Annotated in this window: 53 protein-coding genes (1 of these 53 only partly in view); 24 read left to right on the top strand and 29 right to left on the bottom strand. The window is 70.6% G+C overall.

Annotated elements, in window-relative coordinates; genetic code table 11:
* From AB0389_RS29745 to AB0389_RS29760, 4 genes are all read left to right on the top strand, one after another.
* Window positions 1-1467, top strand: a 1467-nt coding sequence (locus AB0389_RS29745; RefSeq protein WP_366398609.1) for an ATP-binding protein, incomplete at its 5' end; no start/stop codon positions are given.
* Complete coding sequence (locus AB0389_RS29750; protein WP_366398610.1) at window positions 1412-2050, top strand: RloB family protein; 639 nt, start codon at window positions 1412-1414, stop codon at window positions 2048-2050. The genes AB0389_RS29745 and AB0389_RS29750, both read left to right, overlap by 56 nt.
* Before the next feature lie 263 nt (window positions 2051-2313).
* Complete coding sequence (locus AB0389_RS29755) at window positions 2314-2763, top strand: VanZ family protein (RefSeq protein WP_366398611.1); 450 nt, start codon at window positions 2314-2316, stop codon at window positions 2761-2763.
* Window positions 2764-2803: 40 nt separating this feature from the next.
* Window positions 2804-3547 carry a maleylpyruvate isomerase family mycothiol-dependent enzyme gene (locus tag AB0389_RS29760; RefSeq protein WP_366398612.1) on the top strand — a complete coding sequence of 248 codons (744 nt, stop codon included), beginning with the start codon at window positions 2804-2806 and terminating at the stop codon, window positions 3545-3547.
* A gap of 55 nt (window positions 3548-3602) precedes the next feature.
* On the opposite strand, the gene AB0389_RS29765 is transcribed toward AB0389_RS29760, so the two are convergent.
* On the bottom strand, window positions 3603-6284 hold the full coding sequence (locus AB0389_RS29765; RefSeq protein ID WP_366398613.1) for a helicase C-terminal domain-containing protein: 2682 nt from the start codon (window positions 6282-6284) through the stop codon (window positions 3603-3605).
* A gap of 220 nt (window positions 6285-6504) precedes the next feature.
* Between AB0389_RS29765 and AB0389_RS29770 the strand changes: the two genes are divergently transcribed.
* Window positions 6505-7842 (top strand): hypothetical protein, encoded by a 1338-nt coding sequence (locus tag AB0389_RS29770; RefSeq protein WP_366398614.1) that lies wholly within the window; start codon window positions 6505-6507, stop codon window positions 7840-7842.
* A gap of 27 nt (window positions 7843-7869) precedes the next feature.
* On the opposite strand, the gene AB0389_RS29775 is transcribed toward AB0389_RS29770, so the two are convergent.
* The 8 genes from AB0389_RS29775 to AB0389_RS29810 all read right to left on the bottom strand — a co-directional run bounded on the left by AB0389_RS29775 (window position 7870) and on the right by AB0389_RS29810 (window position 19164).
* Window positions 7870-8973: an RNA polymerase sigma factor gene (locus tag AB0389_RS29775; RefSeq protein WP_366398615.1), complete on the bottom strand. Its 1104-nt coding sequence runs from the start codon at window positions 8971-8973 to the stop codon at window positions 7870-7872.
* A gap of 15 nt (window positions 8974-8988) precedes the next feature.
* A complete protein-coding gene (gene uvrA / locus AB0389_RS29780; RefSeq protein WP_366398616.1) occupies window positions 8989-11922 on the bottom strand; it encodes an excinuclease ABC subunit UvrA in 2934 nt (977 codons plus the stop codon).
* 66 nt (window positions 11923-11988) lie between these two features.
* The gene (locus AB0389_RS29785; RefSeq protein WP_366398617.1) at window positions 11989-13605 is read right to left on the bottom strand and encodes a DHA2 family efflux MFS transporter permease subunit; all 1617 of its coding nucleotides are present in this window, start codon (window positions 13603-13605) and stop codon (window positions 11989-11991) included.
* 142 nt (window positions 13606-13747) lie between these two features.
* Entirely contained in the window at window positions 13748-14713 is a 966-nt protein-coding gene (locus tag AB0389_RS29790) for an MBL fold metallo-hydrolase (RefSeq protein ID WP_366398618.1), read from the bottom strand.
* Window positions 14714-14797: 84 nt separating this feature from the next.
* A complete protein-coding gene (locus AB0389_RS29795; protein ID WP_366398619.1) occupies window positions 14798-15802 on the bottom strand; it encodes a PDR/VanB family oxidoreductase in 1005 nt (334 codons plus the stop codon).
* A gap of 328 nt (window positions 15803-16130) precedes the next feature.
* Window positions 16131-17057: an ABC transporter ATP-binding protein gene (locus AB0389_RS29800; RefSeq protein ID WP_366398620.1), complete on the bottom strand. Its 927-nt coding sequence runs from the start codon at window positions 17055-17057 to the stop codon at window positions 16131-16133.
* Window positions 17054-18148 carry an iron chelate uptake ABC transporter family permease subunit gene (locus AB0389_RS29805; protein WP_366398621.1) on the bottom strand — a complete coding sequence of 365 codons (1095 nt, stop codon included), beginning with the start codon at window positions 18146-18148 and terminating at the stop codon, window positions 17054-17056. The genes AB0389_RS29800 and AB0389_RS29805 overlap by 4 nt, the downstream gene beginning before the upstream one ends.
* Window positions 18145-19164 carry an iron ABC transporter permease gene (locus tag AB0389_RS29810; RefSeq protein ID WP_366398622.1) on the bottom strand — a complete coding sequence of 340 codons (1020 nt, stop codon included), beginning with the start codon at window positions 19162-19164 and terminating at the stop codon, window positions 18145-18147. The genes AB0389_RS29805 and AB0389_RS29810 overlap by 4 nt, the downstream gene beginning before the upstream one ends.
* 172 nt (window positions 19165-19336) lie before the next feature.
* Between AB0389_RS29810 and AB0389_RS29815 the strand changes: the two genes are divergently transcribed.
* On the top strand, window positions 19337-19975 hold the full coding sequence (locus AB0389_RS29815) for an HAD family hydrolase (protein WP_366398623.1): 639 nt from the start codon (window positions 19337-19339) through the stop codon (window positions 19973-19975).
* A gap of 16 nt (window positions 19976-19991) precedes the next feature.
* Here the strand turns inward: AB0389_RS29815 and AB0389_RS29820 are convergent, their stop codons facing one another.
* The gene (locus tag AB0389_RS29820) at window positions 19992-20258 is read right to left on the bottom strand and encodes a hypothetical protein (protein ID WP_366398624.1); all 267 of its coding nucleotides are present in this window, start codon (window positions 20256-20258) and stop codon (window positions 19992-19994) included.
* Window positions 20259-20484: 226 nt separating this feature from the next.
* On the opposite strand from AB0389_RS29820, the gene AB0389_RS29825 reads away from it, so the two are divergent.
* A complete protein-coding gene (locus AB0389_RS29825; RefSeq protein ID WP_108149430.1) occupies window positions 20485-20868 on the top strand; it encodes a cold-shock protein in 384 nt (127 codons plus the stop codon).
* A 15-nt stretch (window positions 20869-20883) separates the two neighbouring features.
* On the opposite strand, the gene AB0389_RS29830 is transcribed toward AB0389_RS29825, so the two are convergent.
* The 4 genes from AB0389_RS29830 to AB0389_RS29845 form a co-directional block, all read right to left on the bottom strand.
* Entirely contained in the window at window positions 20884-21762 is an 879-nt protein-coding gene (locus tag AB0389_RS29830) for a 1,4-dihydroxy-6-naphthoate synthase (RefSeq protein ID WP_366398625.1), read from the bottom strand.
* Window positions 21759-22511, bottom strand: coding sequence for a futalosine hydrolase (locus AB0389_RS29835; RefSeq protein WP_366398626.1), 753 nt, complete (start codon window positions 22509-22511; stop codon window positions 21759-21761). The genes AB0389_RS29830 and AB0389_RS29835 overlap by 4 nt, the downstream gene beginning before the upstream one ends.
* 7 nt (window positions 22512-22518) lie before the next feature.
* Window positions 22519-22995: a DUF2771 domain-containing protein gene (locus AB0389_RS29840; RefSeq protein ID WP_366398627.1), complete on the bottom strand. Its 477-nt coding sequence runs from the start codon at window positions 22993-22995 to the stop codon at window positions 22519-22521.
* A gap of 85 nt (window positions 22996-23080) precedes the next feature.
* The gene (locus AB0389_RS29845) at window positions 23081-24496 is read right to left on the bottom strand and encodes an MFS transporter (RefSeq protein WP_366398628.1); all 1416 of its coding nucleotides are present in this window, start codon (window positions 24494-24496) and stop codon (window positions 23081-23083) included.
* Window positions 24497-24933: 437 nt separating this feature from the next.
* On the opposite strand from AB0389_RS29845, the gene AB0389_RS29850 reads away from it, so the two are divergent.
* Window positions 24934-25917, top strand: coding sequence for a DUF3027 domain-containing protein (locus AB0389_RS29850; protein ID WP_366398629.1), 984 nt, complete (start codon window positions 24934-24936; stop codon window positions 25915-25917).
* A 127-nt stretch (window positions 25918-26044) separates the two neighbouring features.
* The gene (locus AB0389_RS29855) at window positions 26045-26242 is read left to right on the top strand and encodes a hypothetical protein (protein WP_366398630.1); all 198 of its coding nucleotides are present in this window, start codon (window positions 26045-26047) and stop codon (window positions 26240-26242) included.
* Window positions 26243-26391: 149 nt separating this feature from the next.
* Here AB0389_RS29855 and AB0389_RS29860 read toward each other — a convergent pair whose 3' ends face one another.
* The 4 genes from AB0389_RS29860 to AB0389_RS29875 form a co-directional block, all read right to left on the bottom strand.
* Entirely contained in the window at window positions 26392-26913 is a 522-nt protein-coding gene (locus AB0389_RS29860; protein WP_366398631.1) for a hypothetical protein, read from the bottom strand.
* On the bottom strand, window positions 26886-27554 hold the full coding sequence (locus tag AB0389_RS29865) for a hypothetical protein (RefSeq protein WP_366398632.1): 669 nt from the start codon (window positions 27552-27554) through the stop codon (window positions 26886-26888). The genes AB0389_RS29860 and AB0389_RS29865 overlap by 28 nt, the downstream gene beginning before the upstream one ends.
* Window positions 27555-27774: 220 nt before the next feature.
* Window positions 27775-28410 (bottom strand): NAD(P)-binding domain-containing protein, encoded by a 636-nt coding sequence (locus tag AB0389_RS29870; RefSeq protein ID WP_366398633.1) that lies wholly within the window; start codon window positions 28408-28410, stop codon window positions 27775-27777.
* A gap of 33 nt (window positions 28411-28443) precedes the next feature.
* Complete coding sequence (locus tag AB0389_RS29875; RefSeq protein WP_366398634.1) at window positions 28444-29178, bottom strand: SDR family oxidoreductase; 735 nt, start codon at window positions 29176-29178, stop codon at window positions 28444-28446.
* 144 nt (window positions 29179-29322) lie between these two features.
* On the opposite strand from AB0389_RS29875, the gene AB0389_RS29880 reads away from it, so the two are divergent.
* Complete coding sequence (locus AB0389_RS29880; RefSeq protein WP_366398635.1) at window positions 29323-29934, top strand: TetR/AcrR family transcriptional regulator; 612 nt, start codon at window positions 29323-29325, stop codon at window positions 29932-29934.
* Between the two features lie 357 nt (window positions 29935-30291).
* On the opposite strand, the gene AB0389_RS29885 is transcribed toward AB0389_RS29880, so the two are convergent.
* Entirely contained in the window at window positions 30292-30978 is a 687-nt protein-coding gene (locus AB0389_RS29885) for a pentapeptide repeat-containing protein (protein WP_366398636.1), read from the bottom strand.
* On the bottom strand, window positions 30978-31352 hold the full coding sequence (locus tag AB0389_RS29890; RefSeq protein WP_366398637.1) for a hypothetical protein: 375 nt from the start codon (window positions 31350-31352) through the stop codon (window positions 30978-30980). Before AB0389_RS29890 ends, AB0389_RS29885 begins: the two co-directional genes overlap by 1 nt.
* A 165-nt stretch (window positions 31353-31517) precedes the next feature.
* Between AB0389_RS29890 and AB0389_RS29895 the strand changes: the two genes are divergently transcribed.
* The 7 genes from AB0389_RS29895 (at window position 31518) to AB0389_RS29925 (ending at window position 39721) form a co-directional block, all read left to right on the top strand.
* Window positions 31518-32384, top strand: coding sequence for a helix-turn-helix transcriptional regulator (locus AB0389_RS29895; RefSeq protein WP_366398638.1), 867 nt, complete (start codon window positions 31518-31520; stop codon window positions 32382-32384).
* Entirely contained in the window at window positions 32347-32535 is a 189-nt protein-coding gene (locus AB0389_RS29900; protein WP_366398639.1) for a DUF397 domain-containing protein, read from the top strand. The genes AB0389_RS29895 and AB0389_RS29900 overlap by 38 nt, the downstream gene beginning before the upstream one ends.
* Before the next feature lie 7 nt (window positions 32536-32542).
* Entirely contained in the window at window positions 32543-32746 is a 204-nt protein-coding gene (locus tag AB0389_RS29905) for a DUF397 domain-containing protein (RefSeq protein ID WP_366398640.1), read from the top strand.
* Window positions 32747-33178: 432 nt separating this feature from the next.
* Complete coding sequence (locus AB0389_RS29910) at window positions 33179-36352, top strand: molecular chaperone Hsp90 (protein ID WP_366398667.1); 3174 nt, start codon at window positions 33179-33181, stop codon at window positions 36350-36352.
* 268 nt (window positions 36353-36620) lie between these two features.
* On the top strand, window positions 36621-37430 hold the full coding sequence (locus tag AB0389_RS29915) for a calcium-binding protein (RefSeq protein ID WP_366398641.1): 810 nt from the start codon (window positions 36621-36623) through the stop codon (window positions 37428-37430).
* A gap of 243 nt (window positions 37431-37673) precedes the next feature.
* Entirely contained in the window at window positions 37674-38573 is a 900-nt protein-coding gene (locus AB0389_RS29920; RefSeq protein ID WP_366398642.1) for a DUF5707 domain-containing protein, read from the top strand.
* Between the two features lie 245 nt (window positions 38574-38818).
* A complete protein-coding gene (locus AB0389_RS29925; RefSeq protein ID WP_366398643.1) occupies window positions 38819-39721 on the top strand; it encodes a DUF5707 domain-containing protein in 903 nt (300 codons plus the stop codon).
* Between the two features lie 134 nt (window positions 39722-39855).
* On the opposite strand, the gene AB0389_RS29930 is transcribed toward AB0389_RS29925, so the two are convergent.
* Both AB0389_RS29930 and AB0389_RS29935 read right to left on the bottom strand, forming a co-directional pair.
* Window positions 39856-42399, bottom strand: a complete 2544-nt coding sequence (locus AB0389_RS29930) for a cation-translocating P-type ATPase (protein ID WP_366398644.1) — start codon at window positions 42397-42399, stop codon at window positions 39856-39858.
* Between the two features lie 130 nt (window positions 42400-42529).
* Window positions 42530-42934 (bottom strand): DUF2530 domain-containing protein, encoded by a 405-nt coding sequence (locus tag AB0389_RS29935; RefSeq protein ID WP_366398645.1) that lies wholly within the window; start codon window positions 42932-42934, stop codon window positions 42530-42532.
* 225 nt (window positions 42935-43159) lie between these two features.
* Between AB0389_RS29935 and AB0389_RS29940 the strand changes: the two genes are divergently transcribed.
* A complete protein-coding gene (locus AB0389_RS29940; RefSeq protein WP_366398646.1) occupies window positions 43160-44614 on the top strand; it encodes an NCS2 family permease in 1455 nt (484 codons plus the stop codon).
* 92 nt (window positions 44615-44706) lie between these two features.
* Here AB0389_RS29940 and AB0389_RS29945 read toward each other — a convergent pair whose 3' ends face one another.
* The gene (locus AB0389_RS29945) at window positions 44707-44889 is read right to left on the bottom strand and encodes a ribbon-helix-helix protein, CopG family (RefSeq protein ID WP_366398647.1); all 183 of its coding nucleotides are present in this window, start codon (window positions 44887-44889) and stop codon (window positions 44707-44709) included.
* Between the two features lie 173 nt (window positions 44890-45062).
* Between AB0389_RS29945 and AB0389_RS29950 the strand changes: the two genes are divergently transcribed.
* Window positions 45063-45509, top strand: coding sequence for a MarR family transcriptional regulator (locus AB0389_RS29950; protein ID WP_114660808.1), 447 nt, complete (start codon window positions 45063-45065; stop codon window positions 45507-45509).
* 29 nt (window positions 45510-45538) lie between these two features.
* On the top strand, window positions 45539-47044 hold the full coding sequence (locus AB0389_RS29955) for an MFS transporter (protein ID WP_366398648.1): 1506 nt from the start codon (window positions 45539-45541) through the stop codon (window positions 47042-47044).
* A gap of 78 nt (window positions 47045-47122) precedes the next feature.
* On the opposite strand, the gene AB0389_RS29960 is transcribed toward AB0389_RS29955, so the two are convergent.
* From AB0389_RS29960 to pip, 3 genes are all read right to left on the bottom strand, one after another.
* Window positions 47123-47716 (bottom strand): Uma2 family endonuclease, encoded by a 594-nt coding sequence (locus AB0389_RS29960; protein ID WP_366398649.1) that lies wholly within the window; start codon window positions 47714-47716, stop codon window positions 47123-47125.
* A gap of 288 nt (window positions 47717-48004) precedes the next feature.
* Window positions 48005-49000 (bottom strand): aldo/keto reductase, encoded by a 996-nt coding sequence (locus AB0389_RS29965; RefSeq protein WP_366398650.1) that lies wholly within the window; start codon window positions 48998-49000, stop codon window positions 48005-48007.
* A 129-nt stretch (window positions 49001-49129) separates the two neighbouring features.
* Window positions 49130-50188, bottom strand: a complete 1059-nt coding sequence (gene pip, locus AB0389_RS29970) for a prolyl aminopeptidase (RefSeq protein WP_366398651.1) — start codon at window positions 50186-50188, stop codon at window positions 49130-49132.
* A gap of 94 nt (window positions 50189-50282) precedes the next feature.
* Here pip and AB0389_RS29975 point away from each other — a divergent pair, with 94 nt between their 5' ends.
* A complete protein-coding gene (locus tag AB0389_RS29975) occupies window positions 50283-50828 on the top strand; it encodes a MarR family transcriptional regulator (RefSeq protein WP_366398652.1) in 546 nt (181 codons plus the stop codon).
* Window positions 50829-51867: 1039 nt separating this feature from the next.
* Here the strand turns inward: AB0389_RS29975 and AB0389_RS29980 are convergent.
* Complete coding sequence (locus tag AB0389_RS29980; protein ID WP_366398653.1) at window positions 51868-52476, bottom strand: MarR family transcriptional regulator; 609 nt, start codon at window positions 52474-52476, stop codon at window positions 51868-51870.
* A 72-nt stretch (window positions 52477-52548) separates the two neighbouring features.
* Here AB0389_RS29980 and AB0389_RS29985 point away from each other — a divergent pair, with 72 nt between their 5' ends.
* On the top strand, window positions 52549-53175 hold the full coding sequence (locus tag AB0389_RS29985; protein WP_366398654.1) for a carboxymuconolactone decarboxylase family protein: 627 nt from the start codon (window positions 52549-52551) through the stop codon (window positions 53173-53175).
* On the opposite strand, the gene AB0389_RS29990 is transcribed toward AB0389_RS29985, so the two are convergent.
* Window positions 53075-53848, bottom strand: a complete 774-nt coding sequence (locus tag AB0389_RS29990; protein WP_366398655.1) for a GDSL-type esterase/lipase family protein — start codon at window positions 53846-53848, stop codon at window positions 53075-53077. The two genes, AB0389_RS29985 and AB0389_RS29990, sit on opposite strands and share 101 nt — an antisense overlap.
* Before the next feature lie 161 nt (window positions 53849-54009).
* Here AB0389_RS29990 and AB0389_RS29995 point away from each other — a divergent pair, with 161 nt between their 5' ends.
* Window positions 54010-55092 (top strand): WD40 repeat domain-containing protein, encoded by a 1083-nt coding sequence (locus AB0389_RS29995; RefSeq protein ID WP_366398656.1) that lies wholly within the window; start codon window positions 54010-54012, stop codon window positions 55090-55092.
* Between the two features lie 72 nt (window positions 55093-55164).
* Here AB0389_RS29995 and AB0389_RS30000 read toward each other — a convergent pair whose 3' ends face one another.
* Complete coding sequence (locus AB0389_RS30000) at window positions 55165-55920, bottom strand: TetR/AcrR family transcriptional regulator (protein WP_366398657.1); 756 nt, start codon at window positions 55918-55920, stop codon at window positions 55165-55167.
* 129 nt (window positions 55921-56049) lie between these two features.
* Between AB0389_RS30000 and AB0389_RS30005 the strand changes: the two genes are divergently transcribed.
* Window positions 56050-56091, top strand: partial view of an ATP-binding cassette domain-containing protein gene (locus AB0389_RS30005; RefSeq protein WP_366398668.1) — the 5' portion only. It continues 963 nt past the right edge of the window; 42 of the gene's 1005 nt are visible here — the first part of the coding sequence; it begins with the start codon at window positions 56050-56052; its stop codon lies off the right edge, out of view.

Raw genomic sequence — 56091 nt, forward strand, 5'->3', positions numbered from 1 at the left:
TCCGTTCTGCTGTATCGTCACGAACTGACGATACAGCCCACCAAACGACATTGTTCGCTGCTTGGAGGAGCCGTCATGCTGCTTCGTTTCCAGGTCACGAATCACGCTTCACTACGAGCGGAGCAGGAACTTTCCTTCGTCGCCGCGGACCGTCATCCGGAGCGTGCTGAAGCGGAGGTGCCGGGCGGTGCCCACCGAACGGTTCCCGTGCTGGCCATCTACGGGACCAACGCCTCGGGGAAGTCGAACGTCATCGATGCCCTTGGCTGGATGCGCACGGCGGTGCTGTCGTCATTTCGTAGATGGGACCCGAGCGGCGGGGTCCCGCGCCGCCCTTTCGTGCTGCGGACGGACGCGGCATTGCATCCGAGTTCCTTCGCCGTTGATTTCGTCGTTGCCGGAGTGCATCACCAGTTCGGATTCTCTGTCGATGACGAGCAGGTGACTGAGGAGTGGCTCTACTACTACCCGGAAGGCCGGCAACGCCGTCTATACGTGCGCGCTGCGGACAAAGTGGTTACTTTTGGGCGCTGGCTCACAGGGCGGCGCAAACTCATCGCGGAACTGCTGAGGCCGAACAGTCTCTATCTCTCGGTTGCGGCGGCGCAGGGGCATGAGCAGCTCGGAGAGGTGTTCCGCTGGTTCCAGTTCGGCCTGCGCATGGCGACGGACCATGATTTTCAGCGGCGTCTCGACCACACTGTCCGGCTCTGTCTCGACGATCCGCGGTGGCAACAGGGCCGAGAACAGGGGCGGCAGGAGGAATCGCCTGTGATGGCCCTGCTCCGATTCGCGGATCTGGGTGTCTCCGGGCTTGAGATCGAAGAATGGGACGAATCAGTTAGAAAGGATCACCAGCGTATTACCCAGGCGCTGCGGGAAGCGCTGGGCCACGACAAGGTGCGGGTCCAGGCGGACAGCCGGCAGCGGATCAGGGTCGAGCACCGGACGGTCGAGGGAGTCTTTCCGCTCGACTTGGCGTACGAGTCGAGCGGAACCCGCACCTGGATCGGCCTCGTCGGTCCCGTGATCACCACACTGGCCGAAGGCGGCGTGCTCTGTGTGGACGAGCTGGACGCGCGGTTGCATCCGTACCTTGTCGACGCGCTGGTCGGGATGTTCCAGGCTCCTGAGATCAATCGTGCGGGCGCCCAGTTGGTGTTCAGCACACATGAGGCGGCGCTGCTGGGTCGCAACGTTCGAACAGAACTTTTCAGGGACCAGATCTGGTTCACGGAGAAGAATCCGGACACACTTGCGACTCGGCTCTTCCCCATGACTGAATTCTCGGTCCGCGATTCCGCGGACAACCTGGAGAAGCGCTATCTGGGGGGACGCTACGGGGCAGTGCCTTACTTGGACGATGAACTGCTGCGGGACATGACCGAGGCATTCCGGCATGGGGGTGGGCGTGAAGCGGGGAAGGCCGCTGAAGCGGGCGAAGGGCGTACGTCAGGAGCAGCGTAGGTTCCTCATCTACTGCGAGGGGGAGTGTACGGAGGATCAGTATTTCAGGGGGTTGAAAGCCGAGTTACGGGCACTTCCCGTCTACGTTCAGCTGGGCGGCGAGCACGGCGAGCCGAAGTCGCTGGTCCGGGCCGCCATCGAGCACAAGAACCGGGCCGCACGCTCTCCGCACGACCGGTGGATGGATTACGACGAGGTCTGGTGCGTCATCGACGTCGAGGCGCCGAGGCCGCACCCTGGTTTGAGTTCGGCATTGGCGTTGGCGGAGCGTCATGGGATCGAAGTGGCCCTGACCAACCCCTGTTTCGAACTCTGGCTCCTGCTCCATTTCACAGATGTGTATGGGTACCACACATCGGAGAGCGCGCAGAGGGCACTGGAGAAGCAGGGCGCGTGCGGTTACTCCACCACTCACAAGCATGTGAAGTACGAGGAGTTGCGCGACGGATATGGGCGGGCCAGAGACTGTGCACAGGTGCTGAGGAATCGCGCCTCGGACGGGTACGCGGAGAACCCGTGGACCGACATGGACAGACTTGTGGATCGGTTGAGAGCAGCGAGATATCCGGCGGGAGAAGGGTAGAGGTGCGGCCCGCCGGCACGTGACTCTCGATCCCTCAGGGGCGGGCCCCGCACATCCGAGCCCGGTTGTGGCGTATCCGGACGGTGGCGGGGCACAGGGGGGCTATGACCGCTGAGACGGAACGGACCGGGCCGGTGAAGGCCGCGCCCGGGGGTATGTCGCGGGGTGCACGGGGATTGCGGAGTCTGCGGGAATCCTGGGGGTCCCTGCGCTCCCGGTTCCACTGGGGGGAATGGGGCAGGACCGCGCTACGGATCGTGATCATGGCGGTGGCGTTCGTCGCCCTGGCGGGGTTCGCCGCCGTACTGGCCGAGCTGACGCTGACACCGTCCCCGGCGTCGGCCGGTATCGCCGGGTCCAATCTGCGGGTGGGGCACTCGCTGCGCCAGTACGCGGAGGACTACACGTTTCTCTCGGCGTGCAAGCAGATCGGCGGGAATCTGCTGATGGGGGCGCCCTTCGGGGTGATTCTCCCGCTGCTCATGCCGCCCCGGTACCGGATGGTACGGGTGGTGCTGCTGACCGCCGTCGTGATGTCGCTGGTGGAGCTGGCGCAGGGCGCGATGATCGAGGGCCGGGCCTTCGACATCGACGACGTCATCCTGAACACGAGCGGCGCGCTGATCGGGTATCTGGTGCTGGGGCGGCGGCTGTCGCGGCGGTTCCACATGCTGGCCCCGGACCGGGCGAAGCCTGACCGCGCGGAGCCGTAGCGGGGAGGCCGTTGTCAGTGGCGGGTGGTCCAATGGCGGCATGACTGACACGACGGTGCTGCTCTCCCTCATCGAGGACCGCTCGGCCGCCTTGAGTGACGCCGTGGCGACCGCCCCGGACCTCGACGCGCGCGTGCCCGGCTGTCCGGAGTGGTCCCTGCGTCAACTCGTGGAACACGTGGGCGGGGTCCAGCGGTTCTGGGCGGCCGTCGTCGCCGCCGGGCCCGCCGAGCAGCCGCCCACGAAGGTGCCGCCGGGGGAGACCGATCCGCAGGGCAATCTGCTCGACTGGTGGGGCGAGTCGACGGCTCTGCTGCTGACCGCCCTGCTGACGGCCGACCCCGCCCAGGGCTGCTGGACCTGGTGGGGCGCGTCCGGCGCGCCGGGGACCGTCGCCGCCGTCGCGCGTCACCAGGTGCAGGAGGCGGCGGTGCACGCGTACGACGCGCAGGAGGCGGCGTCCGGGCGGCCCCGGCCGATACCGGGGCCGATCGCGCTGGACGGCGTCGACGAGTTCCTCACCGTGGTCATCGGCTCGTCGGGGCTCTGGCCGCGCCGGTCGGCCCGGATCGTCCTGTGCGCCGAGGAGGGCCCGTCGTGGACCCTCGGCCTCACCCGCTCCGAGCGGTCCGTGGTCACACCGGGCGCGGCGGACGCCGCCGACACGACGGCGGTCGTGCGCGGCCCGGCGAGCGATCTGCTGCTGGCGCTGTACGGGCGGATACCCGTGGACTACCTCGCGGTGGAGGGCGACCGCGCGGCCGTCGCATCGCTGATGTCCTGAGTGTCGGATACGTCGGATACGGCCGACGTCCCGGACTCACGCCCGGGCCGTCGACTCACGCCGGGTCGTCGGCCAGCTCCGCCACGCCCGTGATGCGGTGCAGGGGGTACGTACGGACCTCGTCCGCCGTGTGGTCGTACGCCGTGACGTAACCGCCCTCGACCCGTACCGGCGCGATGACGCGCTGGCTGGCCGCGCCGTCCGCGTTGACGTAGCCGATCCAGACCGCCGAGCCCGTCATGGCGGCGGCCTGGACGGTCGCGAGCGTCTCGCCCGGGGTGGTGCGGGGGAGCGCGCCGCTCGACGCCGCGGCCCGCCCGGACGCGGCCGACGACGCGGAGGAGGACGAGGTGGGCGACGGAACCAGCGGCTCGGACGCCGGCTTCCTGACGACCGTGGCCGCCAGGTCCCCGGCCCGGATCGCCCGCACCGCCGCGCCCAGCAGCGTCGCGTCAGGTACGGGAGGCCCGTCCGGTACGGGGACGGGGGCGGCCCGGGGCGGGGTGCGGTGGGCGAGCGCGCGGGTGATCATGACATCGCCGTCCGTGGACTCCGCCGCGGGCGCGAAGCCCATGGTCCGCAACCCGTCGAGCAGCGCCGCCGCCTCGGCGTGCGAGGCCAGCACGGTCGGGGCGAGGCGCCGCAGCCGCAGGCCCAGGGAGCGCTTGTCGGCGAGGATCTCGTCGAGAACGGCCTCGTCGTCGCAGCGCACGTACGCGGAGGCCGAGCCGACCCGGAGATGGCCGTGCTTACGGGCCACATCGTCGATCAGATAGGCCAGCGGCTGCGGTACGGGCGTACGGCTGTGGGCCTTGAGGAAGTCGTGCAGGTCGGACGCCGACTGCCCGGCGTCCAGCGCACGCCGTACGGAGCCGGGCGTGAAGCGGTAGACGGTCGCGCCGCCCTTGGACTCGACGTCCGCCGTGACGGCGAGCAGCTCCGCGAGCGGGCGCAGCAGCGGCCCGGGGGCGACGGCGGTGAGGTCGGCCTGGAGGAGGACGTGGTCGAGGGGCTCGGGAAGGAGCGGGGCGAGGACGCGGGCGGCGCGCAGACCGGCGGCGGCGAGTTCGGCGGCCGATCCGGCGCCGGAGCCCGTGCCGGAGCCCGTGCCGAAGCCGTCACTGGTGCGGGTTTCCGGGGTCGCACCCGTCGGACCCGTACCCGTACCTGCACCCGGACCTGCCCCCGCCCCCGCACCCGTACCCGTACCCGGCTCCCGTGCCAGCAGCGCCCGTGCGTGGGACGACAGCGCGCCTCGGCCCGTGAAGCCGAGCATCTCCGCCTCGTTCATGGTCCACGCCGCCAGCCGCGCGCGCAGATCGTCCGGCCTGCCGCCGGCCGACGCGCCGCGCAGCGGGCGTTCCCAGCGGAGCCGGGCGAGCAGCGATTCCGGGTCGGGGGCCGTGCCCTCGGGGAGCGTGGCGAGGAGGTCCAGGATCCGCCGCCGTACCTCCGGCGCCGGGCCCCGGTCCAGATCGGGGCCGAGCACCGCGAGCGTCCGGCCCTTGCTGTCCTGGCTGCCGACCAGCCCGGCGGTCCGGGTCGCCGTCAGCCAGGCGATCGCGAGCCGCGTCCACCGGTCGGCGGGCGGCAGCTCCTGCCAGTCGTCGTAGGCGGGGGTCGGCGCGTACCGCTCGTCGGTCTGGCCGTCCGGTGCCAGCAGGCCCGCCGCGTAGCCGAGTTCGACCCAGAAGGCGGCCACGGGCTCGGGCACGTCGAGCGCGGTGGCGGTGCGCTTCAGGTCCCGTACGGAGAGGCCGCCGGCGCGCAGGACGTTCGGGCCGCCCTCGTTCCACTCCTTGGCCAGCTCCTCGATGGTGGCCAGGGCCGTGTACGCCTGGCCCGCCGCCGTACTGTCGATCATCCGTGACCGGTCCGCCGCTTCGCCCGGTGCCGTACCGGTGCGCGGTGCGACGACCGGCGCCACGGGCTCCGGCCTGCGGTGCGCGCGTCCGGCGCGTAGATGCAGCGCCGCCTCGCGCGGCAGCACGACCGTGCGGGTCGTCGCAGGCAGCAGCAGCCCCCGGTCGCGCAGCCAGCGCACGGGCGGGGTGGGGCTCGACGTGACCTCGCCGTACGGCGGCCCCCACACCAGCCGGTCCAGCACCGACAGCGCCTCCATCGGTGCCGTGTCGAGCAGCGCGCCCATCCGGTTCCGGTCGGTGAAGAGCGCGGTGAGGGCGGCGACCGCAGAGACCGGATCGTGGGTGGAGGGCAGGCCGGCCGACGTCAGGATCTCCTGGAGGCGGCCCGGCGACATGCCCGCGGTGGCCTCCGCGACGGTCGGGCCGAGACCCGTGGGCGAGGGGTGCGTGGGGGAGGGCGCGAGGAGTTCGCGGGCGGTGCGCACCAGCCGCAGCCGGTCGTTCCCGCCCCAGATCAGAGCCTGGTCGCGCAGGGCCGTCACGGCGCCGGGCAGGGCCGCCTCGATGCCGGGGTCGCCCTCGTCACCGGTGAGCAGCGCGCGCAGCGCGTCGTACGGCGCGGGCTCGGGCGCCACGGCGAGCGCCTCCGCCGCCTGGAGCGTGAACCGGTCGAGCCGCTCCAGCGCCCGTACGACCGACGCCCGGGTGCCGGCGCGGGTCGCGAGCTGCGAGAGATCACTCGGTACGGGGTTGAGCAGATCGGGCCTGGCCCGCAGCAGAGCCGTGAGTGAACGGTCGCTCTGGGTGCGCAGCGCCTCCGCCAGCGTGCGCGGTGACGTACTGCCGGTCCCCTCTGGAACTCCTTCGGGCACGTGCGCCTCCTGCTCGGGCTTCGCGGATCCCCATCCGTTCCACGTTAGCCCGTCCGTCGTTCGGGGAGTGGGAGAAGAGGCGGGAGTGGGCAGCGGGTCGGCCACGGCCACCCCCGCCGGCCTGGCCGTATGTACTGGACGTACGGGAGCGACTCCGACAGCATCACGTGCGAGTGGTTCGTGAGCGGTTCGCGAGCGGCTGTGGCGCCGGGGAGGCTCTGTGGGGATCGAGAGCGATCAGCTCGTCTACGACTACCTGAGCCGGGTCGGCGACGCCGCCCAGCGGCAGCAGCTCTCCTCCGGGGACCGGATGCGGCTCGTATCGACGCTGCGCAACGAGATCGACCGGCAGCGCGGGAAGTACGCCACCGACAGCCCGGCGACCGTGCGCCGCATCCTGGGGCGGCTGGGCGAACCGGCCGCGCTGGTACGGGCGGCGGCGCCGAGCGGGACCGGGGAGGAGACGGCCCGGGAGCCGTACGTGGCGCCGGAGGTGCCGGAGCAGCGGGCGCGGGGGCTCAAGGGCATAAAGGGGTTCATGGGGTCGGTGGGCTCCCTGGGCATCAAGGGGGCGGGTGGGGAGGCCGGTTCGCGTACGGGACCGTCCGTGCCCGTGGCGCCGGAGGCGGCTCCCCAGGCGGCTCCCCAGGCGGCCCCTCCCAACGTGCCGGAGCCAGAGCCAGAGCCTGAACCGGAACCGGAGTTGGCGCCCGAACCTCCGTCGGCACCCGCACCCGCACTCGAAGAACCCGCGCCTGCCTCCCCCATGGCACAGGCGGAGAAGCCCGTCGTACCGTCGCCGCGCCCCGCCCCCGGGCCCGACTGGTGGCGGATAGAAGCGGGACCGCTGGGCGGCCGGGGTCCGGTGGAGAGCGTGATGGCGTCGGCGGAAGAGGCCGAGGCGGCCGAGGCCGCCCAACGCCCCGGATTCGGGACGGCGTTCGTGGGCACCATCATCCCCGAGGTCTTCAAGGCCCCGCCGGACCCCAAGGACGAGGAGCGCCGGAAAGCCGCCGAGGCCGCCGGAGAGACGGATACGCGTACGGGTACGGGTACGGGTATGGAGACGGCGGCGGACGCGGCGGAGAACGCGGCCACGGATGCGGACGCGGACGCGGACGCGGCGCCCGGCAAGCCCCGCCGACGGCTCCCGCTCCCGCGCCTGCTGGGCCCGCGCGGGGACAAGCCCGCCGGCGAGCCGAAGCCCGAAAATCCGAAGCCGCGCTTCTCCCACCCCTTCCTCCTGCTGGCGGCGGCCCTCCTCGTCGCGGGCGCCTTCCTCGGCTCCTGGCCGGCGCTCGGCGGCGGCTGGCTCATCGCGTACGCCTCGCGCAAGCTGTCCCGTAACGAGGCGAAGTGGGCGGTCTTCGGGCTGCCGGGCGTGTCGGCGGCGGGCGGCCTGGTCTGGCTCTGGGGCCGTTCCGTGGGCCGCTGGGGCGAGGAGATCCCGGCGCACGGCATGGCGGACGCGCTGTCCGGCGTCTGGCCGGTGGTGCTGCGTACGGCGGCGGTGTCCTCGGCGGTGTTCCTGGTCTGGCGGGCGCGCCGTAAGGCGTAGCCGGTCGCGGACCGGGCCGGTCGGCGCTCACGTGGCGTCGAGAAAGTCCCGCAGCGCCTGCGAGCGCGAGGGATGGCGGAGTTTCGACATCGTCTTGGACTCGATCTGGCGGATGCGCTCACGCGTCACCCCGTACACGGTGCCGATCTCCTCCAGCGTCTGCGCCCGGAGTCCGGTCAGCCCGAACCGCAACGAGATGATGCCGGCCTCGCGCGGGGTCATCCCCGCGAGGAGCGTCCTGATGGCCTCCTGGAGGAGGACGAACGTGACGGCGTCCACCGGGGACGGGGCGTCGCTGTCCTCGATCAGATCACCGAACTCGGCGTGCCCGTCCTCGCCCAGGGCGGTGTGCAGGGAGACGGGTTCCTTGGTGTAGCCGACGAGTTCGACGAGCTTCTCCACGGGGACGCCCGTCTTCTCCGCCAGCTCCTCCGGCGCCGGTTCGGTCCCCAGGTCCAGGATCATTTCCCGGCGCGCCCTGGCGACCCGGTTGATGACCTCCGTCATATGCACCGGAACGCGGATGGTGCGGCCCTGGTCGGCCAGGGCCCGCGATATCGCCTGCCGGATCCACCAGGTCGCGTACGTCGAGAACTTGAATCCCTTGGTGTAGTCGAATTTCTCTACGGCGCGGATCAGACCGGTGTTTCCCTCCTGGATGAGATCGAGAAACAGCAGGCCACGTCCCGTGTAGCGCTTGGCGATCGACACGACCAGACGCAGATTCGCCTCGACGAGATGGTTCTTTGCGCGGTCGCCGTCCTGGGCGAGGAGGTCCAGCTCCCGGCGGAGGACGGGATCGAGATCCTCCGACGCCTCTTTCTCCTCGTCCGCCTCCCCGTCCGCCTCCTCGTTCGCCTCCTCGTTCGCCTCCTCGTTCGCCTCCTCGTTCGCTTCCTCCAGCTTCTTCGCGGCGTACAGACCGGCCTCGATCCGCTTCGCCAGCTCCACTTCCTGCGCGGCGTCCAGGAGCCGGACGCGGGCGATGAGCTTCAGATAGTCCCGTACCTGGTCGGCCGAGCCGCCGGAGGTGGTGAGGGAGGGCGCGGGTTCGTCGGTGCCGGGTTCGTCAGCGCCGGGTTCGTCCGTTGTCACTGCTGCGGTCGTTGCCGTCGTTGCCGTTGTTGCCATCGCGCTCACGGTGCGTCACCTCTTCTCCAGAAGCGGGCGCAGGAACCGCCCGGTGTGGGACCGGGGATCGGCCGCGATCTCCTCCGGCGTGCCCTGCGCCAGGACGGTGCCGCCGCCCCGGCCGCCCTCGGGGCCCATGTCGACGATCCAGTCGGCCGTCTTGATCACGTCGAGGTGGTGCTCGATGACCACCACGGTGTTGCCCCCGTCGACGAGTTGATGGAGCACGGCCAGCAGCCGGCGGATGTCGTCGGCGTGCAGGCCGGTCGTCGGCTCGTCGAGTACGTAGAGGGTGCGGCCCCTGGTGCGCCGCTGAAGTTCGGCGGCGAGTTTGACCCGCTGGGCCTCGCCCCCGGAGAGCGTGGTGGCGGGCTGGCCGAGCTTCACGTACCCGAGCCCCACCCCGTGCAGGGCCCCGAGATGGCGCGAGATGATCGCGTGCCCGGCGAAGAAGTCCAGGCTCTCCTCGATGGTCATGGCCAGTACGTCGGCGATGGATCTGCCCTTGTACCGCACGTCGAGGGTCTCGCGGTTGTACTGCGCTCCGCCGCACACCTCGCACGGCACATGGACATCCGGCAGGAAGTTCATCTCGACCTTCACCGTGCCGTCGCCCTGGCACGGCTCGCAGCGGCCCCCCTTGATGTTGAAGGAGAACCGCCCCGGCCCGTAGCCGCGCACCTTGGCCTCAGGCGTCTGCGCGAACAGCGTGCGCAGATGGTCGAAGACCCCTGTGTACGTGGCCGGGTTGGACCGGGGGGTGCGCCCGATCGGGGACTGGTCGACCCGCACCACCTTGTCGAGCGCCTCGACGCCCGTGAGGGTACGGTGCCGGCCCGGCACCGCGTGGGCCCGGTGGAAGTGCCGGGCCAGAGCGGTGTGGAGGACGTCGTTGACCAGCGTGGACTTGCCCGACCCCGAGACGCCGGTGACCGCGGTGAACCGGCCCAGCGGGAAGGACACCGTCACGTTCCTGAGGTTGTGCTCGGTGGCGTCGTGAACCGTCAACGCGCCTCTGTCCGCGCTCCGATCCGCGCCCCTGTCCGCGCCCTTGCCCGCTCCCGTACCCCTGTCCGCGCTCGGTTGGCGCCGTACCGGTACGGGTATCTCCCGGCGGCCGGACAGATACGCCCCGGTCAGCGAGGTGGGGTGGGCCAGCAGTTCGCTCGGCGGTCCCGAGTGCACCACCCGTCCGCCGTGCTCGCCGGCGCCAGGCCCGATGTCCACCACCCAGTCGGCCGCTCGTACCGTCTCCTCGTCGTGCTCCACCACGATCACGGTGTTGCCCCGGTCGCGCAGCCGCAGCAGGGTCTCGATGAGCCGCTGGTTGTCCCGCTGGTGCAGTCCGATGCTCGGCTCGTCCAGGACGTAGAGGACCCCGGTCAGCCCGGCCCCGATCTGGGTGGCCAGCCGGATCCGCTGGGCCTCGCCGCCGGAGAGGCTCGCGGCGGGCCGGCTCAGCGACAGGTAGTCCAGGCCGACGTCGAGCAGGAACCGCAGCCGCTCACCCGTCTCGGCGACGACGGGCGTGGCCACCCGGCGCTGCCAGCCGGTGAGTTCCCGTTCCAGCCCTGCCGTGAAGGCGGCCAGTTCGTCGAGCGGCAGGGCGGTCAGCTCGGCGATGTTCCGGCCGCCGACGGTGACGGCGAGGACGCCGGGCCGCAGCCTGGCCCCGGCACAGGCAGAGCAGGGCAGTTCGCGCAGGTATCCGGCGAAGCGGCCCGTACTCGCGACAGGGGTCCCGTCGTCGCCGGCGGTCTCGGCGCTGCGCCGCTCGATGTGCGGGATGACGCCCTCGTACGGGGCCGGGTGAGAGCGCTCGCGGCCGAACCGGTTCCGGTAGGTGAGGTGCAGCCGCCGGGGGCTGCCGTACAGCACCGTCCTGCGTACGGAGGCGGGCAGCTTCCGCCACGGGGCGCTCGTACTGAAGCCGATCTCGGCCGCCAGGGCTTCGAGCAGCAGGGTGAAGTAGTCGGCGCCGCTGGTGTTGGTCCACGGCGCGATGGCCCCCTCGGCCAGCGACTTGTCCCCGTCCGGGACGACGAGCGAGGCGTCGACCTCCCTGCGCGTGCCGAGCCCCTCGCACTGCGGGCAGGCGCCCCAGGGGGCGTTGAAGGAGAAGAGGCGCGGCTCCAGGGTGTCCAGATCGAGGTCGTGGGCGCGCGGGCAGGCCATCTGCTCGGAGAAGCGCAGCTCCCGCCCGGGGTCCTCGGCGTCGAGATCCACGAAGTCGACGACGACGGACCCGCCCGCGAGGCCGAGCGCGGTCTCGACGGACTCGGTCAGCCGCTGCCGGGCGGCCGGCCGGAGCGCGAGCCGGTCCACGACGACATCGATGGTGTGCTTCGCGCGCTTGTCCAGCGCGGGCGGGGAGGTCAGCGGCAGGACCCTGCCGTCCACGCGGACCCGGCTGAAGCCGTCGGCCATCAACTGCCGCAATACGTCGGTGTGTTCGCCCTTGCGGTCCCGGACGACCGGGGCCAGCACATGGACCCGGGCACCCTCGGCTGTCGTTCCCATGGGCGTCAGCAGCCGGTCCACGATCTCCTGCGGGGTCCGGCGGCCGACCGGCTCGCCGCACTCCGGGCAGTGCGGGACGCCGATCCGCGCGTACAGCAGGCGCAGATAGTCGTAGACCTCGGTGAGGGTGCCGACCGTGGAGCGCGGGTTGCGGCCGGTGGTCTTCTGGTCGATCGCGATGGCGGGGGAGAGGCCCTCGATGGCGTCGACGTCCGGCTTGGCGAGCTGCCCCAGGAACTGTCGCGCGTAGGCCGAGAGCGACTCGACATATCGCCGCTGTCCCTCGGCGAAAATGGTGTCGAATGCCAGACTTGACTTTCCCGAACCGGATACCCCGGTGAAAACGACGAGTGCGTCCCGGGGAATTTCTACGGAGACATCGCGGAGACTGTTCTGACGAGCGCCTTTGACGGCGATACGGTCTTTCACTCCTTCGAGGCTAGTGCACACAACACCGCAGTGCTGCCGAATTGTTATCGATTATTTTCGGAGGCATTATTCGGTCTTCTGCGGACGCGATGCGGATACGTTGCGGCGCATCGCCACGCCCGCCAGGCTGCCCAGCAGCAGGACCGCGATCAGCGGGATCAGGGTCTCCTTCGACGCCTGCGTCAGCCCGTTCTGGATGGCCTGTTCGGCGAGCTGCCGCCCCTGGTCGACCAGGTGGCGCGGCAGCGGCAGCGCGCCGCCCACGGAGCCGTCCGAGCCCGCGCCCGCACCCGGGCTCGTCGCGCCGGTGGCGTTCAGGTACGCGGCGAAGTCCTCGCGGTAGCGGGCCGGCAGCCGCGCGGCGGCGGCGTCGGCCTCGGCGGCCACGGACGCGGTGATCCGGGCCTGGAGCAGGACGCCGATGGTCGCGCTGCCGAGGACCGCGCCGAGCTGGCGGGCGGTGAAGAAGATGCCCGAGGCGGCGCCCCGGAGTTCGGCGGGTACGGTGCCCATCGCGACGTTGTTGACCGGCACGAGGACGCACCCCATGCCGAGCCCGCACACCAGCAGCCCGGGCGTGAGCCGCCACGGCGGCAGGTCGGGCTCGGCCTGTACGGCGAGGACGGCCAGCCCCAGCGCCATACCCACCAGCCCGGCCATCACCAGGTACTTGCCGCTGACGCGGTCGGACAGCCGGCCGACGAACGGGCCCATGAGCCCGGACACCAGCGCCATCGGCGCGGTGACCAGCCCGGCATCGGTCGGGGAGAGGCCGAGCGCGGACTGCATGTAGATGACGAGGGGCAGGAACATGCCGGTCATCGCGAAGCCGAGGGCCGCGGTGGTCAGGGCGCCCATCGAGAAGTTGCGGTCGGCGAAGGTACGCAGCGGCACCAGCGGTTCGTTGCGGTTGACGCGCTGCCAGACCACGAAGGCGGCCAGCAGGACCACGCCCGCCGCGATGACCTGGAACACGCTGACGGGGCCGATGAGTTCGCCCCACTCGTAGGCCCGGCCGTTCTGGATGCCGAACACGACCAGGAACAGCCCGGCGCCGGAGAGCAGGATGCCCGGCAGGTCAAAGCGGTGCGCGCGGCCGGTCCGCCAGTCAGGGATCGCCCACTGGCTCAGGCCCAGCGTGGCGAGGCCGACCAGGACATTGACGTAGAAGATCCACTGCCAGCCCAGCGTGTCCACCAACACCCCGCCGAGCAGCGGCCCGGTGACGGTGGCCAGCCCGGAGACCCCGCCGAGGACCCCCATCGCCCGGCCTCGGTCGCCGCCCGGGAAGAGGTGGGTGATGAGGGTGAGGGTCTGCGGGGTGAGCAGCGCCGCGCCCAGCCCCTGCGCGGCCCGCGCGGTGATCAGCATCTCCACACCGGTGGAGAGCCCGGCGCAGAGCGAGGCGGCGGTGAACACGGCCAGCCCGGCGACGAACACCCGCTTGGGGCCGTACCGGTCCCCGAGCCGGCTGGTGAAGAGCATCGGGACGGCGTACGTGAGCAGATAGACGCTGGTGACCCAGACCACCGCGTTGAGACCGGTGTCGAGGTCGCGCACCATGGTCGGTACGGCCACGGACACGATCGAGGTGTCCACCACGATCATGAACAGCCCCAGGGACAGCGCGGCCAGCGCCGTCCACGGCCCGGCGGCGCGTGATCCCCCTCGCCCGCTTCTCACTCGGTCTTCCGTGTCGGTGTCCGTGCTGGTGTCGGTGCCGGTCATCGCTTCCGCTCAGGGCCTGGTGGTGGGTGCCCGGCCCGGCCGCCGGGAGGGGCGGCCGGGCCGGGCGGGCTCGGATGGGCTCAGGGACGGGCCCCGGTCAGTAGCGGACCGCCCCGTAGTCGATGCCCTCCGCCGGGTAGGTGGCGGCGCGCCGGGCGAGTCCGCGCATGCGCTCGCGCATCTCGTCGGCGGGCAGGTGGTGCAGATCGCCGTGGCCCGGCAGCACCCACTCGAAGGTCAGCTCCTCGGCCCCGCGCGCCACCGACGCGGCGAGCGTCTTGATCGAGTCGTAGACGACGCTGTGCGCCACCTCCAGGGTCTGCTGGCCGTTCGACCAGAAGAACGCGTCGCCGGTGAAGCAGAACTTCTCGTCCGCGATGAAGAGCGCGCTGCCCGCGGTGTGTCCGGGGAAGGGGTGCGCGATGACGCCGGGCCCGATCTCGACCGGCTCCGTACCCCGGATGATGTGGTCGGCGGAGGGGAGGGAGTGCAGGTCCCCCTCGTGGATCCACAGCCGGGCCTTGAAGGCGTCGGCGTACTTGCGGGCGTGCGCGACGTGGTCGAGGTGGGTGATCAGAACGTCGGTGATCTTCCCGACCCGCTCCTCGTACCGGCGGGCGAGCGCGGGCCGCCAGCGCGGGGTGTCGATCATCATCGCGGTGCCGTCGGGACGGCGCAGGAGGTACGAGGTGGCGCCGTACGTCTGCGGGGAGGCGTGCCCGCAGAGGAAGACGGTGCCGGCCTCGTCGAGCGCCATGGGGTACGGGTCCGTGTCGGCGCCCAGGTCATCGGCCGGCGGGTGGACGGAACGGGTGGGGCAGGCGTGCGCCGCCTGGTACATCTTCTCGATGTCCGCCTCGGTCTCCGGCTGACGGATGACGGTCGACAGACCGCCGTACTGGCCGCCCTCCTTGAAGCCGATCATGCCGGGGGCGATCTGGCGGGCGATGTTGCAGTTGAGGCAGCGGTCGTCTACGTGCCAACCCTGCTGCTCACCATCGGCCGCCGGGGTTTTCTGCTCGGTCTCGGTCTCGGTCGCTGTCTCGGTCGTGCTGGTGCTCATGGGCTCCGCTTTCATGTGAGGGGCAACGCCCGTTGACCGGGCGTCCGTTGGGGGGTGTGAGGAAGGGCACGATGTGCCCGGCGCTCACAGGTCGAGGACCAGCTGGGGGCCGCGCGAGCGGGAGACGCAGATCATCATGGTTTCGCCGGACTCCCGCTCCTCCGCGCTGAGTACCGAGTCCCGGTGGTCGGGCTCGCCCTCCAGCACCTCGGTCTCGCAGGTGCCGCAGATGCCCTCGGCGCAGGAGAACGGCACGGCCACCCCGGCCTGCTGCGCGGCGGCCAGCACGCTGGTCCCGGGCGGCACTTGGAGGGTCTGCCCGGAGCGGGAGAGGACGACCTCGAAGGCGTCGGCGTCCGGTGCCGCCACGGCCACCGGCCGGAACCGCTCGACCCGCAGCGCCCCGGACGGCCACACCAGGCACCGCTCCTCGACGGCGGCCAGCAGCGGCTCGGGGCCGCAGCAGTAGACGAGGGTGCCGTCCTCCGGCTTGCCGAGGCAGTCGTCGAGGTCGAGCCGGCCGTGCTCGTCCTGCGGACGGACGTCCACCGCACCTCCGTAGGAGGCCAGTTCGTCCAGGAAGGCCATCGAGGAACGCGTCCTGCCGCCGTACAGCAGCCGCCACCGCGCCCCGGCGGCCTCGGCGGCGGCGATCATCGGCAGTACGGGGGTGATACCGATGCCGCCCGCCACGAACAGATAGCGATTGGCGGGCCGGAGCGCGAAGTTGTTGCGCGGCCCGCGGATCCGCACCGACGCGCCGACGGCCAACTCGTCGTGCACGTACGCCGAACCGCCGCGGCTCTCCGGGACCCGCAGGACGCCGATGCGCCACGCGGACCGGTCGCCGGGGTCGCCGCAGAGCGAGTAGTGCCGGACCATTCCGTTGCCGAGCAGCAGGTCGATATGGGCGCCGGGCTGCCACTCCGGGAGCGGCGCGCCGTCGGGGTGGCGGAGTGTCAGGGCGATGACGCCTTCGGCGGCGTCGGCCCGTTCCGCGACGACGAGCGAAGCCTCGTGTTCGGGAGTTCCGGGAGTTCCGGCGGTTCCGGCAGTTCCGGGAGCTTCGGGAGCGGGGGGTTTGCTCACAGTGGTTTCCCGCTTTCACAGGAACAGAGCGACACCCATGCCAACCGGAAAAACCGTCGCACGGGCTGACGCTGGGAACGAGTCAGGTCGTGGAGCGCGCGACGGAAGGCATGCGACGGAAGGCGTTGTCCGAGATGAACACTAGCGGATGTACAGCCCTACGCGTTACCGTTTCGTTATATTCGAGGCGTGGTGAGGGGCTGTATCAGGCCGCTCCCGGACGACCCGCAAACGACCTTGAATGAGCGTGATTGTCTTCATTTCCAGCCGTGAATCCGCGGATGTTCCGGCGGGCGCGATTGGCGTGAAACCGCCCTTCCTGTACGGCTCAGATGCCGCTCTTGCCGCTCTTGCCGCTCTTGCCGCTCTTGCCGTTCTCCGGGCGGTACGGCATCCCCGGCACCACCAGCGGCGAGCCCGTCACCGGGTCCGGGATGACGACCGCCGCCAGGCCGAAGACCTCGCGCACCAGCTCCGCCGTCACCACCTCGCCGGGCGGGCCCTCCGCCACGATCCGGCCGGCCTTCATGGCGATCAGATGGTCGGCGTAGCGGGCGGCCTGGTTGAGGTCGTGGAGGACGATGACGACCGTACGGGCGCGCTCGTGGTTGAGGCGGCGGACCAGATCGAGGACCTCCACCTGGTGGGCGATGTCGAGGTAGGTCGTCGGCTCGTCGAGCAGGAGCAGCTCCGTCTCCTGCGCCAGGGCCATCGCGATCCACACGCGCTGGCGCTGGCCGCCGGAGAGCTCGTCCACCGGGCGTTCGGCGAGCGCCGTCACATCCGTACGGGCCATCGCGTCCGTCACCGCGCGCTCGTCGGCGTCCGACCACTGCTGCCACCAGTGCTGGTGCGGCTGCCGGCCGCGCGCGACCAGGTCGGCGACCGTGATCGCCTCGGGCGCGGACGGCGACTGCGGCAGCAGGCCGATGGAGCGCGCGATCCGGCGCGTGGGGAGCTTCGCCAGCTCCATGCCGTCCAGCAGCACGGAGCCGCCCTTCGGCCGCAGGAGCCGGCCCAGGGCGCGCAGCGTGGTCGACTTGCCGCAGGCGTTCGGGCCGACGATCACCGACACCCGGCCGTCCGGGACGGCGAGGTCGAGGCCGTCGACGACGGTACGGTCCTCGTACGCGAGCGCCAGCGCGCGGGCGACGAGCCGGCTCGCGCCGGGCTCAACAGCGCTCGGCCCGCCCGCATCCGGCCCGCCCAAATCCCGCCCGCGCAGCTCCCGTTCAGTCACCTCGCGCTCGCTCATGCCCCGCCTCCCGTCGTACGCCCACGGATGATCAGCCAGATCAGATACGGCGCGCCCACCGCCGCCGTCAGCACCCCCACCGGCAGCTCCGTCGGCGCCAGCAGCCGGCGCGCCAGCAGATCCGCCAGGACGACGATCACCGCGCCCAGCAGCGCCGAACAGAGCAGCGGGAGTTGGGCGGTACGCGTCAGCCGCCGCGCGAGCTGCGGCGCCAGCAGCGCCACGAAGTCCACCGGGCCCGCCGCGCCCGTCGCCACCGACGCCAGCACCACCCCGACCAGCACCAGCCCGAGCCGGACGCGGCCGAGCCGTACCCCCAGCGCGGTCGCGGTGTCGTCGTCCAGCGACACGGTGCGCTGCGCCCACGCCGCCCACGCCACCGCAGGCAGCAGGAGCAGCAGCACCCACCCCAACGGCCCGGCGGCCTCCCAGCCACGGCCGTTGAGGGAGCCGGTCATCCACATCTGCGCCTGCTGGGCCAGTCGCAGATCGCCCTTGCTGAGGAAGAGCGTGGTCACGGACCGCAGGGCGATCGCGAAGCCGATGCCGATCAGCACGAACCGCGTCGCGTGCAGCCCGCCGCGCCACGCGAAGACGTACACCAGCGCCGCCGCCGCCAAACCCCCGGCCACGGAGAGATACGGCAGTACGGAGTACGACGTCAGCCCGAACGTCAGCGCCGCCACCGTCAGCGCGCTCGCGCCCTGGCTGACGCCGATGATGTCCGGACTCGCGAGCGGATTGCGCGCGACGGTCTGGATCAGCGCGCCCGCCACGCCGAAGGCCAGCCCGACCAGCAGCCCGACGGTCATACGCGGCAGCCGCAGCGTCCCGACGACCAGCTCGGCCGACGACTCCCGCCCCAGCAGCACCTTCAGCACCTCACCGGGCGGTACGAAGCTCTCCCCGACGCTCAGATACGCGACGCACACCGCGCCGAGCGCCACGGCCAGGCCGGCCGCCACGACCGCCGCCCGCCGGTGCAGCAGGAACGTAGCCCGCCCGCCCCCGACCCCGATCCGTACGCGCGCGTAACCGGCGGGCCGTACGCCCCCGGTGCCGGGCCGCACGCCCCCGGTGGTGGCCGTCATGCCGGCACCGCCTTCCGACGTACCAGCGCCACCAGGAACGGCACCCCCAGCAGCGCCGTCGTCACCCCCGCCGGCACCTCGCCCGGCGGGAACACGATCCGGCCCACGACATCGGCGACCAGCAGCATCACCGGCCCGATCAGCGCCGCCATCGGCAGCACCCAGCGGTGGTCAGCGCCGACGACCGCCCGCGCGATATGCGGTACGGCCAGTCCGACGAAGGCGATCGGCCCGGCCGCCGCGACCCCGACCCCGGTCAGCACGGTCGCGCCGAGACCGCCCAGCACCCGTACGGCCGCGACGTTCTGCCCCAGCCCGCGCGCCATGTCGTCGCCGAGCGCCAGCGCGTCGAGCCCGCGCGCCACGTACCCCACCAGCACCGCGCCCACCAGCAGGAACGGCCAGATCTGCCGGGCCACTTCGGCGTCACGGCCCGCGATCGAGCCGACCTGCCAGAAGCGGAACTCGTCCAGCGCCGCCGCGTTCGTCGTCAGTACGGCCGTGGTCACCGACACCAGCAGCGCGTTGACCGCCGCGCCGCCGAGCGCGAGCTTCACCGGGGTCGCGCCCCCGCGCCCGCCCGCCGCGATCGCGTACACCGCGACCGAGGCGAGCCCGGCGCCCGCGAACGCGTACCAGACGTAGCCGGTCAGGGTGTGTACCCCGGCGAACGCGATGGCCAGCACGACCCCCACCGAGGCGCCCTGGCTGATGCCGAGGATCCCCGGGTCGGCGATCGGGTTGCGGGTGATGCCCTGGAGCGCGGTGCCCGCGACGGCGAGCGCGGCGCCGACCATCAGCCCGATCAGCGTGCGCGGCACCCGTAACTGCCGTACGACCTCGGCGTCGTCGCTGTCCCCGCCGCGCAGCAGCGCGTCGATGACGGCCGAGGGGGCGACCGCGCGCGCCCCGACCGCGAGGCTCAGCAGGACCGCGAGCAGCAGGGCGACGAGGGCCACCGCCGTCCAGCCGGCGCGGCTGACGGTGCGGGGGACCGGCGGGGCGGCTGCTGCCATCGGAGCCATCGGAGCCATCGGAACCATCGGAGCCATCGGAACCAATCGACGAGGGTGAGGGTCGGCCACGAGAGGTGAGGGTCGGCTGAGCGACGGTCAGTCTAAGCAACAGGATCAAGCCACCCGACTCGCCCGTAATCCGCCTGGGCACAATGGCCCCATGGACCCTTTTATGCCCCACACGCCCCGGCCCGCGCCCACCGTCGGCTTCGACCTCGACATGACCCTCATCGACTCACGCCCCGGCATCCACGCCGCGTTCACCGCGCTCGCCGCCGAGACGGGCGTCACGATCGACGCGGACCTGGCCGTCAGCAGGCTCGGACCGCCGCTGGAGCAGGAGCTGGCGCACTGGTTCCCCGAGGAGCGGATCCCGGCCGTCCGGGACCGCTACCGGGAGATCTACCTCATACTCGCCATCGCCCCGACCCTCGCCATGCCCGGCGCCCACGAGGCGGTCGCCGCCGTCCGGGCCCTGGGCGGCCGGGCGATCGTCGTCACCGCCAAGCACGGGACGAGCGCCGCGCTCCACCTCGACCACCTCGGCATCGAGCCGGACGCCGTCGTCGGCCAGCTCTGGGCCGAGCAGAAGGCGGAGGCGCTGATCGCGCACGGCGCCACGGTGTACGTCGGCGACCACATCGGCGACGTACGCGGCGCGCGTACGGCACGGGCGCTGTCCGTGGCCGTACCGACAGGACCGTGCGACGAGGCGGAGCTGCGCGCGGCGGGCGCGGACGTGGTCCTGACGGACCTCACGGAGTTCCCGGCGTGGCTGGAGGGCTACGCGAAGGAAGAGGCCACGCGCTGAGCGAGCGAGGACCCGCTCAAGAACCCCCGCCCGCGGCCCTGGCCAGCCGCCGCTGCGCACCGATCGACCGCAGCACCCCCGCCCCGGCGATCGCGAAGCCGAGGCCCATCAGCATGCAGACGCCGTAGGCGATGGGCGGGAACGGGTCGGTGCCGAGGAAGAGCGGCGCCACGGTGATCAGCGTCGCGAGGGCGCCCGCGATGAAGACGATCGCGCCGATACGGACCAGCCCGTCGCCGGGTCCGGTCTCGTCCGCCGTACGGGGTGCAGGAGTAGCAGTCACCCCACCAGGGTAGTTCCCTGCGGACAACAGCGGAAAGGAACCGACCGGCGACGTCTTGTCACCAGCCCCTGGACCATTAGCCTTGGACCAGTGCGGGGCCGTGGCCCCGCACCACCGCTATCCAGCGCTATCCACTGCTATCCAGCGCTATCCACTGCTATCCAGCGCCATTCAGAGCCGTTTTCGCGCGCGCCAGCGCCCAACGAGTACGAGGACGAGGACAGACGTGCCTACCGGCAAGGTCAAGTGGTTCAACAGCGAGAAGGGCTTCGGCTTTCTCTCCCGCGACGACGGCGGCGACGTCTTCGTCCACTCGTCGGTCCTCCCGGCCGGAGTCGACGCCCTCAAGCCGGGCCAGCGGGTGGAGTTCGGGGTCGTGGCCGGCCAGCGGGGCGACCAGGCGCTCTCCGTGACGGTCCTCGACCCGGCGCCGTCGGTCGCCGCGGCGCAGCGCCGCAAGCCCGATGAACTGGCCTCGATCGTGCAGGATTTGACGACGCTGCTGGAGAACATCACGCCGATGCTGGAGCGCGGGCGCTACCCCGACAAGGTGCACGGCGCCAAGATCGCGGGCCTGCTGCGCGCGGTGGCGGACCAACTCGACGTGTAGGTCGGGGACCGGACCTCAGACGAACCGCAACGCGTCCTGGCCGAGGGGCGGTACGAGCCCCTCGGCCGCCGCGCGCGTGAGCAGCCCGCGTACGGCCGCGTAGCCGTCGGGCCCGAGGTTCGCGGTGAACTCGTTGACGTACAGACCGATGTGCTGGTCGGCGACCGCAGGGTCCATCTCCTGGGAGTGCGCCAGGACGTACGGCCGCGAGACCTCCGGATCGTCCCAGGCCATCCGGACCGACCGGCGGATCGACTCGGCCAGCAGCTCCAGCGTCCCGCCGCCCAGCGACCGCTTCGCGATGATCGCGCCGAGCGGGATCGGCAGGCCCGTCGTGGACTCCCAGTGCTCGCCCATGTCGGCGAGCTTGTGCAGCCCGTAGTTCTGGTACGTGAAGCGCGCCTCGTGGATGACGAGCCCGGCGTCCACCTTGCCGTCCCGTACCGCGGGCATGATCTCGTGGAAGGGCATCACGACGACCTCGCCCACCCCGCCGGGCACGCTCTCCGCCGCCCACAGCCGGAAGAGCAGATACGCCGTGGAGCGCTCGCTCGGCACGGCGACGGTCCTCCCCGCCAGACCGGCGGCGGGACCCGGCTCCCGGGTGAGGACGAGCGGCCCGCAGCCCCGGCCGAGGGCGCCGCCGCAGGGCAGCAGGGTGTACTCGTCGAGGACCCACGGCAGCACCGCGTACGAGACCTTCAGGACGTCGAACTCACCGCGCTCCGCCATGCCGTTGGTGAGGTCGATGTCCGCGAAGGTGACATCGAGGGCCGGCGCGCCTGGCACCCGGCCGTGGGCCAGGGCGTCGAAGGTGAACGTGTCGTTGGGGCAGGGCGAGAAGGCGATCCGCAGCGCCTCGGAACCGGACTCCGAACCAGGCTGGGACGTCATGACGGCTCCTCGAATACGGGGGTGAGCAGCGTGAACGCGTACCGCAGCGCGTCCAGCGCCGGGCCGATGCGCCAGGAGTCGCGGTCGCGCGGGCCCACGGCGTTGGAGATGGCGCGGATCTCCACACACGGCACGGAGTGGGCGGCGGCGGCCTCGGCGACGCCGAACCCCTCCATCGCCTCGGCGGCGGCCCGCGGGTGACGGTCCGTCAGTTCTGCGGTACGGGCGGCCGTGCCGGTCACGGTGGAGACGGTGAGGACGGGCGCGAGGACCGCGCGGAGTTGTGGATCGGCGTCGAGGATCCCCGCCAGCCGGGCGGAGAGCGCCGCCGCGGGCCGATGGGTCCCGCGGCCGAACCCCAGCTCCTCGACCGGGAGATAGCCGTCGGGGGACCCGGCACCCAGGTCCGCCGCCACGATCGAGTCCGCGACCACGAGCGACCCGATGGGCGCGTGGGGCTGGAAGCCGCCGCCGATGCCCGCCGAGACGACCAGGTGGTACGGCGGGTCGTACGGCGAGGAGGCCAGCGCCGTCGCCGTGGCGACCGCCGCAGCGACCGGGCCCACGCCGCCCGCCAGCACATCCACGACCGGTATCTGCACGGACCCGGGCCGGGGCGTGTACTGGGCGAGGCCGGACACCTCGTACCCGCCTGTCAGCTCCCGGACGCCGGAGGCGGCGTACCGGCCGAGCCCGGCGACGACGGCGTCGGTCTCAGCCGCCACCGCGGTCACCACAAGCACACGCATCAGCGGGTCAGGACTTCTTCAGCTGGAAGTGCCAGATGCCGCTGACACCCTTGCCGGTGGTCTCGACGACGCTGATCTGGACGGTGTCCACGGTCTCGCCGGTCTGGCTGGAGAAGAACGCGCTGGCCGGGATCGTCCGGTACGTCTTCTTGTACGGCTCCTGCTCGGCCCGCTGGCCGTTGATGAAGAGCGTCCAGCCGTGCTCCGCGATCTCCGGATCGACGCCGAAGCGGATCTTGTCGTCCGTGGAGACGTCGATGGTCTTGGTGGCCTTCTTGTTCAGGCAGGCCGCCGCCGTGTCGTTCTTGAGCGCCTTGCCGTCGTTGTAGCAGGCGGCCTCGGTGTTGACCGAATCGGTGCCCACCGTGATGGTCGAGAGCGGCGTCGGCTTGTCACAGGCGGCGAGGACGAGGAGCCCGGCGGACACCGCGCCGAGGACGGCACCGGCCCGGCGGGACCTACCAGAGAGGAGCGCTACGGTCATGGGCCGAAGGTTATCGGTTGCCCGCCGCAGCGAGGCGAGGGGGTACGGCGAGCCGCTTCGACCCCCTGACGCGGACAGCGCGGGATCAGGCCACCCGCGGATGCCCACTGGGCCGTTTGGCCGCCCGCAGCAGCCCCCGTACGGCGGCCAGCGCGCCGAGCGCGACGAGACCCGCGGCCACCGACATCCCCAGCACCCCGTTGAGCGGCAGCGCGATCCCGATCGCCCCGCCCACCACCCACGCCATCTGGAGCAACGTCTCGGAACGGGCGAACGCCGACGTCCGTACCTCCTCCGGGACATCGCGCTGGATCATCGCGTCCAGCGACAGCTTCGACAGCGCCTGCGAGAAGCCCGCGACCGCGCACAGGACGGCCATCATCAGGCCGCCGAAGAGCACCGCCGCCAGGATCGCCGCCGCCAGCGCGATCCCCAGCATCGTGGCGATGATCACCTCGGGGCCCCGCGCCTTCAGCCACGCGCCCACCGCCGTACCCAGCGCGTTCCCCGCGCCGGCGGCCACGCCCACGATGCCCAGCGAGACCGCCTCGCTCTGCCCGGACAGCGGGTGCTCGCGCAGCAGGAACGCGAGGAAGAAGATGAGGAAGCCGGAGAGGGCACGGTGCGTGGCGTTCGCCTGGAGACCGTGCAGGACCGCGGGCCCGACCGCGCGGAGCCCGGGCCGCCGGGGCCGGCGTTCCTTGCCCCGCTTCTCCCGTCGATTACGTACCCGCTCCGCGACCACGCCAGGCACGGGCACCGGCACCAGCCGCGCCCGGCGCTCGCCCTTCGCCGAGTCCACCTTGGGGGGCAGCGTGAAGGCCAGGACCGTACCGCCGAGGAAGATCACACAGGCGCCGTAGAGCGGCAGCCGGGGCCCGAACTGGTGCAGCCCGGCGCCGATCGGCGCCGCGATCCCGGTGGCCAGCAGCCCGGCCAGGGTGACCCGCGAGTTCGCCCGTACCAGCGAGAAGCGCGGCGGCAGCAGCCGCGGCACGACCGCGCTGCGCACCACCCCGTACGCCTTCGACGCCACCAGCACGCCCAGCGCCGCCGGATACAGCTCCAGACCGCCCGTGATGACGGCCGTCGACATCAGGATCGCCAGCACCGCCCGGGTCAGCATCGCCGCGGCCATCGCGGCGCGCCGGCCGTGCGGGAGCCGGTCCAGGAGCGGGCCGATGACCGGCGCGAGAAGGGTGAAGGGCGCCATCGTGATGGCCAGATAGAGCGCGACACGCCCGCGCGCCTCGTCCGTGGGGACGGCGAAGAAGACCGTGGACGCCAGCGCGACCGTGATCATGACATCGCCGGCGCCGTTCACCGCGTGCAGCTCGATCAGCTTCCCGAGCCCCGACTCGCCCGCACCGTGCGCGTGCGTCGCCCGCCGTACACCCCGGGCGGCGGCCGTGAACGGCAGCCGCAGCGCGTGGCCGACGGCCCGCCCCGCCCTGCGGAGCGGGCCGCCCCTGTCCGAGCGGGACGACCTGACGGCTGCCATTCCGCCATAGTGCCCCAACCCCGTGTGGTGCGAACCGATCTGGGCTATGACGGCGGCGGCGTGCCCCCGGTAAGCACCGATACGGGCGGACGCGCCCGAAAACTCTCCTTCAACTCTCCCGCGACCCTCCCCGAACCGCCCGCCGCCCTTTGACCACAGGGTTACGGCCTGGTTTCGGTGTGCGCCGAAGCACCGGAAAGGCGGCGCGCAGGTGGGCGGCGGGCGGCGGAGGGGGTAGCGTGCGTAGCGCGCCACCGGCGGTTGTTCTCGGCCGCGCGCCTCTTCGTCATCCCGCAGAATGGATGAAGAGAGGTGTGCCCGAGGAAATACGCGGGCGTGGACGTCGATGCGGCCCTCTGGTCCGCTCCGCCCTCGCCTCGTACCACCGCGAATCGGTTGGCGCACCCGTGAGACGGCGTAGGAGAGAAGCGAGACCTGTGAGTGCTGCGACGACGCGAAGCCGAACCCCCGACCGCCTGTGCGCCGAGGCGGTAGACCTCGCCAGGTCGGCCGCCGAGGAGGCGGCTGCCCCCGGGGTCGTTGGGGAACATGTCTCGGCGGTGGCGGAGGGGGACCGGGTCGTCACCCACTTCTTCGAGTGCAAGGAGATGGGCTACCGGGGCTGGCGCTGGGCCGTAACGGTCACCCGCGCCTCCCGCGCGAAGGCCGTCACCCTCGACGAAACGGTGCTGCTGCCCGGCCCCGACTCCCTGCTGGCCCCCGAATGGGTGCCCTGGAGCGAGCGCCTGCGCCCCGGCGACATGGGCCCCGGCGACCTGCTGCCCACCGAGGCGGACGACCTCCGCCTGGAGCCCGGCTACGCGGGCGAGGACGTCGGCGACGAGGCCCCGGCGGGCACGGTCCCGGCCGAGGCCCTGGCCTACCCCGAACTCGCCGAGGACACCGAGCCGCTGGACCTCACGGAGGCCCCGTACGAGCCGACGGCCACCCCGGACTCGCCCGCCGCCCCCGCCACCGAGTCCCCGTCCGTCCCCACCCGCTCCACGATCGCGGCGGTCGCCGAGGAACTCGGCCTGCGCCGCGCCCGCGTCCTGTCCCGCTACGGCCTGCACATCGCGGCCGACCGCTGGGACGAGTCCTTCGGCGCGAAGACCCCCATGGCCCAGGCGGCCCCGGCCCCCTGCGTCTCCTGCGGCTTCCTGCTGCCCCTGGCGGGCTCGCTGCGCCAGGCCTTCGGCGTCTGCGCGAACGAGTTCTCCCCGGCGGACGGCCACATCGTCTCCCTCTCGTACGGCTGCGGAGGCCACTCCGAGGCGGCGGTCATGCCGAAGCCCCTGAGGCCCCCGCCGCCGGTACTGGACTCGATGGGCGCGGACGCGTTCCCGCTGCGGCCGGCGATGGACAGCGGGTCGGTTCTGACGGCGGAGGACGCGATGCCGGAGGACCTGGGCCACTCGTAGGCGCACGGCCGGCGGTGGTGCTCGTGGTCGCCGTGGACAAGGACGGCCCGCCGGCCGAGCGCGCCGTGGCCAAGGTGGGCCCGCGCGGGCTATGAGAGCGACGGCTGCCTCTGCCTCGTCCACACGGATGGGTGGGCCGAGCGCCGCCCGGACGGCGGAGGAGCTGACCGTCGGCATCGTGGCCTACCCAGCAGCGGTCCTCGGCTCGCTGAAGATCGACCGCACCGCGTTCCCCGAACGGTCCGCCGCCGCCCGGCCGCGATCCGTCTGCTTCGCGTACGCGCCCGAGTCGCCCCGGAAGCGTTCGGTCAGGTTCTCGACCTGACCGCCGTCCTCACGCTCCCGCCGCCACCCCGCTGGAACAGGGCGACCCCGCCGCCCGAGTAGCCTCCTCGGCGCGGGAGGCGGGTCGCGGGACGGCAGAGGCTGTTGTCCAACCCCGAGCTGATCCAGCCGGAGTTGGACAGCAGCTTCTCAAATCCTGCTGATCCTCCAGGCAATCATTCCCGACGCCCCTTGCCCGCCCGTGATGTCGAGGCGTACCGACTCAGGGGCGACGAACCGCTCGGACACGACGGACCTGTCGCAGGGAAGGGACTTCGCGGCGATACCGGCTGCGGGAGTGAAGGTGATCTTCGCATCTCCGTCGCCCGCGCATGCCGCTGTCAGCCGGTATTCCTCCTTCGCGCGAAGGAACGGCTCCGAGTGAACTCCGTCAGTGACGCGTTCCACCCCCGATTCGACCAGCGTCTCCTGTGCCGCTGTGCCCTCAACGGCGGTGCGCGCCTCGGCGGCCAGCTTCTTCTCGGTCTCCTGGGCGGAGGATGCGCGCGCGCTGCTCGAAGGCGACGAGGCGGTCTCCCGGGGCCGATTGTCCTGGCCGGATGTGCAGGCGACCAGAAGAAAAGAGGAGAGCGCGGTGCACCCCAGCAGCATCGTCCTTTGACTCAGACGAAGTTGAGGCCTACTCATGACGAGGTCTCCCAGTACTTCCATCCGACTTCCTTGGTGGGAAGGCTGGCTTTTCCGCTCGCGATCACAGTTCCCGCGCCGCAGCCATTTCCCTTCGTGCGGTATTTCGTCCACGAGACCTTGTAGCCCCAGGATCCGTACTGGAGGTGTCCGTACTTCTTCTTGCCGATGTCGTGCGAGTAAGTGTGGCCAGTGGTGATCCCGACGCTCGCGCCGATCTTGCCGCTGACGGAGACCTTGGCCGACGCGATCACCCCGCTCATCTCAGCCTCGGCTCCGACTGTCATCTCGGCCGAAATGGTGCCGGACTTGGTCACACTGACGGACATCGTTCCCCCGGGCCCGTCTTTGTACTTGGTGCCGTTCCACCAAGCAGGCACGTGGTAAGCGGACTTGCTGGTGATGCTGATCCAGGTCTGCGGACCGTCACACCTGCTCGGGCTCCTCTCGGAGACCGGGGTTTCGACTCCCTCGACGTAGTCAGCCGGGTCGTTGATGTCCGTGTCTTCGGTCACCGCGGAAGCCGACGAGGCCGCATCCTCGGTTCTTTCCGATGGAGTGACTTCCGCGACGGCGCTTCCCGTCATCCCGGCACACAGCAGCAGCGAGGCTGTGGAAGCGATGACGACTTTCTTCGCCAGACCCATTTGGTCGCCCTTCTTCATACCGCCCCCGTGGCGGCCAACGGGCTTGACGCTATGCAGGGAATATGTACACGTCAAGCAGATAAGGAAGGGTCTGAGCGTAATTTGAGGAATACGCTGTGCAACGCAAATTCTGTGCAATATCCACCGCCTCCGGGCAACCGGATCCCATGAAATCGACTCCGGCGTGACCGGTTCGTGTCCTGTGTCAGGCGCGGCCGGCGGCGGGCAGGTCACTCTGTCAACCGTCTGACCGGACGGGGAGTTCGGTGATGCCGAGGGCGAAGTCTAGGTTCCCCACCCCATGGTTGGCGAGGCCCACCGTGACCACGCCCGCTCCTTCCAGCCAGTGCGCCATTTTCAGGCCGTCGACGTCCAGCGGGCGCAGCCCGAGGCTCTCGACGAACGTCTCCACACTTGCCTTGGCCTGTGTGCTGTCGCCCGCGATGAAGACGTCGGGCCGGCCCTTCTCCAGGACATGGCGGAAGACCGTGTTGAACGCCATCACCACGTTGGCGCCGGCCGGGGCCGCCTTGGCGACTTCCTGCGCGATCGAGGTCTCCTTGCGGTGGGCCAGCCCGTCGAACGTGGAATTGAAGGGATTGCTGATGTCGACGATGACCTTGCCCGCGAGAGCGTCTCCGTACTGGGCGACGGCCGGCACGACACCGTCGTACAACAGGGCCACGATGACGATGTCCCCGGCCGGGGCGGTGCCCCATTCTCCCGTCGTGGCGCCGCCGCCGAGAGCCTTGGCCAGGTCGGCGGCCTTGGACTGATCGCGGCTCATGACCTCGACGGTGTTGCCGCCCGCCACCGCCCGCGCGCCGATGGTGCGGGCCATGTTTCCGGTGCTGATGATGCTGATGCTGCTCATGAGATGTCCTGCCCTGGTTCCGTGTTGTCCGGTTCAGATGGCGGTGGTGCCGCCGTCGGCGACGAGTTCCGTGCCGTTGACGTAGCTGGAGTCGTCGGAGGCGAGGAAGAGGGCGGCGGTGGCGATTTCGTCGGGGCGGCCCATCTGGCCGCGGGGGATGAGGGACTCGAACTGGCGCTTGGTGGCCTCGTCGAAGAGTTCTTCCTGCTTGGCGGTGGCGACCTGACCAGGGGTCAGGACGTTGACGCGGATACGGCGGTCCTTGAGCTCGTTGAGCCAGATGCGGGCCCAGGCCTGCTGGACGGCCTTGCTGCCGGCGTAGACGCTCCAGCCGGGGAAGGCGCCGAGGGAGGCGTTGGAGCCGGTCATGAGGATGGAGCCGCCGTCGTTGAACAGCGGGAGGGCCTTCTGGACGGTGAACAGGGTGCCGCGGGCGTTGAGCCCGAACCAGGTGTCGAACTGGGCCTCGGTGATCTCGCCGAGCGGGGCGGGCTCGCCCCCTCCGGCGCTGGCCCACAGCACGTCGAGGCTGCCCTTCTCCCGCTTGACGGTGTCGTACAGGCGGTCCAGGTCGTCCAGATCGGCGGCGTCGCCCTGGACGCCGGTGACGTTGCGGCCGATCTGCTTCACGGCCTCGTCCAGGGCCTCCTGGCGGCGGCCGGTGATGAAGACGTACGCGCCCTCGTCGACGAACAGCTTGGCGCCGGCCAGCGCCATGCCGGTGGTACCGCCGGTGATGACCGCAACCTTGCCGTCGAGCTTTCCCATGGTTGTTCCTTTGAATCGGTGGTGCCGTGTGCACCTGGGGCGACAGTGTTAAGTAAACCGTCCTGTGTGCTTACGGTACGGGGCGCCCGGCCGGGGCGCAAGCTATGTACACCGGTCGTTACCCGGCTGGGGTACCATGGAGCCATGACGGAGTTGGAGAAGGGCCCCAAGGGCAGCCGCCGAGGCCGGGGCGCCCGCGAGCGCATCCTCGGTGCGTCCCAGCAGCTGTTCCGCGAGCAGGGCATCAACCGCACCGGTATGGACCAGCTGTGCGCGTCGGCCCAGGTGTCCAAGCGCACTGCCTACCAGCACTTCGCCGGCAAGGACGAACTCGTCGCCGAGTACCTGCGCCGGTTCGACCCCGCCGTTCTGTCCGGCGTGTTCGACCGCCCCGACCTCACGCCCCGCGAACGGCTCCTCGCCGCCTTCGACATTCCCCCCACCACGCCCCTGTGCCCCTACATCGCCGCCGCCGTCGAACTCCACGACCCCCAGCACCCGGCATCCCAGTACGCACGCGACTACAAGAAGGCCGTCGCCGCGCGGCTGTCCGACACCGCCCGCGAAGCCGGCGCCGCCGACCCCGAACAGCTAGGCGAGCAGCTCGCGTTGCTCATCGACGGCGCCGCCGCCCGCACCCGGGTCCTCGACGCCGACGCCTTCCCCACCGCCGCCGCCATCGCCGCCGTGCTCATCGACAACGCCCTCCCCGCCACAGCGGGCGATGACCGGCGACGGGAGGACGTGTCGGGTTGACGCGGCACACTGCGGCCGGGCCCGACGCACTGCCGGTCGCGTGACCGCACCCGCCGGTACGCGACACCGGCCGCCCGGCACCCGGCCCGGACCTGCCCGGCCTGCGCGCTCTGCCGTAAGCCTCCCGGCTGGGGGTCGTGGTTTCGGCCGTCATGGGCGGGGCCCGGCTGGTCATGTGCGGGTGGTTGCCGGGGGCGCCTCCGGGGGCACGTGCCCGGACCGCACGATTTACGCCGCGTGCGGGCCGGAACGTAAGGCGCGGGTGTCGTTCAGCGGCACAAATCGCGCTTTACGTCCGGACGCGCACCCCCTCCGACGCCCCCTTCCCCGCCCGCCACAAGCCCGGCCGGCCCGGGGCTACGCCTCGTCGAGGTCCTCGCCGTAGGTGACGTCCAGCTCCACCGCCAGGGCCTCGGCCAGTTGCGGTGCCTGCGTCCGGTCGATGGTCACCTGCTTGAGCGAGGCGATCCCGCGAAGCCGGGAGAGGTCATTACCGCGCAGATCCAGGCCGCGGTATTTGCCGCTGCCGAACTCGGTCAGCCGCAGATCGCAGCCATCGAGGAGGGCGGCGCTCAGATCGGTTCCGGTCAATGTCGTCTCCCGCAGGGAGCACTTCGAGAAGATCACGGCTCCTGCGGCGCGGACGCGAATGAGGGCGCCGTAGTCGAGCTTGCAGTTCTCGAACAGGACGTTTTCGAGGGTGAGATCCTCCAGTACGGCTCCCATCAGCTTGCAGCCGCGGAAGACCGCGCGGGAGATCCTGCTGTTGGACCGGTGCAGCGAGGCCAGATCGCAGCCGGAGAACTCCACGGAATCGACCCGGAGCGCGTCGAACCGAGTGCGCTGAGCCTTGAGGCCGGTGACACGGCCGTCCATCATCTGCGTGTCGGCCAGGTCCAGTTCGCGCAGATCGGCGTCGGCGTAGTGAAACTCCGTGATGCGACCACGACCGCCTTCGAGCGAGGCGACGTTGGACAGATACAGGCCGACTTCGTCCAGCGAGGGAAGCGTGACGCTCGTACGGCGGAACGTGCCGGTGTTCATCAGGTGCCTTCCATGTCGCCGTGCCGTACGGCGAGATGGCGGCGGAGGAACACACGGCAGTCGGTCGCCTCGCTGAGTGCCCCGTCGCCGGTGGCGAGCTGCTCGGCCCACCACCAGTCGTCGCACTCCGCGCAGTCCGGCACCGGCTCGGGAGGCGGGAGAGGCGTGCGGGCGGCGGTGGGTGGTTCGTCCGGTTCGGGGGCGAGTACGTCCTCGGGCCGTACCTCCCGATAGCAGTCGCAGATCATCGGACGCAGCCGCCAGCATCCGTTCGCGACTCCGAGGAATTCGACCAGTCTGCCGGTGCTCCTGTCGAGCACCGAGGAGCCCTCGTCCGGGGTGTCCGGGACATCCGGGGCATCCGTGGAGGCCATCGGCCGTTCAATGTTGGCCGATTGACGAGTTGTCGCCATGGGCTTTCCGTCCTCTGCGCACTTCGCTACATTCGCTCTCCGTGACGCAATCGTCGCTCTACGGAGAGGCGATTTGAAGCCAAGAGTCGTCCCGTGCGGTCCCCGGGACACGGAAAGGCCCCGCCCATGGCATTCCAGCCGAACGAACTTCATCCCGAGCGATCCGCCCGCGATCTCTTCGGCGCGGACGTTCGCCGCTACCGGGAGGCCGCGGGCCTCTCGCTCGTACGGCTCGCCGCCGTACTGAAGTACAGCAAGAGCCACTTGGCGCGGATCGAGACGGCGGAGTTCCTGCCGTATCCGGAACTGCCGCCGCAGCTCGATCTGCTCTTCGAGACGAACCAGCATTTCGAGCGGTTGTACGAGGTCGCGAGGCGTGAGCCGTTCCCCGGCAAGTATCGGCGGGTGATTGAACTGGAAGACGTGGTGACCATCTTCGAGGAGTACTCCAACGCGACTGTGCCGGGCCTGCTTCAGACCGCAGAAGTCGCCAAGTGCTCACTCCGATTGGGACACCCGCATGCGCCGGAAGCCGAGATCAAGCGGATGCTCGACGCTCGATTGCAGCGGCAGGAGAGGCTGCGGAGTGGCAACCCACCTCGTTACTGGTTCATCCTTGACGAGGCAGTGGTGCGCCGTCCGATTGGTGATCGACAGGTGATGCACAATCAACTCGCGTCAATTGCAGAGCTGTCCATGAAGTCGCACATCACGGTGCAGATACTGCCGTTCGAGGCGGGAGGGCACGCGGAGATGGGAGGCTCGATGGTGCTTTACACCATCCCGGACACTCCCTTGATGCTGTGGCTTGAAGGCAGTCGCAATGGAACGCTCATTGACGATCCGGACCCTGTCGCCGAGCGTCGTGAGTCGTACGATCTGCTCAGGGCGTGTGCCCTGTCACCCGAGGACTCCCGGGCGATGATCCGAGCAGCGATGAAGGAGTACGAGCAGGATGCATCCGGACCCACAGCACACTCCCCGGTGGCGTAAGAGTTCCTACAGCAACAACGACGGAGGGGTGTGCGTCGAGGTAGATGACGCGAACCCGGGCACCGTCCGCGACTCGAAGCGGCAGACGGGCCCCAGCCTGCGCTTCGAGCCGACTGCTTGGCAGGCTTTTGTCACGGCGCTGAAGGAGTAGAGACCGCATGCGTCACGGCCCACAGCGCACCCCCCGGTGGCGTAAGAGTTCCTACAGCAACAACGACGGCGGAATGTGCGTCGAGGTGGACGACGCGAACCCGGGCACCGTCCGTGACTCGAAGAACCGGACGGGCCCCAGCGTGCGCTTCGAACCGGGCGCGTGGCAGGTGTTCGTCACGGCCACGGCTGCCGAGGCGTTCGGGGCCTGAGCCGCGTTGCGTCGCTGTCGATGAGCGGCGCGCGCGGCTTGTGCGTCGGCTGTCCACCGGCGGGAGGGGGCCGGGGTCGCAGGAGGTGACGTCCCCGGATGTAGAGCGTGATTTGTGCCGCTGTACGCGTCTGCAGTCGGCCGACGGAGCCGCACGCGGCGTAAATCATGCATCCGGGGATGCGCCTCCGGAGTGCCCCGGCCCCCGGCACGAGTTCAACCAGCCGCACCGCACCCGCCCGGCCCACGGTCCCTCGCCGGGAGGCGACCCCGCGCCCGCCCGGCCCACGGCCCCTCGCCGGGAGGCGACCCCGTACCGGCCAAGACCCACCGCCCCTCGCCGGCAGGCGACTCGCGGTACCTTCGGCCGCACGGGCGGCAGCCGCCCCCGTCGGGGACAGAGCGGAGTCAGAGCGTGAACGTCAGCGTCAGGATGACCGAGGGGGCCGACCCGTTCGGGACGGCGCGGCTGCGGCGAGGGGTGCTGGATGCGTGGGGGGCCAGTCCCGCGCGGTTCCGGGAGGACGCCAACGCCGAGGAGGACCTCGCGCTCGGCGGGTACCGGGACCGGCTCGTCGTCGAGCTGGCGCAGAACGCCGCCGACGCCGCCGCCCGCGCCGGTGTGCCGGGCCGGCTCAGGCTGACGCTGCGGGCGGGGACAGCGGAAGGCACAGACCAGGGCCCCGGCCAAGAACGCGCCGTGCTCGTCGCCGCCAATACCGGCGCCCCCCTCGACGCCACCGGCGTCGAGTCGCTGTCCACCCTGCGCGCCTCCGCCAAGCGCGAGGGGCACGAGAGTGCCGTAGGGCGCTTCGGGGTCGGCTTCGCGGCGGTGCTCGCGGTGAGCGACGAGCCGGCGATCCTCGGGCGGCACGGCGGCGTCCGGTGGTCGCTCGCGGAGGCGCGCGAGCTGGCGGCCGGGCCGGCGCAGGGCAGCCCCGGGCTCGGGGACGAGTTGCGGCGCCGGGAGGGGCACGTACCGCTGCTGCGGCTGCCGCTGCCCGCCGAGGGCACCGCGCCGGACGGGTACGACACGGTCGTCGTCCTGCCGCTGCGCGACGCCGCCGCGACGGATCTGGTCGGGCGGCTGCTCGCCGGCGTGGACGACGCGCTGCTGCTGACGCTCGCCGGGCTCGACGAGGTCGTGATCGAGACGGCCGACGGGGAGCGGACGCTGCGCAGGTCGCAGCCCGGCGGGAGCGGGGCGTACGACGGCGCGTACGTCGATGTCGAGGACTCGCGCGACGGCAGCCGCCGCTGGCGGGTCGTGGCCGACCACGGGCCGACCCCGCCCGCGCTCCTCGAAGGGCGGCCGGTGGAGGAGCGGCTGCGCCCGTACTGGTCGGTGACGTGGGCGGTGCCGGTGGACGGTGAGGGCGCGCCGGTACGGCCGCGCACCGCGCCCGTCGTGCACGCGCCGACGCCGACCGACGAGCCGCTCGGCGTCCCTGCGCTGCTGATCGCGTCGCTGCCGCTGGACACCGCGCGGCGGCATCCGGCGCCGGGGCCGCTGACGGACTTCCTGGTCGCGAAGGCGGCGGACGCGTATGCGGAGCTGCTGGGCGGGTGGGAGCCGCGCTCGACGGGCGTGATCGACCTCGTACCCGGCCCGCTGGGGAAGGGCGAGCTGGACGGGCGGCTGCGGGCCGCGATCCTGGAGCGGCTGCCGCGCGTGGCGTTCCTCGTTCCGGCGGCGCCGGCCGAAGAGACCGAGGACGACGGCGACGGCACGGGCGTGCTCCGCCCCTTCGAGGCCGAGGTCGTCGAGGGCGCGGGCGCCGACACCGTACGGGTGCTCGCAGAGGTGCTGCCGACGCTGCTGCCCGCAGGGCTTGAGCGGCGGCCTGAGCTGCGGACGCTCGGGGTGGGCCGGCTGCCGCTGGGGGACGCGATCGAGCGCATCGCGGGCGCCGAGCGCCCGCCCGCGTGGTGGCGGCGGCTGTACGAGTCGCTCGCCGGGGTCGATCCGGAGCGGCTGTCGGGGCTGCCGGTGCCGCTGGCCAACGGGCGGACGGCGATCGGGCCGCGCCACATTCTGCTGCCGCTGCCGGGCGCGGAGGCGGCCACGGACCTGGCTCGCCTGGGCCTCAAGGTCGCGCACCCGGACGCGGCCCATCCCCTCCTGGAGAAGCTGGGCGCGCTGCCCGCCACGCCGCGCGCGGTGCTGACGACCCCTCAGGTACGGGCGGCGGTCGCCGCGTCGCTGGACGCGGGGGAGGCGTGGGACGACGGCCTTGACGACAACGCCGCGCCGGATGCTGAGGAGTTGGCCGAGATCGTGCTGGCGCTCGTACGGGACGCGGCGCTGGAGCCGGGCGACGAGCCGTGGCTCGGCGCGCTCGCGCTGACCGACGAGGACGGCGAGACGGCGCCCGCCGGTGAACTCGTGCTGCCGGGAAGCGCGTTCGCGTCCGTGCTGCGTGAGGACGAACTTGCCTTCGTGGACGCCGAGTTGGCCGAGCGCTGGGGCGAACAGCCGCTTGCCGCGTGCGGCGTGCTCGCGGACTTCGCGCTTGTACGGGCCACGGATGTCGTCCTTGACCCGGACGAACTGGAGCCCAGGGAGGGCGACTTCGCCGAACCCGACGACGCCGGGCTGCTGGACGCGGTCGACGTGTGGTGCGAGGACGCGCTGGACCGGCTGCCCGAGGGGCCGCTGCCGCCGGTGGCCACGGAGATCGTTGCCGTACGGGACCTGGACCTGGTGGACGACGACGCCTGGCCGCGCGCGCTGGCGCTGCTCGCGCGCCCGCCGCTGCGGGACGCGCTGATCCAGCCCGTACGGGTGCTGCTGCCGGACGGTACGACGGAGAGCGTGCGCTCGTACACCGCGTGGTGGCTGCGCGACCATCCCGTGCTCGACGGGCGGCGCCCGGCCGGGCTGCGGGCCGAGGGCGGCGATCCGCTGCTGGTGGGGCTGTACGACGCGGTGGACGCGTCGGGGTTCGAGGACGCGCAGGTGCTGCGGGCGCTGGGGGTACGGACGTCCGTCGACGCGCTGCTCGACGAGCCGGGCGGCGCGGCGGAGCTGCTCGGCCGGCTCGCCGACCCGGCGCGCGAGGTGGCCCCCGGCCAACTGCACGCGCTCTACACGGCGTTGGCCGATCTCGACCCGGACGAGGTGACGCTGCCCGACGAACTCCGTGTCGTGGTGGACGGCGAGGTACGGGTGGTGGACGCGGCGGACGCGCTGATCGCGGACGCGCCCGACCTGCTGCCGCTGGCGGACGGCCTGCCGCTGCTGCCGGTGTCCCCGGCGCGCGCCGCCGAGCTGGCGGAGCTGCTCCAGGTGCGGCGGCTGAGCGAGACGGCCGTAGCGGAGGTCACGACGGACGGCGAACGGCACACGGTCCCGGCCCCGGTCCGCGCCCTGCTCGGCCCCCGGACGCCGGAGACGTACGTCGAGCACGAGGAACTCCAGGTGGACGGCGTCGAGTTGGACTGGCGCCGGACGCCCGACGGCGTGCTGCACGCGGCCACGCTGGAGGGCGTGGCGGCGGGCCTGGCGTGGGCGGCGGGGCAGTGGCCGCGCCGGTTCGAGGTGGCGGCGCTGCTGGAGGATCCGTCGCGGACGGAGGAGCTGGCGCGGGACCGCTGGTTCGACTGACACCCGGCGTTCATCTCGACCGGGCGCGGACCATCGCTCCCCGTACAACCATCCGCTGTCACCTGTGGTCTCACGGCCTGCCGGATCAATCGACCCGGCAGGCCGGTCCGCTGCGCGGGGCGGCCTGCATCCTCGCGAGACGATTGATTTCGATCTATCTCGATCTATCTCGACAGAGAGTGTAACTTTTCGTACAACCTTTCTGTGGTGCTCCTGGTCCTTTCTGGCGGGTCATCAGATCCGAATCCAGCAGGGGGGAAGTACCAAGATGCGTACACGTATGACGGTCGCCGTCGTCTCCGGCGCCCTGGCTCTGTCCGCACTCGCCGTGCCCGCCGTGCCCGCCGCACAGGCCGCGGGAATCGCGGGCGCCGTGGACGACGAGAGGCCCCAGATCCTCGCGGCCTCCGTGAACGGCGGCAAGCCGATCGTGCTCGGCACCTCCACCGCGAAGACGGTGACGGTCTCCATCACGGCGAGCCACCCCAGTGGCATCAGGGACGTCTTCGGGTATCTCTGGACCGGCCAGCACGTCGAGGACCCGAAGATCAGGATCCTGATCCACCGGGACTGGGCCGACAGCTGCAAGGACATCAACGCCACCACCGCCACGTGCACCTTCTCGGGTGTCATCAACCCCAAGGTCCTCAAGAACACCGACGCGCGCACCTGGAACCTCTTCGCCGGCGCCTGGGGCAAGGTCGGCCGTGACTCCGTGGTCGAGGTGGACGCGTTCACCACCGCCAAGCTCCAGCGGCAGTCCCGCCTGACCGTCTCGGCGACCCCGAAGCCGGTGAAGAAGGGCAAGACCCTCACCGTCACCGGCAAGCTCTCCCGTGCGAACTGGGACGCCAAGAAGTACGCGGGGTACGCGGGCCAGTCGGTGAAGCTCCAGTTCCGCAAGAAGGGCACCGACACCTACACGACGATCAAGACGGTCAAGGGCTCCAGCACCGGCGCGCTCAAGACCACGACGACGAAGACGACTGCGGAGGGCTACTGGCGCTGGAGCTTCGCGGGTACGGCGACAACCCCGGCGGTCAACGCGCCCGGCACCCTGGTCAAGATCAAGAAGTAGCGGCGCGGTAGCTGCGCGGTGGCGGCGCTGTAGCCGCGCCGAGCGAAGCGGGGTGCGGGGTCCGGCGGTTGGTGCGGGCCCGCACCTTCGATCTTCAGCAGTAAGTTCATGATTCTGTACAACCATTCACTCCTGTCCCGGGTCTGGTCAGTTGGATCAGCAGATCAGCGGATCCGTAGATCAGATGGGTACCGCCGCAGCGGACGACGCGCCGCGGTGCCCCTTCTCTACTGGGGGAAACACATGCGTACGCGTGCCACTGTTGCCGCACTTTCCGGCGCCCTGGCCCTGTCCGCTCTCGCTGTACCGGCTTCGCACGCGGCGGACCGCGGAGACATCGCCCAACTGACGCGTTCGCTCGCGTCCTCGGTTCAGAGCTCCGCCGCGGCCACCGCTTCCACCGCCCCTTCGGCGGCGTCGAAGGGTTCCCTGGCGGCGGCGAAGGCGGCGGACACCGCGCCTCAGATCACCAAGGTGGTCGTGAACGGTGGGAAGCCCGTCGTGCTGGGCGTCAAAACCACTCAGAAGATCTCGCTCGCCATCACGGCCACCGACGACTCCGGTATCGGTGGCGCGGCCGGGTTCCTCTGGACCGGCGGCAAGACCATGGACGACGCCACGAATGTCGCGGTCTCCGAGGCCGACGACCTGAAGTGCAAGGTCGTCAACGCCACCACCACGACCTGCACGCACACGGTGACGGTCCGGTCGAAGTACCTGCTCAACAACGAAGCCAAGACCTGGAACGCCTACGCCGTCGCGATCGCCAACGACGATGGCGATCTGACGAAGGAGAAGGCTGGCACGGCCAAGTTCCAGCGGGCCTCGCAGCTGACCGTGTCGGCGACCCCGAAGCCGGTGAAGAAGGGCAAGACCCTCACCGTCACGGGCAAGCTCTCCCGCGCCAACTGGGAGACCGGCAAGAACGCGGGTTACGCGAGCCAGTCGGTGAAGCTCCAGTTCCGCAAGAAGGGCACCGACACCTACACGACGATCAAGACGGTCAAGGGTTCCAGCACCGGCACCCTGAAGACCACGACGACGAAGACGACGGCCGAGGGCTACTGGCGCTGGAGCTTCGCCGGTACGGCCTCCACCCCGGCCGTCAGCGCGCCCGGCACCCTGGTGAAGATCACGAAGTAGGCCTAACGAGCACGTAGTTGGGCAGGGCGGCGGTCCGGGGATCCGGGTCGCCGCTCCGGGGCGCCGCGCTGGCTGATGACCGGGTCGGCGGCCCCTGTCGTTGATCTTCGCAATTACTTCATATTTTCGTACAACCATTTGTTCTGTCCCCGGGTCTGGTCAGTTGGATCAGCAGATCCGCAGACCAGACGGGCACCGCCTAGCGGACGACGCGCCGCGGAGCCCCATCTCGACTTGGGGAATACATGCGTATTCGTGCCACTGTTGCCGCGGTCTCCGGCGCCCTGGCCCTGTCCGCCATCGTTGTGCCCGCCGCCCAGGCCGCGCCCTCCGGTGACCGCACCCCCGCCCCGCTCTCCGGGCCGTGGGCGAGCGGCTCCGCCGGTGCCTTCGGCTCCGCGGCCAAGGTGCAGGGCTTCTCGGCCACGGCGAAGGCGGAGGCTCCTGCCGAGGCGCCGGTGATCAAGAAGGTCGTCGTGAACGGCGGCAAGCCGATCGTCGCCGGCCTCTCGGCGAAGAAGAAGGTGACGATCGCGATCACCGCGTCCCAGTCCTCCGGCATCGTCGACGCCGCCACCATCCTGTGGATCGGCTCGGACCTCGACGACGAGAACGCGGACGATCTCTTCTGGTTCGAGCAGAACGAGAAGAAGGCCAGCTGCAAGGCGGCCAACGCCACCACCTCGACCTGCACCCTCACGGTCACCGTGGACCCGGAGCAGCTGATCAACACCGACGCGACCTACTGGAAGGTCGGCGCGTACGCGGAGGGCAAGGACGAGTCGTACGTCCGCAAGGACAACGCCGCCAAGATCCGCATGCAGCGGGCCTCGCAGCTGACCGTGGCCGCGACCCCGAAGCCGGTGAAGAAGGGCAAGACCCTCACCGTCACGGGCAAGCTGTCCCGCGCCAACTGGGACACCGGGAAGTACGCGGGCTACGCCGGCCAGTCGGTGAAGCTCCAGTTCCGCAAGAAGAGCAGCAAGACCTACACCACCATCAAGACGGTCAAGGGTTCCAGCACCGGCACCCTGAAGACCACCACGACGAAGACGACGGCCGAGGGTTACTGGCGCTGGAGCTTCGCGGGTACGGCGACGACCCCGGCGGTCAACGCGCCCGGCACCCTGGTCAAGATCAAGAAGTAGCAGCGGTAGTAGCAGCGGTAGTAGTAGCGGTAGCGGTAAAAGAGATAGCTGAGCGCGGCGGGTGCCGCGCACGCGAAGGGCCCGGCATCGCTGCCGGGCCCTTCGCGCGTCCGAGCCGCAGAGGCCCGCCCCGCCTACGCCGGGAGCTTGCGCCCCACCAGCCGCCAGCAGAACTCCAGCGCCGCCGAAGCCACGACCGCGATCCCCACCGCCGTCCACGGCAGCACCGTGCCCACCAGCTTCAGCGCGAAGAAGTGCTGAAGCGTCGGCACCGCCAGCACCACCAGGAACGCCAGCCCCATTGAGATCACCAGCCCCACCCGCCACCAGGTGTACGGCCGGGCCACGATCGCCAGCACCCACATCGAGACCAGGAACAGCGTGAGCGTCGCCGCGCTCGTCTCCGCGCCCAGCGACTCGGCGGTACCGCCGTAGTAGTCCCGCGCCACCATGTACGTGACGAACGTGGCGATCCCCGCGATCACGCCCGAGGGGATCGCGTACCGCATCACCCGGCGCACGAAGTGCGGCTGCGCGCGCTCCCGGTTCGGCGCCAGCGCCAGGAAGAACGCCGGGATGCCGATCGTCAGCGTGGACAGCAGCGTCAGATGCCTCGGCAGGAACGGGTACTCCACCTGGAAACACGCCACCAGGATCGCCAGCAGCACCGAGTAGACCGTCTTCGTCAGGAAGAGCGTCGCCACCCGCGTGATGTTGCCGATCACCCGCCGGCCCTCCGCCACCACCGACGGCAGCGTCGCGAAGCTGTTGTTCAGCAGCACGATCTGGGCGACCGCCCGCGTCGCCTCGGAACCCGAGCCCATCGACACGCCGATGTCCGCGTCCTTCAGCGCCAGGACGTCATTGACACCGTCCCCGGTCATCGCGACCGTATGCCCGCGCGACTGGAGCGCCCCGACCATGTCGCGCTTCTGCTGCGGGGTCACCCGGCCGAAGACCGAGCCGGACTCGACCGCCCCGGCCATCTCCTCCCGGCCCTCGGGCAGCCGCCGCGCGTCCACGGTGTGCTCCGCGCCGGCCAGCCCCAGCTTCGCCGCCACCGCGCCGACCGACACCGCGTTGTCGCCCGAGATGACCTTCGCGGCGACATCCTGCTCGGCGAAGTACGCCAGCGTCCCGGCCGCGTCCGGCCGCAGCCGCTGCTCCAGGACGACGAGCGCGGCCGGCTCGGCACCGGCCGCCGCGTCGGGGGAGTCGAGCGCGGCGGTGGTACGGGCGAGCAGCAGCACCCGCAGGCCCTGCCGGTTGAGGTGGTCGACCTCCGCGAGCGCCGGATCACCCTCGGCCAGCAGCACATCGGGCGCGCCGAGCAGCCAGCGCGACTCGCCGCCCGACTCGCTGCCCGCCTTACCGCCCGTCTCGCTGCCCGACTCGTCGAACGCCGCGCCGCTGTACTTCCGTACGGACGAGAAGGGCAGCGCCGACGCCACCGGCCACTCCCCGCGGTCGCCGCGGTAGGCGTCGATGATCGCCTGGAGGCTGGCGTTGGGGCGTGGATCGGACGCGCCGATCGCGCCGAGCACCCGCCGTACGTACGTCTCGTCCGCGCCGCCCAGCGGGCGCAGCTCGCTGACGTCCATGCCGCCCTCGGTGAGCGTGCCGGTCTTGTCGAGACAGACGACATTGACGCGCGCGAGCCCCTCGATGGCGGGCAGCTCCTGGACGAGGACCTTCATCCGGCCGAGCCGGATCACCCCGATGGCGAAGGCCACGGAGGTGAGCAGCACCAGGCCCTCGGGGATCATCGGGACGATGCCGCCGACGGTTCTGGCGACGGAGTTCTTGAAGTCGTTCTGCTTGACGACGAGCTGGCTGATGATGAGCCCGAGCGCGGTCGGGATCATCATCCACGTGACGTACTTGAGGATGGTGCTGATGCCGTTGCGCAGCTCGGAGTCGACCAGCGTGAAGCGGGACGCCTCCTCGGCGAGCTGAGCGGCGTAGGCGTCCCGCCCGACCTTCGTCGCCTGGAACGCGCCACCGCCGACGACCACGAAGCTGCCGGACATCACCTGGTCGCCGGGGCGCTTCAGCACCGGGTCGGCCTCGCCGGTGAGCAGCGACTCGTCGATCTCCAGGCTGTCGGCCTCGGCGACCACCCCGTCGACCACGACCTTGTCACCGGGGCCCAGCTCGATCAGGTCCCCGAGGACGATCTCCGAGGTGGAGATCTCGGCGGCGGTCCCGTCGCGCCGGACCGTCGGCTTGGCCTCACCGATGACCGCGAGCCCGTCGAGGGTCTTCTTGGCGCGCAGCTCCTGGATGATGCCGATGCCGGTGTTCGCGATGATCACGAACCCGAACAGGGTGTCCTGGAACGGCGCGACGAAGAACATGATCACCCAGAGCACGCCGATGATCGCGTTGAACCGGGTGAAGACGTTCCCGCGGACGATCTCCGAGGTGGACCTGCTGCTGCGGACCGGTACGTCGTTGACCTCGCCGCGCGCGATGTGCTCGGCCACCTCGGCCGAGGTCAGCCCGGTGTGGCGGCCGGCCGGCTCGGGGGGCTTCATGGGGTGTACGGGGTCGAGTTCGGCGCCCGCGTCGATGGCGGGGCCGTCCTGGCGCGTGGCCGGGCCATGTGATCCACGGCCGTGCGGCTCGGGGCCGGGGGGCTCGGGGCCGTCGGTGTCGATCTTTGCCCGCTGCGTCATGCTATTGACGGTACGGCCGGTGAGGCGCCTTCACCCGCCGGCCGGGCAGAAGATCCGACTGGGGGACGAGAAGGATCGTCCGCTGGCAGTAGTGCGCGGATGCCGGAACAGGTCTTTGGACAGGATGCGGTCAGGGCTTCCGGCCGTCAGGGCCGGTTATGCCGTCCGTCCCCGTGCCGCCTCCGGTTCCGCTGCCGGTCCCACTGCCGGCTCCGTTTCCGGTTCCGCTTTCAGTCCCGCTGCCGGTTCCGATTCCGCTCTCCGGCCCCGCCGTTGCCGCCGCTGCCGCCGCGCGCTTGATCGCCGCGTCCCGGCCCCTCACGTACCAGATACCGATGAGGCCGAGCCCGGCGCCGGCGAGGCAGGTCCAGATCCACGCCGTGTGCCCGTGGTCGCTGTACCAGCCGTAGAACGGCAGCTGGAGCAGGAAGAGCGCGAACCAGATGATCGTGCCGGCCGTGATGGTGCCGACGACCGGCCCCTCCAGGGGTTCGGGCGCCGGATGCCGGGGGTTTCCCGTCAGAAAGCCGCTCATGGTGGTCAGTCTATGCGGGGGCGGCGCGCGGGGTCCGAGGGTGTGGATAACTCGGTACAGGGCAAGTGGCGCAAGGGTCTACGCGCGGAGATAGCGATCTTGGCCCACCGTATTCATACTGATGTATTCATACTGAAACCGTTTCCTGGCTGACTGTTTTCGTCCATCTGAACGTTCAAAGTCGACCAACCCCCACTCCTTCTCGTAAGACGACTGAGGTCCCCCATGCCTTCCTCGGCCACCGCTCCGGTCGGTTCCGACGCCCAGCCACCGGCTCCCGGAGGGCCGTCCGGCGGGCTCGACCGCTTCTTCCTGATCTCGGAGCGCGGCTCCACGGTCGGCCGTGAGGTACGTGGCGGCTTCGCCACCTTCTTCGCGATGGCGTACATCATCGTGCTTAACCCGATCATTCTCGGAAGCGCGAAGGACATGTACGGGCACCACCTGGACAACGGCCAGCTGGTCACCGCGACCGTACTGACCGCCGCGTTCTCGACGCTGCTCATGGGCGTCATCGGCAATGTGCCGATCGCGCTCGCCGCCGGTCTCGGCGTGAACACGATCGTCGCCCTTCAGCTCGCCCCCAGGATGAGCTGGCCCGACGCGATGGGCATGGTCGTCCTCGCCGGGTTCGTGGTGATGGTGCTGGTCGCGACCGGCCTCCGGGAACGCGTGATGAACGCCGTACCGCAGGGCCTGCGCAAGGGCATCGCGATCGGGATCGGCCTCTTCATCATGCTGATCGGCCTGGTCGACTCCGGCTTCGTCTCCCGTATCCCGGACGTAGCCCAGACCACGGTGCCGCTTCAGCTCGGCGGCAACGGCCATCTGCACGGCTGGCCGGTGCTCGTCTTCGCCATCGGGGTGCTGCTCACGCTCGTTCTGATCATCCGCAAGGTCCGGGGCGCGATCCTGATCTCGATCGTCGCGATGACCGTACTGGCGATGATCATCGACGCGCTCGTGAAGGTGCCGAGCTGGGGCCTGACAGCGCCGAAGTGGCCCGGCAACCCGGTCTCCACCCCCGACTTCGGGCTGTTCTGGCACTTCAGCCTCCTCGGCGGCTTCGAGAAGGTCGGCGTCCTCACCGGCGTCCTCTTCGTCTTCACCCTGCTGCTGTCCTGCTTCTTCGACGCCATGGGCACGGTCCTCGGCGTCGGCGACGAGGCCAAGCTGATGGACAAGGACGGGAACCTGCCTGGGATCAACAAGGTCCTCTTCGCCGACGGCATCGCCGTCGCCGCCGGCGGTATGGGCTCCGCCTCGGCGAACACCTGTTACGTCGAGTCCACGGCCGGTGTCGGCGAGGGGGCCCGCACGGGGCTGGCCTCGATCGTGACCGGCACCCTCTTCGCCGCCGCGCTGTTCCTCACCCCGCTCGCCACGATGGTCCCGTCCCAGGCGGCGACCCCCGCCCTGGTGGCGGTCGGCTTCCTGATCCTGGCCGGGTCCGTACGGGACATCGACTGGAGCGACTTCACCATCGCCGTACCGGCCTTCCTGGCCATGGTGATGATGCCGTTCACCTACTCGATCACCAACGGCATCGGCATCGGCTTCATCGCCTTCAGCGTGCTGCGCCTGGCGACCGGGCGGGGCCGCGAGGTGCCGGTGGTGATGTACGTCGTGTCGGCGGTCTTCGTCTTCTACTACGCGATGCCGGCGCTGGGGCTTACGTGAGCCGACGCGTGAGCCGACGCGTGAGCTGAGGGTGAGCTGAGGGTGAGCCGACGGGTGTCCGTCCCTGCCCCCGCCCCTGTCCCCGTCTACGTCTACGTCACGCCGTAGAACTTCTCCGTCTCGTCGACCGCCGTTCTGAAGCGTTCGTCGAAGTCGTTGCGAATGAGCGTCTGGGCCACATAGTCCTGGACGCTCATTCCGCGTTTGGCGGCATGCTGCCGGAGCCGGTCGAGCAGCTCACCGTCTATCCGCAGGCTGAGCACTGTCGATCCCATACGGAACAGGTTCCGGTGAGGATACGGCTCTTCGTGTCACTTTCCGCAGCATTCTCACTCGTACGAGTGACGCTGTAGCGCCCTGTCGCGTGCGCCCCGGTGCGCCTGTGCGCCGTTAACGTCGCCGTCATACCGGTGGTATTTAGCATGGGTAATGAGTTAAACTAACGAACATGCCTGACCTGTACCACGGTGACGAGAACGAGAATGACGCCGCCGTGAACGCTCTCCGCTCCGCCGTCATGCGGCTGGGCCGGCGCCTGAAGCACCAACGTGTCGACGAGTCGCTGAGCCCCACCGAGATGTCGGTGCTGGGCACCCTCGCCCGCTGTGGCTCCGCCACCCCGGGGGAGCTGGCCCGCAAGGAGCATGTGCAGCCGCCGTCGATGACCCGCATCGTGGCGCTGCTCGAAGCGAAGGGTCTCGTCAGGCTGGAGCCGCATCCCGACGACCGTCGGCAGAAGGTGGTCAGCCAGACCGAGCAGGCCGAGGCGATGCTCGAAGAGAGCCGCCGCAAGCGCAACGTCTGGCTGGCGTCCCTCGCTGAAGGCCTGGACGAGGACGAGTGGGCGAAGCTGCGCGCTGCCGCCCCCGTGCTGGAGAAGCTCGCGCACCTGTAACCCGCGCGCCATGAGGAGGCGAACCCCCATTGAGTACGGGATCCGGAGCAGACTCCGCCCCCGCACCGAAATCCACCCACGACAGCAAGACGCAGGACAGCAAGACGCAGGACAGCACGACGCAGGACAGTACGACGCAGGACAGTACGACGCATGGTGACGGTGACGCCGACCGCGAGACCGACCGCGAGACCGACCGCGAGACGGACCGCAAGACCGACCGCAAGACCGGCGGCGGGGGCGGCGGGGGCGGAACGTTTTCGTCGCTGAAGATCCGTAACTACCGCTTGTTCGCGACGGGTGCCGTCGTCTCCAACATCGGTACCTGGATGTCCCGCGTCACCCAGGACTGGCTCGTCCTGAGCCTCACCGGCTCCTCGGCGGCCGTCGGCATCACGACGGCCCTCCAGTTCCTGCCGATGCTGCTCTTCGGCCTGTACGGCGGCGTCATCGCCGACCGCTACCCCAAGCGACAGCTGCTGCTCTGCACCCAGGCCGCGATGGCCCTGTGCGGGCTCGCCATGGCCGTACTGACCCTTTCGGGGCACGTCCAGGTCTGGCACGTCTATCTGATCGCCTTCATGGTCGGCATGGTCACGGTCGTCGACAACCCGACCCGGCAGTCCTTCGTGTCCGAGATGGTCGGACCGGACCAGCTCCGCAACGCCGTCAGCCTCAACTCCGCCAACTTCCAGTCCGCCCGGCTCATCGGCCCGGCGGTGGCCGGCGTACTCATCACCACGGTCGGCAGCGGCTGGGCCTTCATGATGAACGGCCTGTCCTTCATCGCCCCGCTCCTCGGACTTTTGCTGATGCGCTCGCACGAGCTGCACGGATCCGCCCGCGTACCGCGCGGAAAGGGCCAGCTCAGAGAGGGGCTGCGCTACGTGCGCGGACGCCCGGAGCTGATATGGCCGATCGTCCTCGTCGGATTCGTCGGCACCTTCGGATTCAACTTCCCGATCTGGCTGACGGCCTTCGCGCACGAGATCTTCCACGGCGGCGCCGGGATGTACGCCGTCTTCAACATCCTCATGGCGGCGGGCTCCCTCGCGGGCGCCCTGCTCTCCGCCCGCCGCCGCTCCAGCCGCACCGGGATGCTTCTCCTCGCGGCCGTCGGCTTCGGCCTGCTGGAGATGCTGGCGTCGGTCTCGCCGTCCGTCTGGCTCTTCTCGCTGCTGCTCCTGCCCATCGGCATGATCGGCCTGACGGTCAACGTCAGCGCCAATACGAGCGTCCAGATGGCGTCAGAACCGGAGATGCGCGGCCGGGTGATGAGCCTCTACATGATGGTCTTCGTCGGCGGCACCCCCATCGGCGCCCCGCTCCTCGGCTGGGTCACCGACACCTACGGCGTCCGCGTCGGCTTCGCCACGGGCGGCGCGGTCTCGCTGCTCGCGGCGGCGGCGATCGGTGTGATCCTGGCGCGGGTGGCGGGCGTACGGCTGAAGGTCGGCCTGCGCGACGGACGCCCGCACATGGCGTTCGTACCGACGGAACAACAGCGGGAACGGGAGCTGGCGCCGGCGGCGTAAGCCGGTTGCGACCGCCTGAACCGTGTGGTGGCCCTGACCGGAGGTTTCCGATCAGGGCCCCATTTCGTCCGTGGGCGGTCAGCCGCGCGGGAACCGGTCGGTCCTGAGAGTCAGGCCGAGGACGGTGCCGGCCAGATCCACATCCGTACCGAAGGCGACGGTCAGCTCGCTGTGATACTTGCCGTCCTTGGGCTCCGTGTAGGCGTGGCACCTCCCTGTGTACGGGTCGACGATGAGATAGACGGGGACATCGGCAGCCGCGTACACGGCTTTCTTGGGGTCGTAGTCGTTGGCGGCGGTGCCCTTCGAGATCACCTCGGCGACGAATTCCACGTCGTCGACATTCCATTGACCGCGCTCGTTCAGCTCGGCCGTATCGGACAGCTTGACCACGTCCGGGCAGAATCCGTTCATGTGCCCGGGGAAGTCGAACCGTACGTCGGACGTCACGTTGACCTCGATGCCGAACTGGTCTTCCAAGGCCCGGACGATGCGGCGGATGATCTGCCAGTGGGTATTCCGCTGCGGCACCATAAAGACGGCCCCCTCGACAATCTCGACCTTGTAGCCCTCGGGGACGGGCATTTTGTCGAGCAGCTCGAACATCTCGTCCAGAGTCAGCTCGTCGCTCTCCTCGGCCATGGCGATCCTGTCGATCTCGACGACGGTCATCTTGGCGCTCCTCCCCGCCACCGTACGGACTACGGCAGCAGCGCAGTCCAACGATAAGCACGGCAAACGGGTTACGCCCCGAACGACAGCCCGGGTGCCGGGGCTGTCACCCCCGGCGGTTAACCTCGACCTGTGGACCCCAAAACCCGGAACCGCATCATGGCGGGCGTTCTTGTGCTGATGTTCGCGATCATCGCCGTGGCGGCCGCGGTCGGTTAGCGGGCGGCGCCTTGACGCCTGCCGACCGCGGCGCGCCGCCGCACCGCGGTGTACCGCGGCGCGCACGTGCTACCAGGCGAACGCCTCCGGCGAAGGGCCCGGGCCCGGGAAGATCTCGTCCAGCGCGGACAGGACCTCCTCCGACAGCTCCAGCTCGACCGCCCGCAGAGCGGACTCCAACTGCTCCGCCGTGCGCGGGCCGACGATCGGGCCCGTCACCCCGGGCCGGGTCAGCAGCCAGGCCAGGGCCGCCTCGCCCGGGTCGATACCGTGCTTGTCGAGCAGGTCCTCGTACGACTGGATCTGCGCCCGGACCGTCGTATTGGCGAGCCCGCTCTCCGAGCGGCCCTGGCCGGTACGGGCCGCGCCCCCCTCGCGCTCCTTGCGGATCGCGCCGCCCAGCAGCCCACCGCCCAGCGGCGACCAGGGGATGACCCCGAGGCCGTACTCCTGGGCGGCGGGGATGACCTCCATCTCGGCGCGGCGCTCAACGAGGTTGTACAGGCACTGCTCGCTGACCAGGCCGTACGAGCCGAGGCGGCGGGCCGTCTCGTTGGTCTGGGCGATCTTCCAGCCGGGGAAGTTGGAGGAGCCAGCGTAGAGGATCTTGCCCTGCTGGATCAGGGTGTCGATGGCCTGCCAGATCTCCTCGACAGGGGTGTCGCGGTCGATGTGGTGGAACTGGTAGAGGTCGATGTAGTCGGTCTGGAGCCGCTTGAGGCTGGCGTCCACCGCGCGGCGGATGTTGAGCGCCGAGAGCTTGTCGTGGTTGGGCCAGGGGTCGCCGTCGCCGGCCATGTTGCCGTAGACCTTGGTGGCGAGGACGACCTTGTCGCGGCGCTCGCCGCCCTTGGCGAACCAGGTGCCGAGGATCTCCTCGGTACGGCCCTTGTTCTCGCCCCAGCCGTAGACGTTCGCGGTGTCGAAGAAGTTGATGCCCGCGTCGAGGGCGGCGTCCATGATCGCGTGACTGTCGGCCTCAGTGGTGAGGGGGCCGAAGTTCATCGTCCCGAGGACGAGGCGGCTGACCTTGAGTCCGGTGCGTCCGAGCTGCGTGTACTTCATGAGTCCACAGCCAACTGGTTTGAGCGTACTCAAGGCAAGAGCGGGTGGGCCTTGTGGCGGGTTGTCATGGGTGGGGGTGGAAGCGGGGGTGGAGGTGGGGGTGGACGCGGTCGGAGGGGCCGGAGAGCGTCAGTGGGCCCTGCGGTCCGCGAACGTGTCGAGCGCGGCGCGGATCTCGCGGCGTACCGTATCGCTGCCCTTGTGGCCCGCGTCCTGAACGACGGTCAGGCGCGCGTCGGGCCAGGCGCGGGCCAGTTCCCAGGCGGTGCCGAGCGGGCCGCCGAGATCGTGACGGCCGTGGATGAGCACGCCGGGGATGCCCGCCAGCCGTCCCGCGTCGCGCAGCAGGGCGCCTTCTTCCAGCCAGGCGCCCTGGGAGAAGTAGTGCGCGCAGATGCGGACCAGCGCCTGCTGGGCGGCCGGGGGGCGGTCGGCGTAGATGGTGGGGGAGCCGTTCGGTTCCTGGGAGAGGACGGCGTCCTCCCAGGTGACCCAGTCGGCGGTGGCCCGCGCGCGGACGGCGGGTTCCGGGCTCTCGACGAGCCGGGCGTACGCGCGCAGGGTCTCCTGAACCACGGCGGTACGGTCCGCGGCCGGCCCCGACCAGCCGGTCCTGCGGTCGTCGGCCGGGAGGCCGGCGCCGGTACGGAACCGGTGCCACTCGGCCGGAAAGACCGCCCCCGCGCCCCCGTACAGCCACTCGATCTCGGAGCGGCGGGTGGTGGTGACGGAGGAGATGACGATCTCGGAAACGTTCTCGGGGTGCCGTTCGGCGTAGGCGAGGAGGAGGGTGGAGCCCCAGGAACCCCCGTACAGGAGCCAGCGGTCGATCCCGAGGTGCTCGCGCAGCCGCTCCATGTCGGCGATGAGGTGGTCGGTGGTGTTGTGGCGCAGGTCGGCGGGGCCGGCTGCGGGATCGCCCGCGTGCGGGGTGCTGCGGCCGCAGTTGCGCTGGTCGAAGAGGACGGTGCGGTAGCGGGCCGGGTCGAAGTAGCGCCGGGAGTACGGGGTGCAGCCGGATCCGGGACCGCCGTGGACGACGAGCGCGGGTTTGCCGTGCGGATTGCCGCAGACCTCCCAGTGGACGAGATTGCCGTCGCCGACGTCGAGGAGGCCTTGGTCGTGGGGGTCGAGGGGCGGGTAGAGGGGGTCGGGGGCGGGGTTGGGGCTGGTTATGGCCATGGTCATGGCGGAGTCACTGCCTCTGCGGTCTGCGGGACGTCGGTGGTGGTGCGGGCGAGGTCCGACCCTACAGATACAACAGCGCTGTTACATTGGCTTTATGGCATCCGATCCTCCAGAGCCCGCCAAGTCCCCCGACGAGGACCCGGGCCGACCGACCCAACTGGGCCTGCCCGGCCCCGAACTGCTCGGGACCCGGCTGCGCCTTCTCCTGGACCGGCTGGAAGCCGGTGTCGCGGCGGTCTATACGGACCTCGGCATGGAGGGCTTCCGCCCGCGCTACACCCCGGTCGCCCGGACGCTGGCCGCGGCGGGGGGCCCGCGGTCCATCCGCGAACTGGCGGCGGCGACCGGGGTGACGCACTCGGCCGCGAGCCAGACGGTCGCCCAGATGGCCAAGGACGGCCTGGTGGCCGTGGCGCCGGGCAGGGACGCCCGCCACCGCCTGGTCGAACTCACACCGAAGGCCGAGGCGCTGCTCCCGGCGCTGGACGCCGAATGGGCCGCGACGACGGCTGCGGCCACGGCCCTGGAGGCGGAACTCCCCTACCCCTTGAGCCGCCTCATCGGCGAGACCCTGGCAGCCCTGGACCGCCACCCGATGCGCGACCGCATCGCAGCCGAGTTGAACGGCCTTGGTGGGTGAGGGTGGTGCGGGTTGGCGGTGTGGTGCGGGTCAGGGCGGTTTTGAGTGGGGTGGGTGGCGCGGGTTGTTGGGAAGGGGGCCGCCCCTCCAGCGTTTGAGTGTCGCGTCTCCGTGACAGGTGTAAAGGGCGCTCCTGCGTCGCGTCGGCTGCGCCGATTTCGCTTCGCTCACCCTTGACTCCTGTCCCGGAGTCGCAAGTGCGGCTTTTCGGGAGGGGCGGCCGGGGGGGTGAGGGGTTGCCCGGGGGGCCGGATGCCCTGCCACTCGGCTCAGGGTCCGGCGGGCCGGTGGGCCCTGCGGGGCTGCGCACTCTTTGCATGGGGCAGCGGGGCTTGTCTCGGCGGCTGACGGCCGCCTGTTTGCTGGCACTCATGCCTCGCTGGTCACCGTTGCGTTGTGGTGCCCGGGAGCTGGGCGGCGCCTGCTGTCCGGCCGGGGGCCTCGGGCCGGTCGGGGAGCTTCCGGGCGCCCCACCCCCACCAAGATGCCCTATATAGGATGGTTTGGCGGGCGGTTGGTGGTCTCTCCGGACGGTACATGTGTCCTGAGGTGCATTAGTCGCCCTTCTGAGCGCAAAGTCCGCCTTCGGGAGCCCACTTACCGCCACACACATCCCACCAGTCCCTCCCTCCACTCCACGGTGACCAGCGGGGCATGAGTCGCAACCAGCAGCGGACCGTTGGCCGCCGAGCCGGTGTCGGGCGGCCCCTCTCCTCTGCCGCGTGGCCCCGCAGGGTCCACCGGGCCGCCAGCCCCTGAGCCGACCGGCAGTTCGGCCGGCCCTCCGGGCAACCCCCTCCCACCCGGCCGCCCCTCCCGAAAAGCCGCACTTGCGCCGGAAGGGCAGGTGTCAAGGGTGTAGCGAAGCGTAATCGGCGCAGCCGACGCGACGTAGGAGCGCCCTTTACTCCTGTCCTGGAGGCGCGAAACTCACAGCAGGAGGGGCGGCCCCATACCCACGACCCGCGCTACCGGCCACCCACCCCCCATCGGCCTCGGCTGTGCCACCGGCCCGAACCCCGTACCGGCGCCCGCGCCTTCAGTCCGTGCTCAGCCATCCCGTCGCGTCCAGCGTGGCGCCCAGGGTGTGGGGGCCGGGGCCGGGGCCGGGGCCCGTGTCTGTCGTGAGGGTGCGGAGGTCGGATTCCAGGGCTTGCAGGCGGTTCGGGCCGATTCTCCAGGCCCAGGTGGCGCGCAGCTGGTCGAAGATCGCGGCCGAGCGGGCCAGGGCGTCGTAACCGCGCGGGGTGAGGCGGACCAGTTTGCGGCGGGCGTCGGTGGGGTCTTCTGTGCGTTCCGCGTACCCCAGCGCCTCCAGGCGGTCGACGGTCTTGCCGGCGGCCTGTTTGGAGATGTCCAGACGGCGGCCGATCGTCACCGCCGTGGCGCCCTCGCGGCCTATGGCCTGCATGGCGAAGCCATAGGCCGGCCGTACGTCCGGGTGGCCCTGGAGGGCCAGTTCTGCGTGCAGTTGGTCGATGAGGGAGCGGAAACCCGCGAAGAGCAGCAGCGGTAGTTCATAGCCCGGTGTGTCCTGCTTGGTGCTGCCCGCCTGCTCGCCGCTTCCTGCGTCCTCGCCGCTTCTTGCGTCCTCGGCGGTCCCCGCGTCCTCGGCGGTCTCCGGCTTCTCCGCTCCCGGGTCAGCCATTGTGGAACTCGACAACCTGGTTTACCTTCTTGTCGTCAACCATGTTGTCGATTCTAGCGAGGAGTGCCTCTCATGCCTCCCCTCATGCCGTCATCCCCCTTTGTCGATCACACCCCCGCCTCTGCCCCCGCCGCCTCCCGCCGCGCGCTGGAGGCCACGACCCGGCACCTCGGTTATCTGCCCACGGCCGTTGCCCGGATGGCTGCTTCCCCGCAGCTGCTCGACGGGTTTCAGCGGCTCACCGGCCTCTTCGAGGCCACGACGCTCGACCCGGTGGCGCGCGAGGTGGTCGTCATGACCGTTGCCGTACGCAATGAGTGCCACCTCTGCGTCGTTATGCACACCAGGAAGCTCAGGGCGCTCACGCCCGCGCCCGACCGCGTCGAGGAACTGATCGCCGCACTCGGCGAGCAGCGGCCCCTGGCGGACGAGCGGCTCGAAGCGGTGCGGCGGTTCGCGCTCGCCGTGCTCGCCGCGGCCGGTGGGGTCGACGACGCGTCACTCGACGCGTTCCTGGCGCACGGTTACACCGAGCGGAACGCGTTGGAGGTGGTCCTCGGCATCGGTACGTACACCCTGTCGACCCTCGCCAACCGCCTTACGCGGGCGCCGGTCGATCCGCCAATGCTGCTCGCGGCAACGGCAGCGGCAGCGGCGCCGGGTCCGGCTCCAGCGCCGTGTCCGGCTCCTGCCGGGTGACGTACGGGCCGCCCAGGGACCAGGCGCCGTGCAGGGCGTCGGCGAAGGCGGCGGCGAGTTTGTGTTCGCCGGTGGGGCCCGGATGGGTGCCGTCGTAGGTGTCGTGGCGGATGTCGTACGTGGGCGGGCGCGCGGCGAGCACGAGGGGGGAGTCCGGGTGGTCGAGGTCGGCCACCACCTCCCCGAGCAGGCCGTTGAAGCGGTCGACCTCGGCCGCGAAGGCCGGGTCGGACTCGGCCCGGATGTTCGGGATGACGGGCAGGAGTACGGCGCGCACCCGTGGGTTGGCCGCGCGCGCCGCGCCGACGAACGCGCGGACGTTCAGCGCCGTTCCCGCGCTGTCCGTGTAGAAACCGAGGTCGATCAGGCCCAGCGATACGAGCAGCACGTCCGCCCGCGCCGTTCCGACCGCCTCCTCGGCCAGCGGCGCCATGTGCTGCCAGCCCTCGCCCCAGCCCGCGAGATGACGCCGCGCGTCGGGCGGGAAGTCCTGGGCGCCGTACGCGTACGAGACAGGCGCGTCCCGCTCCGGGTCGTACAGCGTCTCCCGGGGGCCGACGAGGCGGAACGGGCCGTCGAAGGTGGTGTCGAGGTGCTGCCACAGGCGGTAGCGCCAGGTGAAGTCACCGGCGCTACCGATCGTCATGGAGTCACCCACGCACATGAATCGCATCCGGCCATCCTTGCCGACGATCTTTCGCGCCCGGATCGACCTCCTCCCCGGTTGCTCCCCGGTTGCTCCCCGGTTGCTCCGGGGTTCCTCCCCGGCTTGTCCCGAGCTTCTTCCGCGCTCTTTCGTGGTTGTCGCCCTCGGCCAGGTGGCAGGCTTGACGGATGCATGCGCTCCCGTACCGCTCCGGCCTGCGTCGTCTCTCCGGCGTGGCGTCCGTCCTCGCCGTTCTTGTCGCCGTACCGCCGGCCGTGCTGCCGAGGGCGGCGGCTGCGGCGACCGTGGCAGCGACTGCGGCGACGGCCGCTGCGACGGCCGACGAAGGTTCACCCGACCGGGACTTCACCATCAAGGACCCGCGTATCACCGAATCGAGTGGTTTGGCCGCGAGCCGGATCCATCCGGGTATCTACTGGACGCACAACGACAGCGCCCACCCGCCGTACATCTACGCCGTCGACTCCAGGACCGGCGAGACCGTCGCGACCATCACCCTCGCGGGCATCGGCGAGATACGGGACGCCGAGGCCATCTCCCTCGGCCCCGACGGGAATCTGTACGTCGGCGACATCGGCGACAACCTCAACGGCTCCTGGGACCACGTGTGGATCTACCGCTTCCCCGAGCCCAAGCAGCTCAAGGACGCCACCGTCCGCCCGACGCAGTTCACGGTGCGGTACGAGGACGGCCCGCGCGACGCCGAGTCGATGATGGTCGACCCCACCACCGGACGTGTCTACATCGCGTCGAAGAACCAGAACGGCGGCGGACTGTACGAAGGTCCCGCGAAGCTGGACCCGTCCGGTACGAACACCTTCCGGCGCATCGGCGAGGTGCCCTGGGTGACGGACGGCGCCTTCTCCCCGGACGGTAAGGAGCTGACGTTCCGCTCGTACTTCAGCGCCCGCGCGTACGAGTGGAAGGACGGCCGGCTCGGCGCCCACCACTCGGTTGAGGCGCCGTTCCAGCGCCAGGCCGAGTCGGTGACGTACACGGCGGACGGCAGAGCCCTGATGTTCGGTACGGAAGGCGCGGGGAGCGGGGTGGTACGCGTCGACATCGACGGCGGCAAGAGCGGTGGCAAGAGCGGCGGCGCCGAAACCGAACCAAGTACGGGTAACGGTACGGGGGCCGGAACCGGCGCCTCCGGCAAGAGCGCCGGCGGTCTCACGCTCGGCGGTGCCGTGCTGCTCGCCATCCTCGGCTTCTTCGGCTTCCGGCGCCTGCGCGGCAAGGGCAAGGGGTAGGGAGAGGGGAGTAGGGAGAGAAGGGAAGGGAGGAAGGGGGGAAAGGGGAGGCGATGGCGAGCGTCGCGGGTCTCACCCCTCCATACGCCGTGCGACCAGCACTTCCAGACCGTCGAGTAGCCGCTGGAGCCCGAACTCGAAGTGGTCGAACTCTGGGCCGAAGGCGTCCTCGGACAGCGAGGCCATGACCGGATACACCCCGCTGTTCATCGCCTTTGTCAGATATGGCTCCTGAACCTGCCAGAACTCGCGGTCGGACATCCCGGACTTCCGCTTCACCTCGCCGGCGTGGACATGGGTGCGGGCGACGCCGCTGACATAGCCCTCCACCATGATCCGTACCGATATCAGCTCCGGATCGGTCAGCCCCATGTCCTTGATGCCGGACAGCATTTCCTCCAGCCCGCCCACCGCGTTGGGGCCGAGGACGGGCCGGGCCTGGTTCACCGAGAGCAGCCACGGGTGGTGCTGGTACAGCGCGAGCATGGCGCGCGCCATCTCCTCGATGGTCGTGCGCCAACCCGCGCCGGGCGCGCGCGGGGTGCTGTCCGTCTCGCCCCAGACGTCATTCAGCATCAGATCCAGCAGCTCCGCCTTGCCCGGGACATAGCGGTAGAGCGACATCGTGCCGGTGCCCAGCTCGGTGGAGAGCCGGCGCATGGACACCGCGTCCAGCCCTTCGGCATCGGCGAGCGCGACGGCGGTCGAGACGATCCCGCCGAGGGTGAGGCCGGGTTTCGGGCCGCGGCTCGGCCGCTCTCCGGCCCCCCAGAGGAGTTCGAGACTGCGCGCGACGTTGCCGCTGCCGGTCGTTTCGGTCGACGTCATGGCTTCAGGGTAATCGCCTCGGAAAAAAATGAGTACGGCGTACTCGGATGTGGGTACAGTGTACTCAGTTCGGTTGGTCGGAATCAGTTGGTCGGAGGGGGACGAGAGGTGCCCGTGGACGAACACGCCGTGTTGGCGGAAGCGGTCAGTAAGACGTACGGAGGGAAGGGG

It is taken from the genome of Streptomyces sp. NPDC093109, assembly GCF_040701725.1.
Classification (GTDB): Bacteria; Actinomycetota; Actinomycetes; order Streptomycetales; family Streptomycetaceae; genus Streptomyces.

Excerpts from the sequence above, each read along its gene's own strand:
- AB0389_RS29800 (WP_366398620.1), bottom strand. The coding sequence starts at position 17,057 with ATGAGCGAGCGCGAGGTGACTGAACGGGAGCTGCGCGGGCGGGATTTG.
- AB0389_RS29755 (WP_366398611.1), top strand. The coding sequence starts at position 2,314 with ATGGCGGTGGCGTTCGTCGCCCTGGCGGGGTTCGCCGCCGTACTGGCC.
- AB0389_RS29995 (WP_366398656.1), top strand. The coding sequence starts at position 54,010 with ATGCATGCGCTCCCGTACCGCTCCGGCCTGCGTCGTCTCTCCGGCGTG.
- AB0389_RS29835 (WP_366398626.1), bottom strand. The coding sequence starts at position 22,511 with ATGCGTGTGCTTGTGGTGACCGCGGTGGCGGCTGAGACCGACGCCGTC.
- AB0389_RS29985 (WP_366398654.1), top strand. The coding sequence starts at position 52,549 with ATGCCTCCCCTCATGCCGTCATCCCCCTTTGTCGATCACACCCCCGCC.
- AB0389_RS29810 (WP_366398622.1), bottom strand. The coding sequence starts at position 19,164 with ATGGCAGCAGCCGCCCCGCCGGTCCCCCGCACCGTCAGCCGCGCCGGC.
- AB0389_RS29815 (WP_366398623.1), top strand. The coding sequence starts at position 19,337 with ATGCCCCACACGCCCCGGCCCGCGCCCACCGTCGGCTTCGACCTCGAC.
- AB0389_RS29950 (WP_114660808.1), top strand. The coding sequence starts at position 45,063 with ATGCCTGACCTGTACCACGGTGACGAGAACGAGAATGACGCCGCCGTG.
- AB0389_RS29900 (WP_366398639.1), top strand. The coding sequence starts at position 32,347 with ATGCATCCGGACCCACAGCACACTCCCCGGTGGCGTAAGAGTTCCTAC.
- AB0389_RS29890 (WP_366398637.1), bottom strand. The coding sequence starts at position 31,352 with ATGGCCTCCACGGATGCCCCGGATGTCCCGGACACCCCGGACGAGGGC.
- AB0389_RS29930 (WP_366398644.1), bottom strand. The coding sequence starts at position 42,399 with ATGACGCAGCGGGCAAAGATCGACACCGACGGCCCCGAGCCCCCCGGC.
- AB0389_RS29945 (WP_366398647.1), bottom strand. The coding sequence starts at position 44,889 with ATGGGATCGACAGTGCTCAGCCTGCGGATAGACGGTGAGCTGCTCGAC.
- AB0389_RS29915 (WP_366398641.1), top strand. The coding sequence starts at position 36,621 with ATGCGTACACGTATGACGGTCGCCGTCGTCTCCGGCGCCCTGGCTCTG.
- AB0389_RS29840 (WP_366398627.1), bottom strand. The coding sequence starts at position 22,995 with ATGACCGTAGCGCTCCTCTCTGGTAGGTCCCGCCGGGCCGGTGCCGTC.
- pip (WP_366398651.1), bottom strand. The coding sequence starts at position 50,188 with ATGACCATGGCCATAACCAGCCCCAACCCCGCCCCCGACCCCCTCTAC.
- AB0389_RS30000 (WP_366398657.1), bottom strand. The coding sequence starts at position 55,920 with ATGACGTCGACCGAAACGACCGGCAGCGGCAACGTCGCGCGCAGTCTC.
- AB0389_RS29980 (WP_366398653.1), bottom strand. The coding sequence starts at position 52,476 with ATGGCTGACCCGGGAGCGGAGAAGCCGGAGACCGCCGAGGACGCGGGG.
- AB0389_RS29775 (WP_366398615.1), bottom strand. The coding sequence starts at position 8,973 with ATGGCAACAACGGCAACGACGGCAACGACCGCAGCAGTGACAACGGAC.
- AB0389_RS29760 (WP_366398612.1), top strand. The coding sequence starts at position 2,804 with ATGACTGACACGACGGTGCTGCTCTCCCTCATCGAGGACCGCTCGGCC.
- AB0389_RS29920 (WP_366398642.1), top strand. The coding sequence starts at position 37,674 with ATGCGTACGCGTGCCACTGTTGCCGCACTTTCCGGCGCCCTGGCCCTG.
- AB0389_RS29965 (WP_366398650.1), bottom strand. The coding sequence starts at position 49,000 with ATGAAGTACACGCAGCTCGGACGCACCGGACTCAAGGTCAGCCGCCTC.
- AB0389_RS29990 (WP_366398655.1), bottom strand. The coding sequence starts at position 53,848 with ATGCGATTCATGTGCGTGGGTGACTCCATGACGATCGGTAGCGCCGGT.
- AB0389_RS29905 (WP_366398640.1), top strand. The coding sequence starts at position 32,543 with ATGCGTCACGGCCCACAGCGCACCCCCCGGTGGCGTAAGAGTTCCTAC.
- AB0389_RS29910 (WP_366398667.1), top strand. The coding sequence starts at position 33,179 with ATGACCGAGGGGGCCGACCCGTTCGGGACGGCGCGGCTGCGGCGAGGG.
- AB0389_RS29960 (WP_366398649.1), bottom strand. The coding sequence starts at position 47,716 with ATGACCGTCGTCGAGATCGACAGGATCGCCATGGCCGAGGAGAGCGAC.
- AB0389_RS29855 (WP_366398630.1), top strand. The coding sequence starts at position 26,045 with ATGGGTGGGCCGAGCGCCGCCCGGACGGCGGAGGAGCTGACCGTCGGC.
- AB0389_RS29925 (WP_366398643.1), top strand. The coding sequence starts at position 38,819 with ATGCGTATTCGTGCCACTGTTGCCGCGGTCTCCGGCGCCCTGGCCCTG.
- AB0389_RS29805 (WP_366398621.1), bottom strand. The coding sequence starts at position 18,148 with ATGACGGCCACCACCGGGGGCGTGCGGCCCGGCACCGGGGGCGTACGG.
- AB0389_RS29880 (WP_366398635.1), top strand. The coding sequence starts at position 29,323 with ATGACGGAGTTGGAGAAGGGCCCCAAGGGCAGCCGCCGAGGCCGGGGC.
- AB0389_RS29790 (WP_366398618.1), bottom strand. The coding sequence starts at position 14,713 with ATGAGCACCAGCACGACCGAGACAGCGACCGAGACCGAGACCGAGCAG.
- AB0389_RS29870 (WP_366398633.1), bottom strand. The coding sequence starts at position 28,410 with ATGAGCAGCATCAGCATCATCAGCACCGGAAACATGGCCCGCACCATC.
- AB0389_RS29830 (WP_366398625.1), bottom strand. The coding sequence starts at position 21,762 with ATGACGTCCCAGCCTGGTTCGGAGTCCGGTTCCGAGGCGCTGCGGATC.
- AB0389_RS29975 (WP_366398652.1), top strand. The coding sequence starts at position 50,283 with ATGGCATCCGATCCTCCAGAGCCCGCCAAGTCCCCCGACGAGGACCCG.
- AB0389_RS29865 (WP_366398632.1), bottom strand. The coding sequence starts at position 27,554 with ATGAAGAAGGGCGACCAAATGGGTCTGGCGAAGAAAGTCGTCATCGCT.
- AB0389_RS29885 (WP_366398636.1), bottom strand. The coding sequence starts at position 30,978 with ATGAACACCGGCACGTTCCGCCGTACGAGCGTCACGCTTCCCTCGCTG.
- AB0389_RS29935 (WP_366398645.1), bottom strand. The coding sequence starts at position 42,934 with ATGAGCGGCTTTCTGACGGGAAACCCCCGGCATCCGGCGCCCGAACCC.
- AB0389_RS29895 (WP_366398638.1), top strand. The coding sequence starts at position 31,518 with ATGGCATTCCAGCCGAACGAACTTCATCCCGAGCGATCCGCCCGCGAT.
- AB0389_RS29875 (WP_366398634.1), bottom strand. The coding sequence starts at position 29,178 with ATGGGAAAGCTCGACGGCAAGGTTGCGGTCATCACCGGCGGTACCACC.
- AB0389_RS29860 (WP_366398631.1), bottom strand. The coding sequence starts at position 26,913 with ATGGAAGTACTGGGAGACCTCGTCATGAGTAGGCCTCAACTTCGTCTG.
- AB0389_RS29940 (WP_366398646.1), top strand. The coding sequence starts at position 43,160 with ATGCCTTCCTCGGCCACCGCTCCGGTCGGTTCCGACGCCCAGCCACCG.
- AB0389_RS29845 (WP_366398628.1), bottom strand. The coding sequence starts at position 24,496 with ATGGCAGCCGTCAGGTCGTCCCGCTCGGACAGGGGCGGCCCGCTCCGC.